Origin of the sequence: Paenibacillus sp. A3 (assembly GCF_001399685.1) — a bacterium.
Taxonomy (GTDB): domain Bacteria; phylum Bacillota; class Bacilli; order Paenibacillales; family NBRC-103111; genus Paenibacillus_G.
This window is the reverse complement of record NZ_JTHN01000096.1, coordinates 57,672-115,342: the sequence shown is the minus strand read 5'-3', so window position 1 is coordinate 115,342 and position 57,671 is coordinate 57,672. Positions and strand designations below refer to the sequence as shown.

The 57,671-nt window shown below is 57.5% G+C and carries 48 protein-coding genes (1 of these 48 only partly in view); 23 read left to right on the top strand and 25 right to left on the bottom strand.

Annotated features, from left to right (window positions below; genetic code table 11):
- The first annotated feature begins 55 nt into the window (after positions 1 to 55).
- From QJ48_RS15310 to QJ48_RS15285, 6 genes are all read left to right on the top strand, one after another.
- Positions 56 to 487 carry a GNAT family N-acetyltransferase gene (locus QJ48_RS15310; protein WP_054974429.1) on the top strand — a complete coding sequence of 144 codons (432 nt, stop codon included), beginning with the start codon at positions 56 to 58 and terminating at the stop codon, positions 485 to 487.
- 5 nt (positions 488 to 492) lie between these two features.
- Positions 493 to 1,008, top strand: a complete 516-nt coding sequence (locus tag QJ48_RS15305; RefSeq protein WP_054974428.1) for a GNAT family N-acetyltransferase — start codon at positions 493 to 495, stop codon at positions 1,006 to 1,008.
- 108 nt (positions 1,009 to 1,116) lie between these two features.
- Complete coding sequence (locus tag QJ48_RS15300) at positions 1,117 to 1,485, top strand: hypothetical protein (RefSeq protein WP_157261640.1); 369 nt, start codon at positions 1,117 to 1,119, stop codon at positions 1,483 to 1,485.
- A 10-nt stretch (positions 1,486 to 1,495) separates the two neighbouring features.
- Positions 1,496 to 2,137 (top strand): histidine phosphatase family protein, encoded by a 642-nt coding sequence (locus QJ48_RS15295; RefSeq protein WP_054974426.1) that lies wholly within the window; start codon positions 1,496 to 1,498, stop codon positions 2,135 to 2,137.
- 27 nt (positions 2,138 to 2,164) lie between these two features.
- The gene (locus QJ48_RS15290; RefSeq protein ID WP_054974425.1) at positions 2,165 to 2,932 is read left to right on the top strand and encodes a GNAT family N-acetyltransferase; all 768 of its coding nucleotides are present in this window, start codon (positions 2,165 to 2,167) and stop codon (positions 2,930 to 2,932) included.
- Between the two features lie 87 nt (positions 2,933 to 3,019).
- Complete coding sequence (locus QJ48_RS15285) at positions 3,020 to 3,913, top strand: ATP-grasp domain-containing protein (RefSeq protein ID WP_054974424.1); 894 nt, start codon at positions 3,020 to 3,022, stop codon at positions 3,911 to 3,913.
- A gap of 4 nt (positions 3,914 to 3,917) precedes the next feature.
- On the opposite strand, the gene QJ48_RS15280 is transcribed toward QJ48_RS15285, so the two are convergent.
- Entirely contained in the window at positions 3,918 to 5,201 is a 1,284-nt protein-coding gene (locus tag QJ48_RS15280; RefSeq protein ID WP_054974423.1) for an NCS2 family permease, read from the bottom strand.
- On the opposite strand from QJ48_RS15280, the gene QJ48_RS15275 reads away from it, so the two are divergent.
- The 4 genes from QJ48_RS15275 to QJ48_RS15260 all read left to right on the top strand — a co-directional run bounded on the left by QJ48_RS15275 (position 5,191) and on the right by QJ48_RS15260 (position 7,923).
- A complete protein-coding gene (locus QJ48_RS15275) occupies positions 5,191 to 5,556 on the top strand; it encodes a hypothetical protein (RefSeq protein ID WP_157261639.1) in 366 nt (121 codons plus the stop codon). The genes QJ48_RS15280 and QJ48_RS15275 overlap by 11 nt on opposite strands.
- Positions 5,557 to 6,145: 589 nt before the next feature.
- Positions 6,146 to 7,117, top strand: a complete 972-nt coding sequence (locus tag QJ48_RS15270) for a hypothetical protein (RefSeq protein WP_054974421.1) — start codon at positions 6,146 to 6,148, stop codon at positions 7,115 to 7,117.
- A gap of 8 nt (positions 7,118 to 7,125) precedes the next feature.
- On the top strand, positions 7,126 to 7,599 hold the full coding sequence (locus tag QJ48_RS15265; protein WP_054974420.1) for a VanZ family protein: 474 nt from the start codon (positions 7,126 to 7,128) through the stop codon (positions 7,597 to 7,599).
- A gap of 33 nt (positions 7,600 to 7,632) precedes the next feature.
- Positions 7,633 to 7,923 carry an Rpn family recombination-promoting nuclease/putative transposase gene (locus QJ48_RS15260; protein WP_054974419.1) on the top strand — a complete coding sequence of 97 codons (291 nt, stop codon included), beginning with the start codon at positions 7,633 to 7,635 and terminating at the stop codon, positions 7,921 to 7,923.
- 88 nt (positions 7,924 to 8,011) lie between these two features.
- Here the strand turns inward: QJ48_RS15260 and QJ48_RS15255 are convergent, their stop codons facing one another.
- From QJ48_RS15255 to ilvB, 3 genes are all read right to left on the bottom strand, one after another.
- Positions 8,012 to 8,578, bottom strand: a complete 567-nt coding sequence (locus QJ48_RS15255; protein WP_054974418.1) for a hypothetical protein — start codon at positions 8,576 to 8,578, stop codon at positions 8,012 to 8,014.
- 182 nt (positions 8,579 to 8,760) lie between these two features.
- Entirely contained in the window at positions 8,761 to 9,264 is a 504-nt protein-coding gene (gene ilvN, locus QJ48_RS15250; protein WP_054974417.1) for an acetolactate synthase small subunit, read from the bottom strand.
- A gap of 3 nt (positions 9,265 to 9,267) precedes the next feature.
- On the bottom strand, positions 9,268 to 11,076 hold the full coding sequence (ilvB, locus tag QJ48_RS15245; RefSeq protein WP_202813837.1) for a biosynthetic-type acetolactate synthase large subunit: 1,809 nt from the start codon (positions 11,074 to 11,076) through the stop codon (positions 9,268 to 9,270).
- 124 nt (positions 11,077 to 11,200) lie between these two features.
- Here ilvB and QJ48_RS15240 point away from each other — a divergent pair, with 124 nt between their 5' ends.
- On the top strand, positions 11,201 to 13,246 hold the full coding sequence (locus QJ48_RS15240; RefSeq protein ID WP_054974416.1) for a LuxR C-terminal-related transcriptional regulator: 2,046 nt from the start codon (positions 11,201 to 11,203) through the stop codon (positions 13,244 to 13,246).
- Positions 13,247 to 13,308: 62 nt separating this feature from the next.
- Here QJ48_RS15240 and QJ48_RS15235 read toward each other — a convergent pair whose 3' ends face one another.
- The 5 genes from QJ48_RS15235 to QJ48_RS15215 all read right to left on the bottom strand — a co-directional run bounded on the left by QJ48_RS15235 (position 13,309) and on the right by QJ48_RS15215 (position 20,408).
- A complete protein-coding gene (locus QJ48_RS15235) occupies positions 13,309 to 14,874 on the bottom strand; it encodes a response regulator (RefSeq protein ID WP_054974415.1) in 1,566 nt (521 codons plus the stop codon).
- Complete coding sequence (locus QJ48_RS15230) at positions 14,852 to 16,747, bottom strand: sensor histidine kinase (RefSeq protein ID WP_237762923.1); 1,896 nt, start codon at positions 16,745 to 16,747, stop codon at positions 14,852 to 14,854. The genes QJ48_RS15235 and QJ48_RS15230 overlap by 23 nt, the downstream gene beginning before the upstream one ends.
- 105 nt (positions 16,748 to 16,852) lie before the next feature.
- Positions 16,853 to 18,535 (bottom strand): extracellular solute-binding protein, encoded by a 1,683-nt coding sequence (locus QJ48_RS15225; RefSeq protein WP_054974441.1) that lies wholly within the window; start codon positions 18,533 to 18,535, stop codon positions 16,853 to 16,855.
- A 45-nt stretch (positions 18,536 to 18,580) separates the two neighbouring features.
- Positions 18,581 to 19,468 (bottom strand): carbohydrate ABC transporter permease, encoded by an 888-nt coding sequence (locus QJ48_RS15220; protein WP_054974414.1) that lies wholly within the window; start codon positions 19,466 to 19,468, stop codon positions 18,581 to 18,583.
- A 19-nt stretch (positions 19,469 to 19,487) separates the two neighbouring features.
- Positions 19,488 to 20,408: a sugar ABC transporter permease gene (locus QJ48_RS15215; protein WP_237762924.1), complete on the bottom strand. Its 921-nt coding sequence runs from the start codon at positions 20,406 to 20,408 to the stop codon at positions 19,488 to 19,490.
- Positions 20,409 to 20,698: 290 nt separating this feature from the next.
- Between QJ48_RS15215 and QJ48_RS15210 the strand changes: the two genes are divergently transcribed.
- The 4 genes from QJ48_RS15210 (at position 20,699) to QJ48_RS15195 (ending at position 25,648) form a co-directional block, all read left to right on the top strand.
- Positions 20,699 to 22,750: an alkaline phosphatase gene (locus tag QJ48_RS15210; RefSeq protein ID WP_054974413.1), complete on the top strand. Its 2,052-nt coding sequence runs from the start codon at positions 20,699 to 20,701 to the stop codon at positions 22,748 to 22,750.
- Between the two features lie 61 nt (positions 22,751 to 22,811).
- Positions 22,812 to 23,744, top strand: a complete 933-nt coding sequence (locus tag QJ48_RS38330; RefSeq protein ID WP_202813836.1) for a hypothetical protein — start codon at positions 22,812 to 22,814, stop codon at positions 23,742 to 23,744.
- The gene (locus QJ48_RS15200; RefSeq protein ID WP_054974412.1) at positions 23,744 to 24,430 is read left to right on the top strand and encodes an ABC transporter ATP-binding protein; all 687 of its coding nucleotides are present in this window, start codon (positions 23,744 to 23,746) and stop codon (positions 24,428 to 24,430) included. Before QJ48_RS38330 ends, QJ48_RS15200 begins: the two co-directional genes overlap by 1 nt.
- A 3-nt stretch (positions 24,431 to 24,433) precedes the next feature.
- Positions 24,434 to 25,648, top strand: coding sequence for an ABC transporter permease (locus QJ48_RS15195; protein ID WP_054974411.1), 1,215 nt, complete (start codon positions 24,434 to 24,436; stop codon positions 25,646 to 25,648).
- A 70-nt stretch (positions 25,649 to 25,718) separates the two neighbouring features.
- Here the strand turns inward: QJ48_RS15195 and QJ48_RS15190 are convergent, their stop codons facing one another.
- Positions 25,719 to 26,231 carry a TlpA disulfide reductase family protein gene (locus QJ48_RS15190; protein ID WP_054974410.1) on the bottom strand — a complete coding sequence of 171 codons (513 nt, stop codon included), beginning with the start codon at positions 26,229 to 26,231 and terminating at the stop codon, positions 25,719 to 25,721.
- Between the two features lie 140 nt (positions 26,232 to 26,371).
- On the opposite strand from QJ48_RS15190, the gene QJ48_RS15185 reads away from it, so the two are divergent.
- Both QJ48_RS15185 and QJ48_RS15180 read left to right on the top strand, forming a co-directional pair.
- The gene (locus QJ48_RS15185) at positions 26,372 to 26,854 is read left to right on the top strand and encodes a hypothetical protein (protein ID WP_054974409.1); all 483 of its coding nucleotides are present in this window, start codon (positions 26,372 to 26,374) and stop codon (positions 26,852 to 26,854) included.
- Between the two features lie 87 nt (positions 26,855 to 26,941).
- Positions 26,942 to 27,415 carry a hypothetical protein gene (locus tag QJ48_RS15180; RefSeq protein ID WP_054974408.1) on the top strand — a complete coding sequence of 158 codons (474 nt, stop codon included), beginning with the start codon at positions 26,942 to 26,944 and terminating at the stop codon, positions 27,413 to 27,415.
- Between the two features lie 82 nt (positions 27,416 to 27,497).
- On the opposite strand, the gene QJ48_RS15175 is transcribed toward QJ48_RS15180, so the two are convergent.
- From QJ48_RS15175 to QJ48_RS15150, 6 genes are all read right to left on the bottom strand, one after another.
- On the bottom strand, positions 27,498 to 27,971 hold the full coding sequence (locus QJ48_RS15175) for a GyrI-like domain-containing protein (RefSeq protein ID WP_054974407.1): 474 nt from the start codon (positions 27,969 to 27,971) through the stop codon (positions 27,498 to 27,500).
- Between the two features lie 99 nt (positions 27,972 to 28,070).
- On the bottom strand, positions 28,071 to 28,997 hold the full coding sequence (locus QJ48_RS15170; protein WP_237762922.1) for a YafY family protein: 927 nt from the start codon (positions 28,995 to 28,997) through the stop codon (positions 28,071 to 28,073).
- A gap of 127 nt (positions 28,998 to 29,124) precedes the next feature.
- Positions 29,125 to 30,384, bottom strand: a complete 1,260-nt coding sequence (locus tag QJ48_RS15165) for an alpha-L-fucosidase (protein WP_082420515.1) — start codon at positions 30,382 to 30,384, stop codon at positions 29,125 to 29,127.
- Positions 30,385 to 30,491: 107 nt separating this feature from the next.
- Positions 30,492 to 32,024 carry an extracellular solute-binding protein gene (locus QJ48_RS15160; protein WP_054974405.1) on the bottom strand — a complete coding sequence of 511 codons (1,533 nt, stop codon included), beginning with the start codon at positions 32,022 to 32,024 and terminating at the stop codon, positions 30,492 to 30,494.
- Positions 32,025 to 32,114: 90 nt separating this feature from the next.
- Positions 32,115 to 32,996, bottom strand: coding sequence for a carbohydrate ABC transporter permease (locus QJ48_RS15155; protein ID WP_054974404.1), 882 nt, complete (start codon positions 32,994 to 32,996; stop codon positions 32,115 to 32,117).
- A 1-nt stretch (position 32,997) separates the two neighbouring features.
- Entirely contained in the window at positions 32,998 to 33,993 is a 996-nt protein-coding gene (locus QJ48_RS15150) for a sugar ABC transporter permease (protein WP_054974403.1), read from the bottom strand.
- 331 nt (positions 33,994 to 34,324) lie between these two features.
- Here QJ48_RS15150 and QJ48_RS15145 point away from each other — a divergent pair, with 331 nt between their 5' ends.
- Positions 34,325 to 35,728: a TraB/GumN family protein gene (locus QJ48_RS15145; RefSeq protein WP_054974402.1), complete on the top strand. Its 1,404-nt coding sequence runs from the start codon at positions 34,325 to 34,327 to the stop codon at positions 35,726 to 35,728.
- A gap of 66 nt (positions 35,729 to 35,794) precedes the next feature.
- Here QJ48_RS15145 and QJ48_RS15140 read toward each other — a convergent pair whose 3' ends face one another.
- Complete coding sequence (locus QJ48_RS15140; RefSeq protein WP_054974401.1) at positions 35,795 to 36,163, bottom strand: VOC family protein; 369 nt, start codon at positions 36,161 to 36,163, stop codon at positions 35,795 to 35,797.
- A gap of 163 nt (positions 36,164 to 36,326) precedes the next feature.
- Between QJ48_RS15140 and QJ48_RS15135 the strand changes: the two genes are divergently transcribed.
- Positions 36,327 to 37,043: a TetR/AcrR family transcriptional regulator gene (locus QJ48_RS15135; protein ID WP_054974400.1), complete on the top strand. Its 717-nt coding sequence runs from the start codon at positions 36,327 to 36,329 to the stop codon at positions 37,041 to 37,043.
- Positions 37,044 to 37,076: 33 nt separating this feature from the next.
- Here the strand turns inward: QJ48_RS15135 and QJ48_RS15130 are convergent, their stop codons facing one another.
- From QJ48_RS15130 to QJ48_RS15120, 3 genes are all read right to left on the bottom strand, one after another.
- A complete protein-coding gene (locus QJ48_RS15130) occupies positions 37,077 to 39,395 on the bottom strand; it encodes an AraC family transcriptional regulator (RefSeq protein ID WP_054974399.1) in 2,319 nt (772 codons plus the stop codon).
- Between the two features lie 135 nt (positions 39,396 to 39,530).
- Positions 39,531 to 44,648, bottom strand: coding sequence for a polysaccharide lyase family 8 super-sandwich domain-containing protein (locus QJ48_RS15125; protein ID WP_054974398.1), 5,118 nt, complete (start codon positions 44,646 to 44,648; stop codon positions 39,531 to 39,533).
- 254 nt (positions 44,649 to 44,902) lie between these two features.
- On the bottom strand, positions 44,903 to 45,358 hold the full coding sequence (locus QJ48_RS15120) for an N-acetyltransferase (protein ID WP_054974397.1): 456 nt from the start codon (positions 45,356 to 45,358) through the stop codon (positions 44,903 to 44,905).
- Positions 45,359 to 45,793: 435 nt separating this feature from the next.
- Here QJ48_RS15120 and pqqB point away from each other — a divergent pair, with 435 nt between their 5' ends.
- Genes pqqB through pqqE form a run of 4 tightly spaced genes read left to right on the top strand, consistent with a single transcriptional unit; the run spans position 45,794 to position 48,820 of the window.
- On the top strand, positions 45,794 to 46,714 hold the full coding sequence (pqqB, locus tag QJ48_RS15115) for a pyrroloquinoline quinone biosynthesis protein PqqB (RefSeq protein WP_054974396.1): 921 nt from the start codon (positions 45,794 to 45,796) through the stop codon (positions 46,712 to 46,714).
- A gap of 2 nt (positions 46,715 to 46,716) precedes the next feature.
- A complete protein-coding gene (pqqC, locus tag QJ48_RS15110; RefSeq protein ID WP_054974395.1) occupies positions 46,717 to 47,424 on the top strand; it encodes a pyrroloquinoline-quinone synthase PqqC in 708 nt (235 codons plus the stop codon).
- Complete coding sequence (gene pqqD / locus QJ48_RS15105; protein ID WP_054974394.1) at positions 47,421 to 47,696, top strand: pyrroloquinoline quinone biosynthesis peptide chaperone PqqD; 276 nt, start codon at positions 47,421 to 47,423, stop codon at positions 47,694 to 47,696. The genes pqqC and pqqD overlap by 4 nt, the downstream gene beginning before the upstream one ends.
- Positions 47,687 to 48,820, top strand: a complete 1,134-nt coding sequence (gene pqqE / locus QJ48_RS15100; protein ID WP_054974393.1) for a pyrroloquinoline quinone biosynthesis protein PqqE — start codon at positions 47,687 to 47,689, stop codon at positions 48,818 to 48,820. The genes pqqD and pqqE overlap by 10 nt, the downstream gene beginning before the upstream one ends.
- Before the next feature lie 68 nt (positions 48,821 to 48,888).
- Here pqqE and QJ48_RS15095 read toward each other — a convergent pair whose 3' ends face one another.
- From QJ48_RS15095 to QJ48_RS15075, 5 genes are all read right to left on the bottom strand, one after another.
- Complete coding sequence (locus tag QJ48_RS15095; RefSeq protein ID WP_054974392.1) at positions 48,889 to 49,410, bottom strand: RNA polymerase sigma factor; 522 nt, start codon at positions 49,408 to 49,410, stop codon at positions 48,889 to 48,891.
- 140 nt (positions 49,411 to 49,550) lie between these two features.
- On the bottom strand, positions 49,551 to 52,286 hold the full coding sequence (locus tag QJ48_RS15090; protein ID WP_054974391.1) for an alpha-mannosidase: 2,736 nt from the start codon (positions 52,284 to 52,286) through the stop codon (positions 49,551 to 49,553).
- A gap of 24 nt (positions 52,287 to 52,310) precedes the next feature.
- Complete coding sequence (locus QJ48_RS15085) at positions 52,311 to 55,424, bottom strand: alpha-amylase family protein (protein WP_054974390.1); 3,114 nt, start codon at positions 55,422 to 55,424, stop codon at positions 52,311 to 52,313.
- Positions 55,421 to 56,740, bottom strand: coding sequence for a glycoside hydrolase family 125 protein (locus QJ48_RS15080; RefSeq protein ID WP_054974389.1), 1,320 nt, complete (start codon positions 56,738 to 56,740; stop codon positions 55,421 to 55,423). The genes QJ48_RS15085 and QJ48_RS15080 overlap by 4 nt, the downstream gene beginning before the upstream one ends.
- Before the next feature lie 254 nt (positions 56,741 to 56,994).
- Positions 56,995 to 57,671: the 3' portion of a carbohydrate ABC transporter permease gene (locus QJ48_RS15075; RefSeq protein ID WP_054974388.1), read on the bottom strand. Its footprint extends 244 nt past the window's final position; only the last 677 of its 921 coding nucleotides appear in the window; the start codon falls outside the window, past its right edge; it ends in the stop codon at positions 56,995 to 56,997.

Here is a 57,671-nt window from a genome sequence, read left to right as displayed (position 1 = left end):
AATGGGATTTATCATCATGATTATAAATAGTAAAACACCCAAAGGAGCGATCCCCTTGCTAATCGATATCAAATCCAGATTGGACCAGCCCGAAGTCGCGGAGCTTCTCGAATACTCCATTTTTCCCGACCCGGTTCGGCTGGAGCAAACCATAAACGACTACAAGCGCGGCGAAGAGCTTGAAATGTACGGCTACGAAAAAGACGGAAAGCTGATCGGCCTCGTCGGCTTCCGGATCGATTCCGGGCGCGTCATGGAGCTGCGGCACATTGCGGTCCAGCCGGACTATCGGGGACAAGGCTATGGCCGGGGCCAAATTTTGGAGCTGATCCACCTCAAAAACCCCGCGGAAATCGTCGCGGAAACGGATGAGGATGCGGTCGATTTTTACCGGAACATCGGATTCGAGATTGTCAGCCTGGGCGAACAATATCCGGGTGCGGAGCGGTTTCGCTGCACCTATGCGGTTGAGCCGGAGGAGGAATAGGAAGCATGAGCCGTTCCGTTGAAATCGTCGAAATCCGGGCGTACGAGCCGGAATCGTTGGAGCAGTTGGCCGAGCTGCTGATTGATGCCGTGGAGAGCGGCGCTTCGGTCGGCTTTTTGCCCCCGTTAAGCAAGGAAGAAGCCATGAATTATTGGAAAAGCGCGCTGGAGCCGGGCGTCGTCCTGTGGGCGGCCAAACTCGATCGGGCGATTGTCGGCACCGTACAGCTCCAGCTCGCGCAAAAAAAGAATGCCGCCCACCGGGCGGAAATCGCCAAGCTGATGGTCCATACCCGCAGCCGCAGACACGGCATCGCCCGCGCTCTGATGCTGGCGGCCGAGGAACGGGCCCGCACCGAAAAGCGAACGCTGCTTGTGCTCGATACGCGCGCAGGCGATCCGTCCAACCTGCTGTACCGGTCGCTCGAGTATGTGGAGGCTGGACGCATTCCCCGCTATGCCCGCTCCGCAGATGGCAGCCTGGACGATACCGTGTTTTACTACAAGGAGGTCGAGCTATAGCGCCATGAAGCATCTCCTGCTTCTTCTCAGCCCGCGCGAGCCAGCCAGGCCGCGCCGGATCATTTTCCGTATAAGGTTCCCTTATTAACCCATGCGTTTGAAAAGTTGATGGCTCTGGAGCCAAGCCTGGACTCCAAGATGCAGTTTATTTCTCTGGATTGGCAGATGACGGACTGGAAGCTGTCCGAGGACGAGCGGAACGAACTTATCGATCATTTTCATACGAAATACGGCGCGGAGATCCTGTTCGACTCCTATCCTCAATTAAAGGAGAAAAACAAGCTGGACCCGAAAACGAACAGCCTCTACGGTATCCTGCTCAATATCGAGAAACTGGAAATTCATTCACCGGAAAGCGTGACGGTCACCGGCGGAAAATACCGCTCTCCGTTAGGCGCCGCGGGAATGACAGCCACTTGGCAGAAAACGAAGAATGGCTGGGAAATCGTCAAAACTACAGATCATTGGATCAGTTAGGAGGCTTCGGATGAACAAAACAATCGTATATTTAGTCCGGCACGGACAGACGGAATGGAACGTACAGCACCGGTTTCAAGGTCATCAGGATTCTCCGCTGACGGAGCTTGGCTTGAAGCAGGCCCGTTGGCTTGGCGAAACGCTGTTGGAGCAGCCGCTCGATTGGATCTACAGCAGCTCCAGTCCCCGGGCCGTCAAGACTGCCGAGCTGATCCGCGGCAGCCGGCCCATTGCCATGACGGAATGCGACGAAATGAAGGAAATCAACCTGGGCGAATGGGAAGGACAGGTCGCTGCCGAAATTGCCGAGCGCTGCCCGGAGGCTTACGAGCACTTCTGGCGTCAGCCGGACCGCTTCCGCGCCGCTCAAGCGGAGACGTTCGCGGAGGTGGAGCGGCGCGCCCTCGGCAAGCTCCGCCACATTCTGCGCGACCATGCCGGACAAGCCGTGCTGATCGTCACCCATACGGTCGTGGTCAAATTGCTGATGGCCGCTTTCGAACAAAGACCGATCGAGCAATTATGGGAGCTTCCGTACATACATCCGGCCTGCCTATGTAAGATCGAGTTTACTGAGGACGGCAAGCCGGACATCAAGCTGCACGGCGACATCAGCCATTATCAGGAATCGCTTCAGCCTGCGGAAGGATAAATGACGCATGATCCGGGAGGTCTGGAAATGAGCATCGTACAAGTTACCTCAGATAATATCGCTCGGGAGCACATCTGCTGCGCCATGTCGGACAAGAAAGCCCAGCACGGCGTCAGCCTGAAGAAAGAGTGGCTGGCGTGCCGTTTTCAAGAAGGGCTTGTTTTTAAAAAGCTGGATGCCAAAGGAAAAGTGTTCATCGAATACTTGCCTGCCGAGAACGCTTGGGTGCCGATCGATGCGCCGGACTATACGTTCATCAACTGCTTCTGGGTGTCCGGAAGCTATAAGGGACAAGGATATGGAGCGCAGCTTTTACAGGAATGTATCCGGGATTCGGAAAGCAAAGCAGGCATTGTTGCGGTATCAAGCCATAAGAAGCGGCCTTACCTCTCGGAGAAGTCTTACTACGTGAAACACGGGTTCGAGGTATGCGATACCGCCCCTCCCTATTTCGAACTGCTCGTCAAGCGGTTCGATCCGGACGCCCCGCTTCCCCGGTTCAAGGAAAGCGCCAAGCAGCAGACCGTTGCGGACAGTGAAGGTCTGGTCGTGCTGTACACGGATCAATGCCCTTTTACCGATCATTATACCGGCGAAGAGCTCGATGCCATTGAACAGGCATACGGAATCCCGGTGAAGCGCGTGAAGCTCACGACCAAGGAGCAGGCGCAAAACGCCCCGTCCGCCTTCACGACATACAGCGCATTTTATAACGGACGGTTTGTCACGCACGAGATTTTGACGAAAGCCAAATTCGATAAGCTGTGGAACACGCTCGGGGAGACGCGGGGCTAGAAGGCGGGTACGGTTTTATCCGGGGCCGTCGCCCGCGGAAAACGGCCGATCCAAAACCGGATTTGGAAGCCGAGGGAGTGAGTTAACGTGAACATTATATTTTGCAGCGATCCTCTGGATCCGAAAACGGCGGATGCCGACTACGAGCTTGAGTACCGCACGGCCGCAGGACTAGGGCTCCCCGTCGAGCTGATCTCGCTCGAAGACTTGCTGGACGGACAGGCGGCCCGCGCCGTCCGACGGGTCCGGAAAGCGGACACGGCTGAGCCTGCGATTTACCGCGGATGGATGATGAAGCCTGCGCATTACGAGCAGCTGTACATGGCTCTGCGGCAAAAAAACATCCATCTGGTCAATACGCCGGAACAGTACGTGCTCTGCCATCATTTTCCCCATAGCTACAGCTTCATTCAAGAGCATACCCCCGAGAGCCGCTGGCTGGACATCGCTGCGGTCCACTCGGACATCAACCGCGTCCATGAAATGCTGGCTTCGTTCGGCAGCCGGCCGCTTCTTCTGAAGGATTACGTCAAATCGCGGAAGCATGAATGGGAGGAAGCCTGCTTTATTCCCGATGCGTCCGACCGGCGGCAGGTGGAGAAGGTGCTGCGGACCTTCATCGAGCGGCAGGGCGACGGGCTGAACGGCGGAATCGTGTTTCGAGAATATGTCGAGCTCGAAAAGCTGGGAGCGCATGAAAAAAGCGGCATGCCCCTATCGAAGGAATACCATCTTTTCTTCTACCGGCACCGGCTGATCGCGGCGCAAAATTATTGGGAGGAAGCCGCCTACGACGGGGAACGGCCGGATCTAAGCGTGTTTATTGCGATCGCGCAGCGGATTCGCAGCAGCTTCTTTACCATGGACATCGCAAAAACGACCGCGGGCGAATGGTTGATCATCGAGGTCGGCGACGGCCAAGTATCCGGTCTTCAGGATATGACGGATGCGGAGGCTTTTTACCGGTCGTTTCTGGACTGAGAGGTCAGATCAACGGCAGGGCGAAGTTCAAGACGAATAAAGCGGCGATCACGGTGAACACCGGGGAAATTTCCCGCCGTTTGCCCGCCGCGAGCTTCAGGATCGGGAAAGCAACGAAGCCGAGCCCCATGCCGTCCACGATGCTGGAGGTGAGCGGAATTCCGGCTACGATCAGAAAGGCAGGCAGCCATTCCGACAAATCGTCGAACGGAATATCTTTCACGCCTCGGAGCATCAATCCGCCGATCAGAATCAGCACCGGCGCAATGGCCGAATCGGGAATCAGCCGCATGACCGGACCGAGCGGCACCGCGCAGGCGAAGAGCGCTCCGGCCGTTACGGCCGTTAAGCCGGTCCGTCCGCCGGCAGAGATGCCTGCAGCGCTCTCTACCGCCGTGACCGTCGGACTCGTGCCCAGAACGCCGGAAGCGGCTACGGATACGGCTCCCGCCTGAAGGCTGCGGGCTGCCTTCTCCGGCTGCCCGATGAGCCGAAGCTGGGCGTCGATGAGCCCGATGTTCTCGAACAGCACGACAAGCGCAAACGAGAACACCGCGGTCCAGAATACGACGGACGGCAGCCCGGAGAACGACATCGCCCCGAACACAGAGCCGTAAGCCGCGAGCGATAATCCCGTCCCCACACCGTCCCAATCGAGCTGTCCGGTTATGGCCGCCAAGCCGGTACCGGCGGCGATCCCGATCAGCAGGTTTCCCGGGACGCCGCGGACGTACAAAGCCAAGGTCACGGCCAGCGTGGCAAGTGTCAGCAGCGTGTGCGCACTGCCGAAATCGCCGAGCGAAACGATCGACGAACTGCTTGGGACGACGATGCCCCCTTTTTGCAGTCCGATGAAAGCCAAAAATAAGCCGACGCCCGCACCGATCGCATGCTTGAGCGAGTCGGGGATCGTGGCGGCAAGCTGCTTCATCAGAGGCGTAAAGGCAAGCCCCGAGACGATCAAGCCGGATATGAAGACGGCCGCAAGCGCCTCCGGCCACGGCAGCCGCATTCCTTGGACGGCGGTGTACGAGAACAGCGCGTTAATGCCCATTCCCGGCACGATGACCAGCGGACTATTCGCCCAGAGACCGACGAGCAGCGACCCGAAACATGCCGCAAGCGCTGTCGCGATCACCCCCGCCTCGTACGGAATGCCTGCATCCGCCAGAATCGATGCGTTGACGGCCACAATATAAACAACTGTAACAAACGAAACGACGCCCGCGGTCATTTCCGTGCGAACGGTCGTACCGTGCTGTTGCAGAAGAAACCGTTTGGTTAGCATGCGGCACCCTCCCGAGCGACAACCCGCGCCCTCTATCATTAGTTCCACACCTAAAATGCCAAAGGATGATCACGGCAATGAAAACGTAAGGGCAACGACCAGCGAACCGTGGATTCCTGCCAAAGATACGGACGCTTTTCATGCGGCTTTTCATGCGGCTTTTCATGCGGCTTTTGACGCCTTGCCCCGCCAAGGACGACAGAAGCATAAGTTCAGCCTCCGCGTCTCTCTTTATGTGATCTGCTTTATTGTTAACCTGTTCGTAGTTATCTTATTACTAATTTCTGTGGGACAGTTGGCGAATTTGGCGATGCTCAGCTTGGCCCTTCTCTTTTTCGGGCGGATGATTTTGTAAAGATCTTTTTTGGGGGAGGCTGCGGGGATGATGGAGACCGACTACGATTTTAGAAGAAGAAAGATCAAGGCGCCGAATGAATAATTAAGCATCTTGATCATCCTTCTCCTATTGGCTGCCGGAGGATACTACCTGTACCTGATGATAACCGAGAACCCGGATGCCGCTAAGAATAAGGATGTTAAGACTACGCTGGTCCAATTTTATAATGAGTTTGTGAAGAGCCGCAATGTCGGCCCTGCGGCTAATTTATCGTAACGATGGGCAGCTCGTTGTCAATTACCGTTTTTATTACTGGGATATACAATCGTACCGGCGAGTCGTGCCAGGGGGCCATGTTTTATTATATTGAAGAGTGCAGGCAGATTGTACTGAAACAATGCCGCAGCTGCGGAAATGTTTACGATGCCGAAACAAACGAAAGGCTGCCGGTTCGTCATGCTTATGAGCTGGGAATCGCCCTTAGAAGCAATCTCTCGCACATAGTCGGACCCGATGGATGGATTTAAGCAACAAACTGGAACTTCTTGTTAAAACGAACCGTCTGTATTAGAAAGCCACTACTTTTATTTTTCGGGAGGTCACGTCATTGAATTATACTTCGTTTTATGTCGATCTGGCTCAGCAATTTGCGCAGCAGCAGCCGATCGCGCAGCAGGTTGGCGCATTGGCAGGCGGCTCTGTGGGACGCGGCGAAGCGGACCGGTTCAGTGACTTGGACTTAAATGTCTATACGTCGAACCAAGAACAGCCGCATTACAGCGCCAATGTGCTATTTCAGGAACACGTCATTCAGCTTCATGTTCACCCGCTGCCGCAGATGGAACAAATTATTGATTCCCCTTGGGATTTCCGCTTTCTGGAGGAGGCCCGGATCGTTTCAGACCCTTCGGGACTGCTGCAAGCTTTGATCGCCGATGCTTTGGCATATTTTCAATCGCCGCAAGGCCGGGAAAAGATGCTGTCGCAGGCCAAAGCCGCGATAACCGAACATCGGGCGTGGCTTCAGGAAAGTCTCGACACCCAAGAACGGATGACGGCCAGCTTCGCTGCCGATGCCGTTTGGGCGGATGCGGCACAAGCCTATGCTTACTTTGTCCATGGCGCGATGTCGACCGGAGGATTGCTGCCGATCATGAGACAGCTGGACCTGTACCCGGCCTATCGGGAGATTCGGTTCGGTGCAGACAGCATCGATCCCGATAAACTGCTCGCGTCGCTTCAGGCGTACCGCGCTTACTTGCGCGAGCGGAGCAGCGATGCGGATGCCTTTGCGCTGCAATCCGTTCAAGACGAGCTCGCGGCCCGCAAGGCGGCGCGTTATCGTGAAACGGGCGACCCGGATAATCTCGCTTGGCAGCTTTATGCCGAGGCCTTCTGGTGTTATCTGGCCCTCGCGGACGGCCAAACGTTCGAACAGCATGTCCGGCAGCTGCCGGAAGCGATTCAGACGCACCTTGTCACGCTCGGCTTCCGAACGTATTCGGAGGAGCAAATGCATACCTTGCTGAAACAAGCGGAGCAATTGATCGGTCTTTGCGAAGAAGGCCGGGTGCGCTAACGAACCTTATGAGGAGAAAAAAGAAAGGTGCTCGCAATCTATGGGCCGCCGCCGTATTCATCTTGTATACGTCCTGCATGCTGTACATGATGTTTGTCGGGTTCGGGCGATCCGTTCATGCGGACGAGCTCCGTTACAACCTGCATCCTTTTCGCACAATCGGCAATTATTTCATTTATTTTGACTCCTATGCATTTTCCATTGTGCTCATCAATCTCGGCGGCAACATCGGAATGTTCGTTCCTTACGGAATTTTGCTGCCGCTCTTGTTCCGCAGCTGCCGCACGTTTCTTGGCTTTTCGCTCGGCTTCATCGTTCCGCTGATCGTTGTCGAGCTTCTGCAGACGGTACTGCGTGTCGGTTCCGGCGATATCGACGACGTCATTCTTAACTACGCAGGCGCTTCTCTCGGGTATATGTTGTATAGGATTGTCTTTGGCAGGAGACGCCACAAAGGATCGTCCGGTATTTCCATGGTGTGAGAGGTATGTTAAAAAAATATGGAGGTCATCGCCATGAATGAACCGACACTGCAAAAAGCGATGGATACGCTGGAGTTTCTGAGCCAGAATGAAGAAGCCCGCCGATTGTATGAAATGCGGCAAAAAGCGCTGCACGACGAAGCGTCCATGATCGATGGAGCCAAAGAAGAAGGCAAGCGCGAAGGCAAGCTCGAAGGAAAACGGGAAAAAGAAATTGAAGTCGCCAAAAATTTGCTGGAAATGGGCATGGATGTGACCAAAATCGCCAAAGCGACGGGATTGCCCGAAAGCGAAGTCAAAAAACTAAAAGAGCAGCTTCACTAGTCGCCTTGCGAAAATTTCATCTGTCGTTCAGGAAAACACGTTCAAAAGGACGTGTTTTTTCCTGAAACCCCCGCTGTTGCAGCCCCGTTTAATCTTCATCCTCCGCATCCTCTTCCCTCTCGACTTCGAACGTTTCCATCCAATATTTCGCCCGAAACGCCACCATTTCGTTCGGCGAATCGACGAAAGGTGAGATGAACTCTTCTGCGCCCTCGTCGTTCCATACAATCGTTTCAAAATATTTCTCGATCACCGCATGGCACCAAGACGGATTCATCGGTTCTATACGTTGTTTCAGCCCCGGTATGGCTAACTCCGTAATCTCTTCAGGCATATATTCGATGGCGTCCAATGCCCAATAATGGGGAGCGTTGGCATCCTCTTCATCCAAGATTCGCAGCAAATAATCGATATAAGCGGGAGACGGATGGTTCAGCACCGACCCGATCCAATAGTGAGCATGCACCCATGCTTTCGTGACCAGATTTTCTGAAATGTAGGCAATGATTTCTTTCTGAACTTCCGCTGGATCCAATTCGCCCACTCGATCTATCAGCTCGTAAAGCAGCTTATGCGCCTCATTGTAATCTGCGGCATGCCCCATTTTATCTGTATAAATCTTGATAAGTGTTGCTAACCGACCCGCTTCCTCCATAAACTTCTCTCCATCTCTTGATCGTGTTGTACAAAAGAGTGCTCCCAAGCGTTCATGCTTGCCCAATCTGCGGATACTGGAACGGCCGCTCGACGGATAGCGGTGAGACAGCTTTCACGAACAGCCCTTTGCCAAGATCCATTATCCCTCAAACCAAGCTGGAAAGAAAAGGGGAAGTTTCGTTAAAAGGAAGCGATACCCGCTTGGCCTTCGCCACGGTTCATGGCCGTCTCCCCCGTGCGGGTCAGCTCCAGAATGCCGTACGGCTTCAGGACGTGCAGGAACGCGTTGTTTTTGTCCGTATCTCCGACGACCTGAACAACGACCGAGTTCGTACCGATGTCAATGACCGAGCATCGGAACGTCTCGACGATGCCGAAAATTTCCGGCCGGGTGGCGGGCTCCACACGCAGCTTCACCAGCATCAGCTCCCTTGAAACCATCGGATAGCGGCTGACATGGACGATGCCGATCACATCGATGAGCTTATCCAATTGGCGGCCGATTTGTTCCAGCGTCGTGTCGTTTCCCTTCAGCGTAACGACGACCCGGGACAGCCCTTCTTTTTCGGCGGTGCCGACGGAGATGCTGTCGATGTTGTAGCCTCGGCGCCCGAACAGCCCGCAAATACGCTGCAGCACCCCGGGGTGGTTGTTGACGAGGATGGAAATCGTGTGCTTTTGCATGTCCTACTCCGCCTCCAATATCATATCGCTCAGCGTCTGCCCTTGCGGAATCATCGGAAACACCAGCTCGTCCTTGGATACTTGAAAATCGATCAGCACAGGCCCCGGTGTATCCAGCGCTTCCTGCCACGCCCGTTCCGCCTCCCGTTTGTCGGATGCCCGCAGCCCTTTGACCCCGTACGCTTCGGCTAATTTGACGAAATCCGGGCTTCCGGACAGATCGATATGACTGTACCGGCCGTCGTAGATCAGCTCCTGCCACTGCTTGATCATGCCGAGCGTTCGATTGTTAATGACGACGATCTTGACCGGAATTTGATGGATAGCGCAAATCGCCAGCTCCTGTGCGCACATCTGCATGCCCCCGTCTCCGTTGACCGAAACGACCAACCGGCCGGGATACCCCACCTGCGCCCCGATGGCCGAAGGAAAGCCGAAGCCCATCGTACCCAAGCCGCCGGAGGTAAGCAGGGAGCGGGGATGTTTGAATTTGTAAAATTGCGCCGTCCACATCTGATGCTGCCCGACATCCGTCGTTACGATCGCTTCGCCGTCCGTCGTTCGCGAGATCATCTCCAGCACATACTGCGGCTTCAGCTCCGTCTCGGAATCGCGATAGGTCAACGGGTAGTCCGCTTTCCACCGCTTCACTTGCTCCAGCCAAGCTCCTTCCTTCGGCCGGATGCCCGAGGCCAAGGCGTTCGCAGCCTGCAGAACCTGCCGGGCGTCACCTGTGATGGGCAGCGCGGTCGGCACCAATTTGCCGATCTCCGCGGCGTCGATATCGATGTGCGCGATCGTGGCCTGAGGCGCGAAGCCGTCGAGACGCATGGTAACGCGGTCGTCGAACCGTGCGCCGACCGAGAGCAGGAAGTCGCAGTGCAGCAGCGCCTGATTCGCCGCATACGTCCCGTGCATGCCCGGCATGCCAAGCCACAGCTCCTGCCCACTTGGAAAAGCGCCCAGCCCGAGCAACGTCGTCGTTACCGGAACGTTCAGCCGGCCGGCGAACGCCGTCAGCTCCTCCGCCGCATCCGCCTGCACCGCCCCGCCTCCGGCGAGAATCAGCGGCCGCTCCGCCGCTTCGATCGCCCGCAGCAGCTCTTGCACCTCGCTTGCTTTGGCCTTCCGCACCGGACGGTATCCCCGCACGGACACCGTCTCCGGGTACCGGAAAGCCGTGATTGCCGCCGAAACATCCTTCGGAATGTCCACCAGTACGGGACCTTTGCGGCCCGTCCCGGCGATGTGGAACGCTTCCCGAAGGATGGGAGCCAGCTCCTCCACCTTGCGGACGAAATAGCTGTGCTTCGTAATCGGCTGGGTGATGCCGACGATGTCGGCTTCCTGGAAGGCGTCCGTGCCGATCAGCGAAGTTGCCACATTGCCGGTGATCACGACCAGCGGGATCGAATCCATATGCGCGGTCGCGATGCCCGTAACCAGATTGGTCGCTCCCGGCCCCGACGTCGCCAGGCAAACGCCGATTTTGCCGGTGGCACGGGCGTAGCCGTCGGCGGCATGAATAGCTCCCTGCTCGTGCCGGGTGAGGATATGGCGGAAATGCGGATTCCCGTGCATCGCGTCATAAATGTACAGCACTGCGCCCCCTGGGTAGCCGAATACGCACTCTACCCCTTCAAGCAGCAAAGTGCGGAGCAAAATCTCCGAGCCGCTGACCCGGTCCGGGGCAAGCAGCTTGGCGCGTAGCGCCTCCCGTTCGGCGAGATCCCCCCGTCCGCTGTAACATTCCGGGCCTTGCCCGGCTCCAAAGCCGCTCAAGCGGCACGCTTCCGTATCGAATGTGTTCATCGTCCTGCCTCCGTTTTATGAGATTACGGTTACTTTATCACGGGGTCGTAGAAGCAGGTACTACCCATTGGTTGACACTAATAGTATACTTTGTGATAAAAAACCGGCGGCAGGTGATGACTCGTTGGAGACGAAACGAACGGAACAAGCTTCTTCTTTTCAAACGATAGGGGAACGGCTGGAGCGCTGGCACGCGGACGATTTTGTCGGCAGGGCGTTCGAGCTTGGGGTGTTCGAGCAATACGTGACGCAGCTGGCAAGCCGTCAGGAACGGATCATTAACGTCTACGGCACCGGAGGGATGGGCAAAACGCAGCTGCTGGAGCGATTCCGGCGAAGCGCGGCGGACCATGGGGCTTGTTATTTGGGGATCGATATGCGGGATTATTTGAACAATCCGGCCGCCGTCTGCGGACACCTTCTGCATGAGCTGGGAGCACCGGTTAACCCGGAGGAGCCCGCACTGCTTGAGCAGTGCTTGGAGCACATCCGGCACAAGGCGGAGGAAACGCGCATCATCCTTGGCATCGATCACTACGAGGAGGCGGGCAGCCTCGACCGGTGGTTTCGCGAGACGTTCATTCCGAGGCTTCATTCGAATATTCTTCTCGTGATTGCAGGGCGGTTTCCATTAGCAGGGTCATGGCAGCTTTCTAGCGCCTGGCAGAAGCTGATCGTGCCGCTTCCGTTGTCCGAGCTCAGCTATGAAGAAACGCAAGCCTGGCTATTGCAAAATGGCATCACCGACGAGAAGCTTCAGGAAGCGGTTTGGATGCGGACGTTCGGGCACCCGCTCTCGCTATCGCTCTTCGGTCCGATTGCCCGCGCCGACAGCTCCCCCCTTCCAAAAGCGGGAGATCCGCTGGAAGACCTTCTCCGCCAGTGGCTGCGTGAAGCGCCAGACGACGAGCTTCGCAGGCTGATCCTGACCGCATCCGTCCCGCGGACGTTTAACCAGGAGCTGCTGTCGCTGCTGGAGGTGCGGGACGTGCCCTTTTCGCTGTTCGACCGGCTGATCCGTCTGTCGTTCGTACGGCGCTGCTCCGGCGGCTGGCAAATGCACGATTTGGTCCGCGAAACGATCCGGCTCACCTTCCGGGAGCGGATGCCGCAAACCTTCGAACAGTATGGCCAAAAACTGGTCGAAACGTATTATTCGCGGATTGTCCGCGCGATTCCCTTCAAGCAGGATGTGTCGTGGGAGATCGCCGAGATGATTCCTCACACGGACAATCCGGTGCTGCGGGCGCATTTTCGCCATGCCCCGGGATCGGGCAACTATCTAGAAACGATCGATGCGCACAACCTGAACGATGCCGAAAATTATATTGACCGGCGCAAACGGGAAGCCCGCAGCTGGAAAATCGCCTGCTCGGACCCGGAAACGGACACGTTGTTCCGCTTCACGATGACGGCGGAGCAGACGCTGTACCGGCTGACGGCGCTCGACCTGCCCCGCATGCTGCGGCTTGGCTGCGAGCTGCGCCTGCTCCGCAGTCCCGAGGGCCGCGTCGTCGGCTTGATGGCCTCTGTGCCGATTCACGAGCGGACGCTCGATTTTCTCGCGCAATCGCCGATTTCCGGCGCGTATTTCGCCAGCTTGCCGCCGGGCGAACGGGCACGGTACCGTACGCCGCCGGAGCAAGCGTCCGGCGCCTTTCTGCTTACAATCGATGTGGAAAATCTGGAAAAAGAAGAGCTGCGTTCGGACGTTATCCGCCTGCTTTTCGAATCCATGATGGCCGGCAAGGTGCTGCTCACCTCCCCGCCCCCGCTCGATTACTACGAGCTCGCTTACCGCAGCCTCGGCTTCGAGACAGTCCCCGGCGCGGAGCACCGCGGCTACGACGGCAGGACCCCCACACCCACGTACCGGGTGGATACGCGCAAGGAAAAGCTGGCCGCGTTTCTTGACCGACTGATCCGCAGTCCCAAGGAAGCCGCTCCGTCTCCGACAGGGCCGGCAGTTGGGGAAACCTTCGACTTCACGCCCCGGGAGCGCGAAGTCGCCGACCTGCTCGTACGCGGCGATACGAATGCGCAAATCGCAGCCGCCCTGTACATCAGCGAGGTCGCCGTGAAGAAGCACGTCAACGCGATGCTGCAAAAGACCGGGCTGAAGAACCGGACGCAATTGGCGGCGAAAATATGGGACAGCCGCAACGGGTAACCATTTTGCGCTGCCGGTCCTGCCTGCTACGGAAAGCCGGACGATTCGTCCAGCGAAACCCGCTACCGCTTCAGCGCTTCATGCAGCTCCCGGTATTCCTGCGGGGTGACCCCCTCCATTTCCTTGAATACGCGGCTGAAATGCTTCGTATTCTCGAACCCGGTCATCCCGCCGATCTCGTACACTTTGTGCCCTGTCGTGACAAGCAGCTCTTTGGCTTTATCAATGCGCAGCTTTTTCAAATAGCTCACGAAGCTTTCGCCTGTATATTCTTTAAAAGCTTGGCTGAAGTAGGAATAGTTCAACGACACGTGATTGGAAACGACGGCCATGTTCAAATCTTTATGGAAATTATCCTGCATATACTGCACAGCCTGCTTCATTTCCTTATGATCGATATGGAACGTCTTCATGCTGCGCACATAGTCATCCAGCCGATGCAGCAGCCCTTCCACGCTGTGGTAATAATCGTGAAAATAATAAAAATTCCAAAGATCTCCGACCTTCTTGAACAATCGGAGAATTTCGACCGATTCGCCCCCGTAAATATGAAACACTTTGTCAAAAATCAGCTCGTTGAACGCGCGGCTAACGCCTTCCAAGTACGCTATATCGTATCGCGCCACCGTCCGGATATCGAGCACTTCCATGAGCAGCGACGTCATTTCCTTCTCCCGGCCGGCTCCCAGCATATTGCCCAGCTTTCTGATCTTGTCCGCAGGGATCGCAAAGTCCCTGCTCTTCCCGGCGATGCACTCGTAGGAGACGACCCCCGGCGCGGATTGAAGAAACGTATACTTCAGCGCCTGCTCCGCTTCTTGGTAGGCCGCCCGCACGCGCGTCACGCCTTGGGTATAGCCGCTCAGCCCCATGCTGTAGGCGAAATAACCCGTCTCCGCGATGCGCCCGGCCAAAAACTGAAAAAGCTCGCGGCGCTGGGCGATCAGCACAAGCTGGTTCTCCTTATCCCATACGTGCGCACGCCGCTGTCCGGCCGACTCCGGAGCGTTTTCCAGCTCGGCTTGAATGCGCCCCAGCAATTCGGGCGGCCCCATCCCTTGGAGGGAACCGCGATATTGCAGCACCGCCAGCTGAAAGCCCTCCTCAAGCCACTCCAGACCGCATCCCTTCAACCGCTCCGGCAGCCCCGGCTCCTCCGGATGCGGATGGCGCAGCAAATAGCTTAGCTGACTTTCCTTGTAAGCTTCCTGCTGCCGTATCGAGCTTGTCAATTGTTCGTCGATGCGCTCCCTCTGCTTCAGCTCCTTCTCCAGCTTCAGCATCGTCCGGGCCAACTCGTCACGGACGATCGGCTTGAGCAAATATTCCGACACATCGCAGCGGATCGCTTCTTGAGCGTATGGAAAGTCATCGTGCCCGCTCAAAATAACGACGGCCGGCTTTCGCTCCAGCTCCTGAATCCGCTGAATCAGCGCAATTCCGTCCATCACCGGCATCCGGATGTCGGTAATCACGACGTCTATGGACGCCCGGTTCAAGAGTTCCAGCGCCTCTGCCCCATCTTCGGCAAAATCGAACGTATAGGCATCCGGGAACAGGCGGTCGATCATCGCTCTAAGACCGAGCCTGATATTTTTCTCGTCATCAACGATAAGCACTTTTCTCATCCGCAGACAACCCTCCCGATAAAATCAAATAGGGCAGCTTTATCGTCACCCGGGTGTAAGTTCTCTCCTCGCTGTCCACGGTCAGTCCGTACTCGCTGCCGTAATGCATGGCGATCCTTTGCATCACATTGCGCAGGCCGATCCCTCTGCCTTCCTGCTCCCCGGATGGCCCGCGTCCATAGTGAGCCTGGAATCGAACGTCGTCCATAACGAGCTTCTCGCGCAGCTCGGCAAGCTTCTCCCCTGTCATGCCAGCCCCGTTGTCCGTCACCTCAATGTACGTCGATTCGTCCCCTCTCCAAGCGCAAATCCGAATCGCCATCCCCTCCCGTCGCGTGCGTTCCGTCCGCATGCCGTGCTTCACCGCATTTTCCACAAGGGGCTGCAGCGACATCTTCAGCATCTCCTGCTCCCGGTATCCTTCGGGAATATCCAGCTGCAGGTCGAGCTTATCGTCATAGCGCATATTCATAATGGCGATGTAGTTGCGGATGTGCTGCAGTTCGTCCCGAAGCTGCACGTACTCGCTCGACCACTTCAGGCTGTAGCGCATCAGCGCCCCGAGAGAGGTCAAAGCGTCCGAGATGGTGTACTGCGCCTCCACTTCGGCCAGCATCTTCAGATTTTCCAGCGTATTGTAAAGGAAGTGGGCATCGATCTGGTTTTTAAGGGCATGCAGCTCCGCCTCCTTCGTCGCCGCTTGTTTATTCACCGCTTCCACGATCAGCTCGTTCATTTTCTTCATCATCTGCCGAAAATGATGCGCAAGCTCACCTACCTCGCCGCCCGCATCGATATCGATCTGCACGTTCAGATCTCCCCGGCGCACCTTTTTCATCGAATCGCGCAAAATGTGCAGCTTTTTCAAGATCAGCGACTGCAAAAAATAAGTGATCACGGACAACAGCGCGATGAGCACGACCGCTGCGGCGATGAAGAGATTGCGTGTATGCCGAATTTGCGTCACCTGATTTTCCAGAGATATGACATTGAGCAGATAGGCGTCCATCTGATCGATCGGCGTCGTCAGGCACAAATACGGCGTGTCCCCGACCGTGAACGTAAAGCTGGCCCCTTCCTCATGAGGACGCTCCGCCCAATCGCGCCGAAGCCGCTCCAAGTCGATGTCCTTGAAAAAAGCGCTGCCCTTATCGGTGAATATTCGTCCCGAACGGTCGATGACCAGCATGCGGGACTGATCGTCTTGAAGAGGGCTGAACACCTTTTGAAAGAACTTATCGATTTTCATGTCCACCTCAAGAATGCCGACATGCCTGTCGCTCGGGTAATCAATTTCTTTCAACAGCGAGACATAGGTCGACGCAGCCCGGTTGTCCGCCGTGGCCCGGTTCATGATGTCTTTTTCATCCTCTAGAATCTCCCACCGCAATTCGCCCCGCTGCTCCAGCACGCTCTTGTACCACGGCCTGTTGGAGATTCGGCTTTCATGGAAAATCATCGGCCAGATTTCCATCGTATTCGGATTGTCCGTAAACAGGCGGACATTCGTAATGTTCGGGTTATTAAACATGAGCCTTTGCAAATTGGAGAACGACTTCGTATTGAAATCGACGAGCTCGGGAACCTCCAGATCGTCCGGACTATGTATATAATTCATCAGCTCTTTGTCCGCCGTGTAGAACTGTGCCGTGCGCAGCATAATTTCCATATTGTTCAAAATATACGCTTTCTCGCTGGACAGCGCATATTGATTTTTCTTGAGCGTATCTTGAATCGTATTATGATAAAAGCCGTTGAATATATACCATGAAAACAAAATGATAGGAATCAAAATAATGAAAATATACGCCCCGATCAGCTTGAACTGTATCGAAATGCGGTCCGTCAGTCGAGCAAGCTTCATGTTCCGCATGTTTTTCATCTCCGTTATCAACGTGTCGTTCCCCTATTGTAATACGGAAAGTAGAAAAAAGCCCGGAGCCCCCGGAAGCCGGGCTCGCGGGCCGAACCGCTCGAATTACTTCGCAAATTGCGCAATCTTTTGGCTGTTGGCCTCGAATTCTTTTTGCTGGTACGCTCTTACCTTCTCCCATCCGGCAGCCAGCCGATCCTTCTGGAACTTGTCGAAGAGCTGATCGAATTCCGCATCGGACTTGGCAAGCAGCAGCTTCGGCAGCGCCTTGCCCCAGAGCTGGGCAATCTTCGTGTTGGCGATCCCTTCGACGGAGTTGCCCGTCGGCACGATGTTATCGTATTGCGAGAAGCTCTTCGTCTTGCCACGGGTCCATGCTTCCGGCTGCTTGATCGGCTCGACACTGGGCGGCGCCCACTTGAGGTTCATGTTCGTATCCATCAGCATCCAGAACGTAAAGGAGGAGCCGTACTTCTTGTCGAAAGCGGAACGGTCTTTGTTCATCAGGTCGAGCACTTCGGGCTTGAACTGGTCTTTTCCGTCAATGGTATCGTAGCTAACGCCCTTCTCGCCCAAGAACAGATCCTTATTCCCTTCTTCGCTGATCAGGTAACTAAGGAACTTGATCGCTCTCGCCTTGTCTTTCACATCCTTGGAGATCAGCGTCACCGTCCAGCCGGCAATTCCCGGACCGGCCAACGTCGGCGGGTCCTGCTTCGCGTTAGCAGGTCCGTCGATGGCAATGTAGGCCGTGTTCGGATCTTTTTGATACAGCGAAATGTTCTGATTGGCCATATCCGAGCGTTGAAACAGCATGGCGAAGTAACGGCCTTGGGCGATCTTCTCCTCCATCTGCGGACGCTTGTCGATGAAAATGTCTTTGGCCAGCAAGCCGAGTTCGTTCGCTTGACGGAACGTCTTCAGCCATTTCATGAATTCGGGGTCGGTGTACCGGTCGTAGAGCTTGCCGTCTTTTTCGTAAGGAATGGCCAGAAAGTTAGCCAGCATCGAGGAATTCTGGTTCGCATCGAACAGCGAGTAGTTGCCGGTATCTCCAAACTCGCTCAGCCCCAGCGGAATGAGCGGCTGGCCGTTCACGCTCGGGAATTTCTCTTTAGCCGCCTGCAGCGCCTTCAGAAAGCCTTCCGGCGTTCTCATATCCGGCTGGCCGAGAGCTTCGTACATATCTTTGCGGACCATAAAGGTCTGGTTGGAAACGAAATTCTCCCCGTATTTCTTGTAATCCTGCGGGGAGGAGGACGCGTTCGGATACCCGTAGAAATGTCCGTCCTTCTGCGTGTACCAAGTGGTCTTGGCCGGGTCCGTCACTTTGAAGAAGTACGGGTCGTATTGCTTCGCCAATTCGTCCAGAGGCAGAACCATATTACCTTCGATCATTTTCTTGACCGCGTCTTCATACCACCCCAGCGTAATGAAATCGGGCAGCTTGCCGGAAGCGATCATCGTATTGAGCTTTTCGTTTTCGTTGCCGGCCGGAACAATAAAGTTGATGTTCACGCCCGTTTTCTTCGTGACGTATTGGGAGGTCGGATCGACGCCCCACTTGTTCGGAAACCAGGAGAAGTTCAAATACCAGTCGAACGTAATCGGCTTCGTGTCGGACTTCCAGCCCGGCTCGTCGGGATTTCCGGCCGGAGCCGCCGTGTCCGTGGAAGCGGTTTTCGCCTCTTTAGCCGGTTCGTTGCCGCGATCTGCGGAACAGGCGCTCACGGATACGGCCGTGACCAAGGCAAGCAGCATAGCGAGCGTTTTGCGCGGTTTATTCATACCCATCTGTGTTTTCCCCTTTTCTGTATTCAAAGTTATATGGAATCAGCCCTTGATCGAGCCGATCATGAAGCCTTTCACAAAATATTTCTGCAAAAACGGATACACGATCACAATCGGCAAGGACGTAATGACCATCGTCGCCAGCTTGATCGACTGGGAGGACACGGACTTCGCGATCGTGCCGGAGGTGGCGGCCATCATCTGATTGGAGCTGGACTGGGCCACGACTCTGTACAGATACGTCTGGATCGGTTGAAGCTCGCTTTTATTGATGTAGATCATTCCCGTAAAATAATCGTTCCACTGGTACACCCCGTGGAAAAGCGCAATCGTCGCAACGACGGGCATCGAAACCGGGAGAATGATTGAGCGGAAAATTTTGAAATCGTTAGCGCCGTCCAGCTTCGCCGCCTCCTCCAGCCCATCGGGAATCTCCCGGAAGAACGCCTGGAAAACGATCAGATCAAAGAAACTGAACATCGCCGGAATAATGTACACCCAGAAGCTGTCGAGCAGCCCCAGATCGCGAATGAGCAAGTACGAGGGAATGAGCCCGCCGCTAAAAAACAATGTGACTGTACCCAGCATCATATAGGCCCGGCGTCCGATCAGTTCTTTGCGCGAGAGCGCATAAGCCACCATAGCGGTAAACAGCACGTGAACAACCGTCCCGACGACCGTCTTGGCGACGGTCACGCCCATCGCCAGCATGATGCCGTCGTTGGCGAATACGGCCAGATAGCTGTCGAAGCTGAACAGGCGGGGCCACCAATAAATGCCGCCACGCATCGCGTCGTTGCCGTCGTTCAGGGAATTCACGAGCACATACCAGATCGGGTACAGCGTGACGAAGCAGATCGCGAGCATGAAGACATCGTTCAGCCGGTCGAATATAACCTCCCGCAGCGTTCTGCGGTTCATGGAAACCATCCTGCGATCCTCTCCTTTCCTAGAATAAGGACGTGTTGTTCAATCGCTTCGTGATGTAGTTCGCCGAGAGCAGGAGAGCGAGCGAAATGAACGATTTGAGCAAGCCTACGGCCGTTGCATAGGAGAAGCGGCTTTGCTTCAGCCCGACTTGATACACGTACACGTCGACGACGTTGCTTGCGCTCTCGTTCAACTGGTTTTTGAGCACGAGAATCTGGTCGAAGTTCGAATTCAAAATGCCGCTGACGGCAAGAACGAACAGGATGGTAATCGTGCCTTTGATCGCCGGGAGTGTCACGTAAATCATTTTCTGGAACCGGCCTGCGCCGTCGATCGTCGCCGCTTCGTACATTTCCGGAGAAACGCCGGAGATGGCGGCTAAATAAATGATAGCGGACCAGCCCAGCTCCTTCCATATGTCCGAGGTGACGATAATGGTCCAGAAATACCCGGGCTCGGCCAAATAGCTGATCGGTTCCTCGATCAGGTTCATCGTCAGGAGCAGCCGGTTGACGATCCCGACGTCGGCCAGCCAGGTCGCCAGGATACCTCCCAGAATGACCCAGGACAGAAAATGGGGCAAATACGAGATCGTTTGCACCGCCTTCTTGTAGCGTACGGAGCGCAGCTCGTTCAGGAAGAGCGCGAAGACGATCGGCAGCGGGAATCCGAAGAGCAGCTTGAGCACGCTCATCCCGATCGTATTTTTGACCACATCGGCCAAGCTGTCGTCTTCCAGAAACGCTTTGAAATGCTCCAGTCCCACCCAGGGCGCTGCGGAAATCGGCGCCGTGATATTGAAATCCTTGAAGGCAATGACAATGCCGTACATGGGGACATAGTGGAAAACGACGATCCATAGGACGCCAAGCAGCGCCATGACTTGCAGATGACGCTGTCCGTAGAGCCTGCGAAGCAGCTTGGACGCTGAACGGCTCAGGGCTGCCGGCTCCTGCTGCCGAATCGGCGTATCTGTGTTAGAGCTCAAATCTACTGCACCTCCGGCTCGCACGTTCGTAATGTAAGCATTTTCATCTCTTTCATTGTAGAGGGCCGCCGCTTCCGGCGTAAGGAGGAAAATTTCAGCTGGGGTTGCTTTTTTTCGGGTTTTGTTCATCTTGGGACAAGCAAGTCAAATTCTTCATAATTTCTTAACGTAATCATTCATTCCCCTTTACACAACTTGCCTATAATCGAGTTGTCCAATTCTAGTGGAGGTGCTTATTTATAATGAAAAAGGCTTTTAAAGTCTTAACCAGCCTCGCGGTCACCGGCAGCCTGCTCGCAACCGGCACGGGATTCGTTACCGAGCCTGTACCTTCGGCTTATGCGGCGGAAACCGCGCAAGCTCCATCCGTCTACATTGCACCTATCGACCGAGCGAAATTTTTAGCCGGAAGCCTCTTCGACTTCCGTGTGGAATTAAATCACCTGACGGCGATGCCGTCGTCCGTCAGCATTACGGTGAACGGCAAGGAGGCCGAGCAATTTTTCGGCAAGCCTTTTGTCAAAACCAACACGGACAAAAGCCAGGAGTTCACGATCCGGGATGTCAAAATCAATGAGCCCGGCACCTATGAAGTTGCCGTCAAAGCCGACAACGGCTTGGCGAAAACCGTGAAATACGAAGTCGTGCTGGCCGACCAAGGCGGCAAAAAAGCGAAAAACGTCATCCTGTTCGTCGGCGACGGCATGGCTTTCCCGGATGTGACGATGTCCCGCATCATGTCCAAGGGGATCACCGAGGGCAAATACAACGGCTTGCTCGAAATGGATAAATTCGATCAGCGCGCGGTCGTGACGACCTCCGGCATGGATGCACTGGTGACGGACTCCGCCAACAGCGCCAGCGCGTACAATACCGGCCACAAGTCCGCGGTCAACGGCCTGGGCATTTACCCGGACAATACGGAAAGCTCGCTCGACGATCCGAAGGTCGAGACGTTGGCGGAAATGCTGAAGCGCACCCGCGGCATGTCGGTCGGCGTCGTCTCGACGTCCGAGATCGAAGATGCGACGCCTGCCGCTGTCGTCTCCCATACGCGCCGCCGTTCGGACAAGGCAGATATCGCCGAAATGCTGTACAAGCTGCAGCCGGAAGTGATTTTGGGCGGCGGATCGGCTTATTTCCTCCCGAAATCGACGCCGGGCTCCAAACGGAAGGACGAGAAAAACCTGTTCGATATGTTCCAGCAAAAAGGCTACACGATCGCGGAGAACGCCACCCAGCTGAAAGCGGCAAATGCGCCGGACAAGCTGCTCGGCCTGTTCCATACGTCGGACATGAGCGTATACTACGACCGCTCGACGAACAACAAAGCGGAGCTGAAGTCGTTCACGGATCAGCCGAACCTGTGGGACATGACGCAAAAAGCGCTCGATACGCTCAGCAAAAACGACAAGGGCTTCTTCCTGATGGTTGAAGGTGCAAGCATCGATAAGCAGCTTCACCCGCTGGATTGGGAGCGGGCGGCTTACGATACGATCGAGATGGATAAAGCGATCGGCGTAGCCAAGCGCTTCGCCGAGCAGAACGGCGAGACGATGATCGTCGTCACGGCGGATCACTCGCACTCCGTCAGCGTCGCGGGCACGTATTGGGAAGGCGACGGCAAGTCCGGTCGCGAAGCATTCCGCACGTATGAGGATTCCAAATTCCCGACGTATGTCGACGGCAACGGCGACGGCTTCCCGGACCATCCGGACGTAGACCGCAAGCTGGCTGTCGTATTCGGGTCCTACCCGGATTACTACGAAGATTACAAATTCGATCCGGTGCCGACTTCCCCGTCGGTGAAAAACAAAGAAGGACGCTATGTCGCCAACCCGGCGAAGCTGGCCAATCCCGACGATCCGAACCGCGACCGTTTCCTGCGGCAAGGCACCGTTAACCCGACGACGGAAAGCGTAGGCGTGCATACGGCCGATGATGTGCCGCTGATGGCCTACGGCCCAGGGTCGCAATATTTCAAAGGCACGATGGATAACACCGATGTGTTCTTCGGCATGGCTAACGCGCTTGGCCTGAACGTATCCGATGCGAAATCGGACGGCAAAAACTGGGTTCCGCTGGCCAACTTCGTCAACATGATGGGCGGTACGGTGAAGTTCAACGCGTCGACAAGAGAAATTACGATCCAAGTTAACGACAGCACGGTTGTTTTGAATCTGAACAGCGGCAAAGCGACCAAAAACGGCAAGGATGTTACATTGGAGCATAAATTCGAGAACGGCACGACGTTCGTGTCCGGCAGCTCGATCCTGGAAGTGCTCGCGAAGTAAGCAAGGCGTGTGAGAGATCAAACGATATACGGAAATTACGGAGTGAATGGAGGCGTTACCCATGCGGCTTGAACCAAGAGGCATGACCGCCTTAACCGTCGGCCTGATCGCCGTTACGCTCCTCGTTCCCGGCTGCAATCAACCGGTTCCCCTGTCTTCCGGGGGGCCGGTTGATTCTTCCGTTTCGGCGGAAACGTCCGCCCCGGCGGCGGAGACTTCGGCTGCCGGAGTGCAGCCGAAGCAGGCAGGCGCAGGAGCGGAGGCCGCCGGCGCGGGAGAGGCCGGCAAAGCCGCTCAGCCAGCGGCGACGGCGGATGCAGGGCAAGCGGGCGGCGGGCAGAACGCGGCTGCCGGAGCCCCGCAGGCAAGCACGAGCGCAGGCGCAGTGGGCAGTGCAGCGGCAGTGGCTACCGTGCCCGCAGGCACGGCCCCAGCGGGCGATGCAGCCAAGGGAAGCGCAGCGGCTCCCGGCGGCCTCCTTCCGGCAGCCGCGGCCGCCAAGGGCGCATCCGCGGCTGCCGGAAGGAAGCCGCCGCAAGAGAAGCCGCCTGCCGCCGAACAGGCGGCGGCCAAGCAAGCTAAGCCCGAGACGACGAAAAATATCGTGAAGGAAGCGGGCAAAACGCCTGTTTTGACGTTCGAGGACCTGTATTCCGAGATGACGGTGCGCGGCGTGAAGCTATCGGATCAAGTGAATCAGTTTGCTGGAAAAAAAGTGGAAATGACCGGTTTCATGGCCCCGCCGTTGACCGCCAAAGTCAACTTTTTCGTGCTGACCAAAGTCGCGCTCACCGTCTGCCCGTTCTGCTCGACCGATGCGGACTGGCCGGCGGATATCGTCGTCGTCTTTATGCCCAAGGGCAAGGACGTGACGCCGACGGAGCATCAGGTCAAAGTGACGGGCACGCTCAGCGTCGGCTCGCAGACGGACGAAGAGACTGGCTTCGTCAGCCTGATCCGCATCAACGCGGACAACGTGGAGGTGCTGAAGTAATGCTGCATGTCGAGAACTTGACCAAGTCGTATCCCCTTCCGGGCAAGCGGCAGGTGCACGTGCTGAACATCGCCTATTTTGCCATGAACGCAGGCGAACGGGTGGCCTTGGTCGGACCGAGCGGCTCGGGCAAAAGCACCCTGCTTCAGCTCATCGCCGGCATCCTGCGACCTACAAGCGGCACCATCCGCCTGCTGGACCGGCAGCTCGAACGGCTGAGCGAAGCGGAGCTGGACCGTTTCCGCGCGCAGCATATCGGCTACGTGTTCCAGAGCTTCAACCTGCTGCCGGGCTTTACCGCGCTGGAGAACGTGTTGGCGGCCATGCAGTTCGGTAAAACCATCCCGGCCAAGGCGCAAAAGCAGCGCGCCGGCGAGCTGCTGGCGCAGGTCGGCCTTGAGCACCGACTTCACCACAAGCCGGGCCAGCTCAGCGGCGGCGAGCAGCAGCGCGTCTCCATCGCGCGGGCGCTGGCGAACCGCCCGGCCCTTGTGCTGGCGGACGAGCCCACGGCCAGTCTGGACCACGCCAATGCGGAGCAGGTGTTTTCGCTGCTGGCCGAAGCCTGTGAACAGAACGGGACGGCCCTGCTGCTCTGCACCCACGACCCGGAGCTGGCCGGCAGATTGGACCGCGTCGTGAGCCTTCGGGAGCTTTCCATTTACGATACCAGAGAGGTCGGGTAATTCATGTCTTTGCTGCACATGGCTTGGCGCAACCTCATGAACCGGCGGGTCCAAACGCTCATCACCGTCATCGTCGTAAGCATCGGCGTCGCGATGACACTCAGCATCATGATGCTCTCCGCAGGCATCAAGCAGGGCATCGTCAAAGCGAGCGAGCCGTTCGGCATGATCGTCGGCTCCAAGGGCAGCGCCAACCAGCTTGTGTTCAACACGATCTTTTTGATGGACAATCCTTTGGCGAATATTTCGCTGGAGTATTACCGTTCGCTCGAAAACGATCCCCGGGTCACGCAGGCCGTTCCGTTTGCGCTCGGCGACAATTATAAAGGGTTCCGGCTCGTCGGCACGACCCCTTCCTTCTTCATGCTGAAAGGGAAGCCCAGCGACCTGCCTTATTTCCGGCTCGCGGCCGGGCGGCTGTTCGACAAGCCGTTCGAAGCGGTGCTTGGCGCCAAGGTCGCCAAGGAAACCGGGCTAAAGGTCGGGGACCGGCTCATTTCCGGTCACGGCGTGGCCAAATCTTTGCAGCACGACGAAGGCCACAAGGACCATCCTTACACGGTCGTCGGCATCCTGCACAGCGTATCGGCCCCTTCGGATCAAGGGATTTACGTTAGCATGGACAGCTACTGGATCAGCCATGAGCATGCGGGAGAGCAAAAGCACGAGGAAGACGAGCATGGTGTAACCGCCGCCTTGGTGAAGCCGCGAAGCTACGTGGATCTGATGAAGATGTATCAGGAGATCAACCAGGGCAAAGAGGCGCAGGCGGTGTTCCCTGGACAAGTCATCGCCAAAATCTTCGATATGATGGGCAGCGGCGAACAATTTTTGACATATATCAGCTACGTCGTTCTGGGCATGGCCGGGCTGACCGTCGTTCTGGCCCTGTACGGGTCCACCGTGGAACGGAGACGGACCGTCGCCATCCTGCGCGCTATCGGCGCAAGCCGCAGCGCTGTCGTCACGATCGTGCTGCTCGAATCCGTGCTGGTGGTCGTCTTCGGCTGCGTGCTCGGCACGGCGCTCGGCGGCGGACTCACCTGGCTGTTGTCGGACTACATCGGCTCGCAAATATCCGTGACCGTCGCGATCGCGTACAGTTGGGACGCAGCTGCCGTTATCGGAGGCGTTGCGCTGCTGGGCATGATCGCGGGCATTCTCCCCGCCGTCAGCGCCTACCGGACGGAAACAGCCCGTTATTTGCACACGGCATAATCAAGCTCATTAAAACGACCATCGCCCTCGCTTCAGCTCGGAAAAGGCTGAAAGAGGGCGATTCGTCGTTTTAACGCTGCAGTAGCGCCGTTATTTTTTTCTCAAAAGTGGCATCGTCGGCAGCACCGGTAATTTTATCCGCGATCATTCCGCTGCGGTCCACCAGATACGTTGTCGGAATCGGCACGATACGGTACGCCTGAGCCGTCTCCGCCCGTTCATCGAGCAGCACCGGAAACGACAGACCATGCTCCGAAACGAACTCCCGGACGGATTCGACACGATCCTTGGCCGTAATGTTGACCGCCACAAACTCCACCCGGTCCTTATACCGCTCATACAGCCGTGCCAACGCCGGAGCCTCCGCTTTGCACGGCTCGCACCACGAGGCCCAGAAATTAATGATCAACGGCTTGCCGCGAAATTGCTCCGACGTATACGTTTGTCCGTCCAATGCCGAGAGCGTGAAAGCGGGCGCCTGGGCTCCAATCTTTGCCGCCGTCCCGGCACGAGCCGGGAGCTTGGAATACAGCGCCAAGGACACCAGCGCGACCACAAGCAGCAGCACCCCTTTTGTTTTCATCGTTTCACCGTCCGTTCTTGTCCAGCCTGTCCCCTTTATTGTACCGTACGAGTGTTTTCCGAATGTCAACAAAAATGTTTGTAAAATAACGTTCTACAATGGTAAAATCAGGTTGATACTTCAGCTTATAGGAGGAAAATATGGCCAGGTTTCGTTTACTACTTGCTATTCCCATATTTTTTATTGCTATCGTCGGCGTTCTGATCCTTTTTACCGATCCGATCGCTCCCATGAGATGGTACCTGAGCCCTCAATACAAAAAAGAAGCGAACGCGTTCCTCAGCGCCGTTTCCGGTGGAGATTACGAAAAGGCTTCGAATTCTTGGAGCCGCATGCGCCGACAAGACACCGAAACAAACGCCCAGGCCAAAACGCAATGGTCTTCGGAAATGCAAAAGCTGAAGGAACAAGGCTTTTACCCCGTCGAATACGGCAATTTGAAGGTCCCCTACGATCGGGAACATATAGATGGCCGCGCCCATATCACATTTATGGAAGACGGAAAGCGCCAATCGTATGACGTCACTCTGAACTTCGACGTAAACGGCGTGAATCAGGCTTGCATTTTCCCTTCCCAGACGAAGCATACGGAGGCTTGGAACAAGATCAACTGCCATTATTGAGCCGTGTTGAGACGGGTGAAACCAAATTATCTTTCGTTAGATCTAGAAATCCGCATGCTGTCCAGTAGAGAAGGAGCAGAAAAGCAAATGAAAAAACTTTTACTGTTGGCATTGTGCCTCTCTTTGACCGGATCGACAGCGGCTTACGCCTACCCACCCCAGAACGATCCGCCTGGCATAAGGAACAAGTCGAATGACGTTATGGATTATTTTTCTGTCGAAGCCTCGAAAGAGGGCAGCTTCTTCTTTACATCCGGGGACGGAAAAGAGGAGCTGAAACCCGGTGTAGACGGTTCGATTTATCGGGTCGTGATCAGTTCCAACGCGGATGCCGCATTTACAGCCGTGTTTCCGGATGGTACCGAACAAGCATTTGAAATGGACAAATCCCATAACGGATACTTGGTGATTCCGGTTGAGTCCGGCGTCAAGTCGCTGAAAATTAAAGTTGGAACGGACGGAACGCGAACGGTCAAGGCCAACTTGCACCAGTATCGCGTACATACGGAAAAAAATAATTTCATTTACAATTATAAAAAATGGAAGAAAAGAACGAAGTAAGCCCGGACATAGACATAAGTTTAAAGGGGACCGTCATACGGCCCCCTCCTCATTTCCAAGCAATCAAGCTGTTTCTGTCGGATCAGACCTCGCGTATCGCCACATAAATTTCGACCTCGGCATCGCCGGGGTCAAAGCCGCGCGCATCGTATACTTCGAAGTCGCCCGTATAGGCGCGCTCGTACGAAGACGTCTCGAACCACGCCCAGATGCGCTGCCACGCCTCGGTCACGACGCGGGCGACCGGGCCCCGCTCGCTTTTGAACACGACGTACCGTGCCTGCGGAACCGCCTCTACGGCCAATCCTTCCGGCGCCGCCTCCTTCGCCCACGCATGCCCGATCAGCACCGTGTAAGCTCCGTTCACGTCGCTCTCGTAATCCGTGTACAGCACGTAGGTGAAATGCGGCTCGCTCACCCCAGAGATGTTCGCAGCAAAAAAATCGTTCCACAGCCGCGGAATCGCTCCGTCCGGGCCGGTTTCGCGCTGATTCGTCGTTCGGGCGCTCACGCCGACAAGGTTCATTGCGGGTTTGGAAGCAAAGCTCGTCTCCATAGGTTCGTCCTCTTTTCATCGTATAGTTGCCATCAAGTCATCGTGATGTTCTGTAACTTTCTTTTCTTAGTATACGATGCCAAATTGGACAGCACCCTGTCATAGTTCTGCGTATTGCGCGACAATCTTTTGCGCCCGGTCCCTAAGCTCCCTCGCCATAAACGCCGGCTCGTCGATTCTCACCTTGTCCCCGAAGCTGAGCATCCAACCGTAAAACCACTCGTTGGCCGGATAACTGCCGCGGATGCGGGTCGAACCGTCCGGCAGCCGCTCCGCCTGCTCTGTCGGAAACGTATCCTCCACCCGGTCGCGGACTTCCGGACCAAAGGTCAACACCACATCACAAGCGCCGGGCTCCGACCATTCCGGCTGCCAGGAATACGAGTCCAGGGCCGGCGCCGGCCGCGGCTCGAAACGCTCCTCCGTCACGCGCAGCTCCCGGACCCGGGACAGCCGGAACACGCGAAATTCGCCCCGCAGCGTGCAGTAGGCATGCAAGTACCACAGGTAGCCTTTCAGGATAAGACCGATCGGCTCCACGGTCCGTTCGGTTCCCGCTCCATCCAGATTCGTATAGCGAAACGTAACCGTGCGCTGTTCTCTGATCGCGGTTCTTAGCGCCTGAACCCTCGCCCTTGCCGACGCGCTTTGCCCCCACGGATTGAAGTCGAGCGTCAGCGGCGCTCCGCCCTGCTCCAGCAGCTCCCGCTCCGTCGGCTGCAGCATCGTTTTTACTTTTTCCAGAAGATTGGAAACCGACTGATCGTCGAACGCCGTGCGTATGCCTTGAACCGCCGCCAGCATAGACAACAGCTCGTCCAGAGCCAGAAATTGACGGCTGATCGTAAACTGCTCCATAATCTCAAAACCGCCGGTCGTCCCCTGATGCGCGACGATCGGAATGCCCGCCAGGCTAAGCGCCTCGATATCGCGGTAAATCGTCTTGGTGGATACCTCAAACCGGTCGGCCAGTGCTTTGGCGCTGAGCCTTTTTCGATTCAGCAGCAGCACGGTGATGGCCAACAAACGATCCGTTCTCAGATGCTCCGCCCTCCTGCCGCGTCATTACGGGAAGCTGTCATCGTTCGTCAACAGCCCCTCCGCCGCCTTTTACGATCATTATAACAGAAAGGACGGCTGGGGCCGATGGCATCTACTTATTCCCTTCCTCCCCGGTAACGCAATACACGGACATCGAGCGGATTTTCGGCACGGCGATGCTGTCCAGCACGTTCAGACGAATCCGATCCGTACGGACCGGAGCAAACCGGTCGATCTTCTTGTGGCCGACCGCACTGCCTCGGACGAGCTCAACCCACTGTCCGTCCAGCATCGCTTCCAACGAATATTCCCGGATGCGCTCGCCATACCGGATGTCTTCCATGAGCACCGCATGATCCAGCTCCATAGGTTCGTCCAGCACCAACTCCGCCGCGCCTTCGGCGTCCTTCACCTCGGCGAGCGGGCTGCCAAAACGGCGGCGGATCTCCTCCCCGAACGCCAGTACTCGCTCCACATCCGCCTCCGGCAGCAGCCCCCGCCGATTCGGAGCTACGTTCAGCAGCAGCGTCGCTCCGTGCCCGACCGAGCGGTAATACACGTCCATGAGCTCCTCCAGGCTCAGCAGGCGAGCTTCGTCGTCCGGATGCCAGAACCAGTGATTCTTGCGGATCGGCACGTCGCACTCGGCAGGCAGCCAATCCGGCGTCTCCGGCAGCCAGTTCACGGCGGCCTCGGTGAACATGCTGACCCGGGCCGTCTCGGCCGTGTTCCAGCACGGATACGGCGCGACGCCGTCCTCGTTCCCGACCCATCGGATCGTCGGGGCCCCCATGTTGAAAATCATCGCGTCCGGCTGATGCCGTTTGACGAGCGCGATGATGCGCGGCCAATCGTACTCCCGGCCCTCGGACCCGGCCCCGTCGAACCATACCTCGGCGAGCGGTCCGTACTGCGTCAGCAGCTCGGTCAGCTGCTCGGCGTAGAAGTCATCGTAAGCCGCGCGATCCCGATAGCAGGCCGCATTCCGGTCCCACGGCGATACATAAATGCCGAATCCGAGCCCCTCGCTTCGGCAGGCCTCCGCACAAGCGCGCACGACATCGCCGTTCCCGTCAAGCCACGGGCTCGACTTCACCGAATAGTCCGTCGTCCGGGTCGGCCATAAGCAGAAGCCGTCATGGTGCTTCGCGGTCAATATAAAATAGCGGAACCCGGCCTGCTTCGCGGTCCTTACCCACTGGTTGGCATCCAGTGCTGTCGGATGGAACCGCTCGGGCGAGTCCGAGCCGTCGCCCCATTCCTGATCGCAAAACGTATTGATGCCAAAATGGCAAAACATCCCCATCTCCATATCCTGCCAGCGGAGCTGCTGCTCCGTCGGTACGGCTAATAAAGGCTCATGCTTCATCATGCCGGCACATCTCCTTCCGCTTCTTCGAATTTCCGGGCACCCTCGCAGCCAAGCCCGCTCTGCCACTCCCTTGGAGGAGTACAGGCGGGCTTGGTTCGTCAGCCGGATTACTTCTGACCCTTGGCTTTATAGCTCTCGTTCATTTCCTTGATGTGGCTTTGATAGCCCGGGTCGTCCTTCATCGTCTTGACGAATTTGTCCCAATCGTCGATCGTCGCTTTTCCGATAATAACGTTGATCATCATATCGTTGATCTTTTTGTTCCAGTCGGCTCCTTTTTCCTTGAACGGCGCCGATTTCGGCAGCCCGAACTCCGGATTCGGCTCGGATTGTCCCGCGATCGTATCGACCAGCTTTTTATTGTATTCCAGTACGTCAGACGGCATGCCCGGCACGCTGGCGCGCAAATACTTGTTGTAATAGCCGGTTACCCATTGGCCCGTAGAGTCGCCCGAATAGCCTTTCTTCTTGCCATCTTCCGTTTGTGTGACCGCGCCGTCCGCGCCGATGGTGAAGTCCGTATCCTTGATGCCGTATGTTCCCAGATTGTAGCCTTCCTCGGTAGCCGTATAATCGTACACTTCCAGAATGCGCTTCAGCTTCTCCTCGCTCACTTTCTTGCTGACGAGGAATTGGCCGTAATAGCCGATAGCCTGCTCGTAATGCGCTTTGCCGTCGGCAGCTTTCGGAATCTCATAGGCCACCAGGTTGGCGTTCGGATTCGCTTTTTTCAAGTCTTGATTGAATTTATAGGCGTCGGAGACGTTCGTGATCGCCGCACCGGCTTTTCCTTGAACGAGCATGTCGCGCACCTGCTGGCTCTTCATGACCGGCAGATCCGGCATGATGCCTCCGGATTGGAACGTTTTGTTCCAGAACTGCATCGCCTCTTTCGCCTGCGGCGTCATCCAGTTCGGGGTGATGCTGCCGTCCGCGCCTTTCTGCCAGCCCGTTCCCGCGCCGAACATACTGATCAGATACCCGGCCGGGCCCGGCGAACCGAAGAGCGCCAATCCGTACGTATCGGCCTTGCCGTTGCCGTCCGGGTCGTTCTTCGCGAAGGCCGTAAGCACGTTATACAGCTCATCCATTGTCTTCGGCGGCTGCATGCCGAGCTTTTCAAGCCAGTCTTTGCGCAGCACGAGCGCCTCGGAGCCGTCCAGCGGACGCACCCGCGGCAGCGAATACAGCTTGCCTTTAATGGAGGCGTTATCAAAAACGTTTTGCGGATATTTGGATAAGTTCGGGTAATTTTTGATATACGGCGTCAGTTCCCAGAACGCGCCCTTGTCGATCGCATTCAGGAAGCTCGGCGTCGTGTTGAAGTCCTCCACGAACATCACGTCGGTAATGTCGCTCGACGCCAGCAGCACGTTCAGCTTTTCCGTAATGTTGTTGGCCGGGATGTAATTGATTTTCAGATTGACGTTGAATTTCTCGCCGATCTTCTTGAGCCCTTCCAGCTCCCCGGTCGGCGCCGCGCTGAACGCGATCGTCGTGACGGTGATATCCATCGGCTTGCCGGATTTGCCGTCCCCTTGAGCTGCCGGAGCGTCGGACGGCTTCCCGCCGCAGGCGGCGAGCGAAGCGACCAGGGCGACCGATACGGCGCCTGCTGCGATTGTTTTCATCGTTTTCATTCAAGATGACCTCCCTTAAGTATGTTTCCGGATGCGAGGCGAATGTTTCTTTTATCGGTGAACGGCCGGACACGGTCAGACTACAATGCATCAGCCTTTGACCGAGCCCACCATCATACCCTTGACGAAATACTTCTGCAAAAATGGATAAATCACAACGATCGGCAGCGAGGAGATGACGACGGCAGCCATTTTGATAACATCCGGCGGCACGGTCTGCTCGCTTTGGATCATGGCCGCGACGCTCGGGTCGGCTACCTGCGTGGACGCCTGAATCAGCAGCAGTTGGAGCAGCACCTGCATCGGCCGCAGCGAGTCGTCGTTAATGTACAGCACCGCGCTGAAATACGTATTCCAGTACGCCACTGCAAAAAACAGTCCGAAAGCGGCCAGCGCCGGCAGCGAGAGCGGCAGCATGACCCGGAAGAAGACGCCGATGTCCGAGCAGCCGTCGATGTTGGCGGCCTCCTCCAATTCGGCGGGCACGTCCTGATAGAAGTTCTTCATCAAGAACACGTACCAGGCCCCGGTCAGCACCGGCAAAATGAGCGCCCAGATCGTATCGGTAAGGCCCAGGCTGTCCACAAGCATATAGTTCGGAATCATCCCCGGCTGAAACAGCATCGTGAGCAAAATCGCCACGAGGAAAAACTGCTTGCCCTTGAGCCGCTTGCGTGACAGCACATACGAGAGCGAGCTGGTCACCACAAGACTGAGCAGGGTACCGACGACGGCCAACACCGCACTGATTCCCATCGACCGGATGAACGTCCCTGTCGACAAGATGTACCGGTACGAGTCAAGACTCCATTTTTCCGGAAAAATAACGACCGACTTCGTCACGTACTCGTTCGCGTCGGTGAACGAGACGATCACCACATACAGAAAAGGCAGCAGCGTCAGCAGCGAGATGACGGTCAACAGCACGTAATTCGCCGCTTGAAAGAAACGGTAAGAGGCCGATGCTTTCATGTTAGTAGAGCCCCTCCTCTCCGAAACGCTTCGCGAGACGGTTGGCCGTAACGACGAGGATGAGACCGACGACGGATTTAAAGACGCCGACGACGGTTGCATAGCCGAACCGGCCGTTCAGGATGCCTACGCGGTAGACGTAGGTGTCGAACACGTCGGCTACGCTGGATACCGGCGCACTCGCCATCAGGTAAATTTGCTCGAAGCCGACCTCCAGTACTTGTCCGAGCCGCAGGATGAACAGCACGATGATCGTGCTGCGGATGCCCGGCAGCGTAATGTTCAGCATTTGCTTCCAGCGGTTCGCCCCGTCGATCTGGGCCGCCTCGTACAGTTCCTGGTTAATGGCCGTAAGCGCCGCGAGGAAAATAATCGTCCCCCAGCCCGCTTCCTTCCAGATGCTCTGCGCGGTCAGCATGAGCCAGAAGCCGTCCGGGTTCGTCAAGAAAGCAATCGACTTGCCCCCGGATTCCGTGATCAATTGGTTGACCACGCCGGTGCCTTGGCTGAGCAGCAGGAAGCAGATGCCCACGATCACGACCCAGGATAAAAAGTGAGGCAAGTAAATAACCGTTTGCACGAATTTCTTAAAGAACAGCGCGCGCACTTCGTTCAGCAGCAGCGCCAGCACGATCGGCATCGGGAAGAAAAATAAGATGTTCATGAAGCTGATCCCCATCGTGTTGCGGAACAAAATCCAGAAGTCGGGGTTCGAGAAAAATTCCTGAAAATATTTGAACCCTACCCATTCGCTGCCCCAGAAGCCGCTCCAAGGCGAGTAATCCTTGAAAGCCAGAGCCAATCCCCAAATCGGGAAATATTTAAAAACGAGAAAAAACAGCAATCCCGGCGCCGCGAGCAAGTATAAGCCTTTGTCTCTTCGCAAAGCGACCGCCCATTCCTTGATGAAGCCGTTTGTCTTCGGCCCGGCTCCGTTCTTCCGCAAGCCGGCCGGAACGTTCGTACCGCGAACTGCTTCCGTTTCGGATGAACCCATGCTTCCACCTCCTGCGTTGTCAGATCAATCCGTCTTCGATCGAATATGTCTGCATCGTACAGCGAAGCGGAGATGGCAGCAAGGCTCAATTCTTGGGGCGGTTTCCGGGCAAAAAAGGAGCATCGCCCCTCGCGACAGATGCCGAAAAGACGCGCCGGTGCACGATTTACAAGCGTCATGCCCACTTCTTATCTTCGCCGGCAATATAAAAAATGAGCATGACCGCAGCCCGTGTTTTCCTCCCTATGGTTGAGTTTTCCAGCCGAAAGGTCTATAATCAGTACTGCTTTCATCTATGATTCTACTACATACATCTGGGAGGCAACATTGCATGAAATCTGGAACATGGAACAAGTGGAAACGCGGTCTGGCCGGAGGCTTGTTCGCCGTCACCACAATGCTCGGAACCGTCGTACCCGCACTGGCGAACGAAGCGCCACAGGCTGCGCCTCAGATCAGTCCATGGTCGATGGGCGTACTGAACGAAGGGGAAAAATACGGCATTTTCCCGCTGTCTTGGTACTATGACGGAACCTTTCAAAAACCGATCACTCATGATAGATTTCAATCGTTAGTGCAAGCGGCCGGAGCGAAGCTGGATGCGCTGGGATTAAGCAAAAAGGGCGAGTTCACGCTGCCATCGGGAACCGCAACGATTACTAGAGACACCGTTCTCCAATCTTTGTTCGGTTTGTTAAAGCAATACGAGCTGCCGGCAGCCTTCGAGATGGATAAGGACGCTGAGCCGATTGCGTATTTGCAGAAGAAAGGCATCGTCCAAGGAACGGGCAGCGGTTTGGAGTTGGATCAACCGTGCACCGTCGAACAGGCGGTCGTGTTGGCCAGCCGGGTCATCGAATATGCCTACGAAACTGCCGACGGCGGGGCAAAAGGGCTTTTCTGGAAAGTGACCAGGGGGAACAATACGATGTATTTGTTCGGATCGATTCATCTGGGGATTCCGGAGATGTATCCGCTGCGGAAGCAAGTCAAGGATGCGTTCCAATCGTCCGACGCTCTGCTGGTCGAAGTGAATCTCATGGGGGACGACACGGCTGGATTGGAGTATTTCACCAGTCTGACGAGCTATAACGACGGCACGACGCTGAAGGATCACGTATCCAAAGAAACCTATGAAAAGCTGGAGCGCGTAATCGACAAATTGGGACTGCCCAAACAAGCCTTCGATCAGCTTAAGCCTTGGGTGATCAACTCCAACCTGTCCCTTACGGCGCTTATGAAATCTCCTGAGGAGTTGGCGCAGGCTACCGCTTTGGGTGTCGATATGCACTTCCTATCGAGCGCCAAGCTGGCCGGAAAACCGGTTCAGGAGCTGGAAGGGTTCAAGCTGCAAGGCGATGTTCTGAGCAGCGCGTCTCCGCAAGAGCAGGAGAAAGAACTGAATGCGATGCTGGACCACCTGTTGACGCCTGACGCCAGTGCTCCGGACATGGCTGCGCAGTTCAAGCAATGGCAGCAGTTGTGGGCCAAGGGGGACTTGGACGGCTTTAGCCAATCCTTCTCCGCTTCTTCCCAGCAGTTTAACCAAAGCGGGCTGGCTCAAAGGCTGCTCGGGGAACGGGACAAGAACATGACGAAAAAACTGGTGGAATTGTTGGAGAAAGACGGTAAATCCACTTATTTTGTCGTCATCGGTGCGGCGCACTATGCGGTGAAAGATATGGTTCTCGACCAATTGAAGCAAAAAGGCTACGACGTGCAATTTATTCAATAACACTAGGCGATAAAGAGCCGCCCCGTATCGAAACCGATTCGATATGGGGCGGTTTCTTGCTATTCGTCATTCGGATTCGCGAAAGAAAGACGTGACTTCAAAGAGCAGGCCGCCAAGGGCCGTAAAGTACAAGGTGTAACCGCCTCTCATTTTTCTGGGACCGTGATCCGTATGAATATTGGCGGCAGCGAGCTTGGCGTAGAACTCATCTACCTCGGCCATCGTTTCAACATAAAAACCGAGATGGAAATCCTTCGGGTAAGTGACGGTCTCCTCCTGAAAACGGCTCAAAACCAGAGTAAAGCCCTCTCCATCGCTCATCACGGCGAGAGCGTCGCCTTTCTGGCCGAGCAGTTGAAAGTCGAATAAGCTCCGGAAGAAATCCGTTGCTTCGGACAGATCGTTAACGCAAAGATTTAAGTGGTTCAGTTTCATAAAGTTGCCTCCTCGTATAACTTTGACTCTACCGCAGGGCAGAATATGCACCTTATCGCAGGTGTTCACCAGGATCACCTTTTAATCTAATTATATTAGATTAATCTAATAGTGTTAGAATAATCGAATATGGTATACTTGTCAACGGAAAGGGTGAATTCTCATGGCTAGGAAAAGGATCTCTCCCCCGGACTCCATCCTGGGTTGGCCGGAGGCGGAAGCCGCGCATATTCCGCTCGACCGGGTTCGTATCCTTCAAACCGCGCTGCAGGTGCTGGATGAGATCGGCCTGAAGGAACTCAGCATGCGCAAAATCGCAGACAAGCTGCAGGTCAAAACCGCCTCCTTATATTATCATTTCAGAGATAAAGAACAGTTGATGCAATTGCTTTCGGATAAAATCAGCGGGGAAATGGTTTGGCCGGAGGCGTCGCTGCCATGGAAAGAGCAGGTTTTGCAATGGGGAATTCAGTTCAGGAAAGTCCTTCTTCAGCACCGGGATGCGGTAGAGCTGTTCAATCTTACCATCGGGGTGGGCTATCAGCGTCTAACGCAAATTGAAAAGCTCTATCAGCTCTTCGTCTCGGCTGGCTTCGCGGACCCTCAAATCCCGTGGATCGCGTCCATGCTGAAAAACTATGTGCTGGGATTCGTGGCCGAAGAAACTCGGCTTCACGCTTTTGCCGGGGAAGAAGATCATGCTTCGTTTGAAGCGATGGGCGAGCAGTACAGCCGGTTTTTTCGTCAATTGCCGGAGGAGCACTTCCCCAATACGATCCGCCTGGCGCCCCATATCACAAATACGGATTGGGAGAAGGAGTTTTCTTTTGGCTTAAGCGTATTGATCGAGGGCTTTTCAACCAAACTGCCGCAGGAGTAAGGTACTGTTCGACAAAATAAAATGGGTCCGGCCTTACGCCGAACCCGTCTCACGGAATTGACCGGGCGTTTGCCCGGTTTGTTTTTTGAATACGCGGATGAAATTTTTCGGCTGGTAGCCAACGCTCTCCGCCACTTCGGCGACGGACAGGCCGGTCGTCTGCAGCAGCGTCTTGGCGCGGTCGATGCGGTAGGCCGTCAAATATTCGATGAACGACACGCCTATGATGCGCTTGAACAGCTTGCTGAAATAAGGCGGGCTGAGTCCGCAGCGCTCGGCGACTTGATCCAGCGACAGATCGATATGATGATTCGCCTCGATATAAGCGATGGCGGTCTCGAACGTCCGCTCGTATTCCTGATGATGCCTTTGCTGCACCTTCCGGGCAATCGGACGGATCAGCCGCTCCCGGAACCAGTCGTTCAGCTCTTGGATCGAATGCACGTTCTTGATCTGCACGTACAGGTCGGTTTCGTCGCCGGTCCCGTCGCCTTCTTTAAGCGACAGATTGAGCAGAAAGACAACCCGCAGCGCGGCGGTGAGGAGCTGGTAATAGGCCGTCCGAATCCGCTCCGTCTCCCGCAGCGTCTCCTGCGCATAGGCGGCGAACTGCTCAAGCTGCAGCTCCGCTTCCGCGGCATCGCCGTTGCGCAGCGCCTGCTCCAGCCCCGCTTCGATCTCGAACGGGTACGGGTAGGACTTCGCTTCGCCGATATCTCCGTCCCCGCTGCGGATGACTTGACCGGTCCCGGCCCAGAATCGGGAGCGGATCGCCATCGCCGCCTGCGCGAACAGCCTTGGCATGCCGCCCGGCTGCCCCGGCCCGTCCCCAAGCCCTGCCGTGACTGGCAGCTTCAAGTAGTCGGCCAGCACGGCGCGCAGTCCCGCAGCCAATTCCTGCACCTGCGCGAACCATGCCGCAGGGTCCTCCGTGTCTTCCCAGAGCCAGACGGCAATCTGATCGTTCAGCAGGTTCACAACCATGCCGCTTGCACCCTGCTGCGCGAGTACGTCCTGCGCGATATTTTTCATCGTAAAGACGATCAATTCCTTGTCGCTTTCCCGGAACCGGCTGCTGCCGTCCGGCGATTGATCGTAAGCGAGCACGAAGACAGCATGCGTGTGCCCGTATGGTACGGCATACCGTTCGAACAGAACCGGAAGCTGCTCCGACGTATAATGCGCGTAATGCCCCTGCAGCCACTGCAGCGCGAACGCCTCGCGAATGGCCGGAAGCTGCCGGTTGAGCTGCGTCTGCAGACGGGTTGTCGCCTGGTTCAGCTCCGCCCACCGGCTCTGCACGTAGCCGATCTCGTCGGCCAGCAGCTCCTCGTCCCGGTTCCCGCGCACCAGCGAGACCAGATGCTCGATCGGCCGGTAAAGCCGCTTCGTGCTCCAAGCCGTGGCCGCTGCGCCCAGCAGCAAAAACACCAGCACGATGGCGACGGTGATGACGGCGATGCCGCGGGATTTGGCGTTCAGCTCCTGCAAAGGCACCATGTCGAGGTACGTCCAGCCGTTGAACGAAGAATGGAGGGCGGTGACCAAATAATCGCGCCCTTCCCAAGTGAAGGAGAAGGCGCGTCCGGGATGCTCTCCCACCTGCTCATACAACCCCTGAGGAGCAGGCTGTCCGGCCGACGAGACGACTTCCCGGCCCTCCTCGTTCAAGATGAACGAAAGTTCGCCCGGGTAAGCGGAAAATCGCGTCATATTTTCCTGAAGGAACGACGGATTCAGCTGCAGAAGCAGCAGCCCGATCGGCTCCGAGGCTTGAAACGGCACCTGACATACGAGCGTTACGGTCGCCTGCCCGCCGGGGGCATTCCCCATAAACCGGAACGTATCGTGGCTCCAGTACATCGCTTCGCGGGAAGCAAGCAGACCTTGCAGCTGCCGGCGGTCCTCCTCTCCGGCTACCTTATGTCCGCCTTGATCCGGCGACACCAGATAATCGTCTTCGGCAATATACATGACAATGCGGCTAATCTCGGCGTTGCTATTTTGAAGAGAGGACAGGTTTTGGAACAAATTGGAGTAAAAACCGGCGTAGTTCGTCCATTTCTGCTCCGTCAGGTTACCGTTGAAAAACGAACCGAGCAGCATCTGAAGCGCATTGCTGCGGACCCGCTGCAGCGCCGTATCGATGGAGTACGAAGCGTGCTTCAAGACGCGGGCGTTGGCTTGGTCCACTTCCTCGCGGATCGCGGACGACGCAAACCAATAGCTGGAGAACCCGACAAAGATGACGGGGAAGATCGAGGCAAAAAGCGATACGGCAAGCATGCGCCGCAGCATCGACTTGCGAAACGAAGCAAACGGGTTCCGTATGCGGAAATAGGTGCGTTTCATGGTGTATGACTCCCCCTCGCTTTCTCCACTTTAGTCTAATGCGTCATCCGGCCGTTTGGCAAGACCACAGGCGCACCGGTCAAAAGGCACGGCGCGCCCGCGTAGATGGCTTTCTATAATTTATCTGGCAAACGCCTACTTCCCCTGCGGGTCGGCTGCCGTGATCATGTGCAGCAGCACTTGAGCGACTTCGGCGCGTACCGCGTGAACTTGCGGAGCAAGCCGGTCTTCCGCCTGCCCCTGCAGGAAGCCGAGCTTAACGGCCTGCCGGACCGCGTCCTCCGCCCATGCGGAAATTTGTCCGGCGTCCCGGTAGCCTGCAAGTTGCTGTACATCCGGCGCCGCCGCCTTGCCGCCCTGGAAAGCGTAAGCCCGCATCAGCATGACGGCCATTTGCTCCCGGGTGATCGGTTCGCCCGGGGCAAACGACGTGCCCGTCACCCCGTCGACCACTCCCGCTTCATGAACGGCCGCAATCGCGTCCGCATACCACGCCTTCGGGTCTACATCGCGGAAAGACGTCCCCGACGGGGTTGCTTTCAGTCCAAGGGAGCGAACGAGCATGGCGGCAAATTCCGCACGCGTCGTCGCTCCTTGGGGGTTGAATTCGCGTTCCGTCACACCGCTGACGATATGCTTGGAGGCCATGACCTTCAGCGTGCGGTGCGCCCAATGGTCCTCCGGCACATCCGCGAACGATTTGTCGTAATCCAGTACGGCGAACGTGCAGCATGCCGTAACGGCTGCCGATACCGTACCTGCCGCTTTATCGACCTTCGCCCCGACAAAATCCCATGTCTTCGACGTTTCGTTATAGGCGTAAATGCCCAGCCGGTCCGGATCGGCTGTCCGGGCGGCATCGTATGGCAGCTTCAGCACGATCGGCGCGGAGAACTTCTCCGGACGGAAGGCCGGCTTGTTTGGCGCAACCGCGCCGATTTGCATCTCATACACCGTCCCTGCCAAGCGCAGCTCCGACGACAGGTCGGGCTTGGCCGCATTCGGCGCGACCGCTTGCTCTGCCGCCGGACGCAGACGCAGCACAATCCGCGCGTCCGCCGTATCCGAAGGCAGGCTGCCGCTGATTTGTTCCAGCACGGCGGCTGGAATCGTGAGCGCTGCCTTGCCGATTTCCACTTCCAGCGGGTTGTTCCGCAGCAAGGAGGCCGCTTGTGCCGGGAGCGCCAGTTCCGACGCCGATTCGTCCATGCGCAGCGTCACTTTGCCATCCGCAACCTTCCGAAGCTCCTCTTCCTTCACGACGATCGTCCCGGGCTTCTTCGACGGATCGTTCGATCCCGCCGCAGCAGAGCCGGATGCTCCGGGCTGCGGAGTGGGACTCGGCGAAGCCTCGGGTGTTGACGAGCCCGAGTCCGAGCCGGAATCCGAATCCGAGCTCGAATCAGGCTTCGGCGACGGTCCAGGGCTTGGGCCTGGTCCAGGCTCAGGCGTTGGGCCCGGTCCAGGGCCAGGCTTCGGCCCCGGGTTCGGGCCGGGACCCGGCTTCTCGGGCTCCAAGCCCGCCGTGGTCACCGTCACGCTAGGTCCTCCGGCGCTCCAGTTGCCCGCGCCATCCACCGCCTCGACGCGGAACGTATACGACGTGTTCGGGGCCAAGCCCCGGATCACGGTCGAATACACGCTGCCGGCCACGGTAGCCGATTGACTGGCGCCCCAGCCGACGCGGTATCCGGCTATGCCGTTGTCATCGGCCGCAGGCGTCCAAGCGAGCGTGACTTCGCCGCGGTTCGCTTCCGCAGCGGTCAGCGTGCTGCCCAACGGCCACGTAGGAGCGGCCGTATCCGGCCGCTCCGTACGCAAAGTCGTTACTGTTACGCTCGGACCGTCAGTGCTGACGCGTCCGCCCGCATCCGCCACCTGTACGGCGAACGTATAAGTCGTGCCTGGCGCCAATTGGCGCACGTCATACCCGTAAGTGCTGCCGCTGACGCTGGCGATCGGGGCTCCGTTCTGATAGATGCGGTACGTCGCATCGGTTACCGTGCTCGTCACCGCCCCGGACCAGGCGAGGGATACGCCGGTTTCCGAGACGCCAGTGGCCTGCAGCACACCGCCCTCCCAGTGCGGGACGAGCGGATCGCGCAGCTTGATCGTGTGTGTCGCCCCTGCCGAACCGGCCACGTTGATCTGTACGACCAGCGTAGGCGAGGTCTGAACGACCTGCACCGTGCCGTCCTGACTTACCGGCACCAGCGAGCTGCGGTTCAACTCGACAGTCACCGACGATTGCTTCTGCGTTGGATCGGAAACGGAGAGCGTGATTTCTCCATTCCGCTCCTTCACCATCGCGGAAACCGGATTTCGCGCCGTCAACGAATCGACCGTCCCGGCCTGCCAGAAATTCGCCGCCGTGATCCCGAGCGACGGCTTTCGCACCGCCTGCACCTGAGCATTGTTCGCGAGAATCGACACCGGCGGCTGCGCGCTGTAGCTCTGGGTTGCCGCCGCATTCCGGTTCGGCAGCAGAACGTAAGCGTAATCCGCGTTCACCGGCTTGACGCCATGCGCGAAGGCCAGACTTAGGTAGTTGCGGGTGATCGGCGTCGAGCTGAACCCCGTATTGATGTCCTTCCACGCTCCGGTGCGCGCTTCCCGCTTCACAGCCACATTCGCGCCGTTCGGGAAATAATACCCGATATCCGTCCCCGGGACGTTCCCGGTCAGATGCGCCCATTGAACCGTCCGATTGAGATCTGTGGTCTCCTTCGGCACGATGGCGCCGTCGATCGTCAGGATGTTGTCGTTCCCATCCGTGAGCTTCCGGTTGTCGGCGATGGTCTCAACGGGATTGCTGCCCGTAGAGGTAATGCCGGCGCCGAGCGCGACGATTTCATCGTCGAGCAGGAACCAAGATTTTTTGCCCTGCAGATCGCTGCCGGTGAGCTTCTTGAGCGTAAAGTCCATCCCGACCGCGCTGTACAGACCGTCCATGGTGGAACCTCCCACCCACGTTTGGGTGTTGGGGTAGCTCGCCCAATCGGTTGCCGTCAGCGTTTTACCGGAGCCGTCCGTCGTCGTGCCCGGCAGCCGGAATGAGTCCACCGTCGGCCAAAAATCGTTGCGGTACTGCGTCTGATCCTCATTGTACAAATACGTCATGCCTACGCCCGTAAACCAGCCCTTCAGGTTCTCGCCGTTGCCCTTCTCGAACGAGGAGATCCGGTCGGAGAAGAGGCTGACGCCGAATAGGTAACCGGGACGGAAATGAAACACTTTGTCCATGCCCGCCATGATCTGGCTCTTCACCAGCTCGCCGCGCGGCTGTACACTGGGATCGTTCAACAATCCTTTCAGCAGCTTGATTTCATAAATCGACGAGGACGCCTGATAATAATTCGTCGTGATTCGATCCTTCGTAATCCATTCCTTGACCATGCTGCGGTAAGCAGCCGCTTTATCCGCCGGTGCGCCGTCGGACATGCGCAGGATGGTCATCATGAGCCCCCGTGCGGAGCCCGCGGTCTGCCGGGAAATACCCCGCCCGTTCGTCATATCGAGCGCAAGCCCGTTATAGATGATCGGCTCGAAGCTTTGACTCACCCAATCGTACACGGTGTTCGTCCGCGGGTCCGTAATCGGCCAGGGCGAGCCGTTCAGCATGTAGCCCATATCCGCAGCGCCCTTCAGCCACACCCCGCCGTACCCTGCGGTATAAGCGATGTTCGTGTGCTGCACCAGCGAGCCGTCGCGGTACACCCCGTCGCCGCTCGTCGTATAGACGAACTCGCTGCCGATCGCATCGCGGCCCTGTACTATTTTCGCGCCGTTCTTGCCGATCACGCCGCGAAGCGTAACGACCAGCGCTTTGTCCAGCAGGTTCGCGCCGTTCTGTTTCTTGCCTTTCACTCCGAGAACAGAGGAATAGACCGGGTCCGGGCAAAACTTGTCGATCGCCCTGATGTACTGCTCCACCTGCGCCGGGCTCAGATCGTCATACAGCAGCACAAGAATATCGTTAATGGTTTGAGCCGCCCCGATCTCCCAATCCCACCAGTTGTCATACGGCGTTTTATTCTCGTTGTACCGGTTCGCGTACATCCAGTCCATTGCCTCGACAAGATCCTTCTTCAGCGCCGGATTGTTGTACAAGGCCGAGTAAGGCGTCTTATAAGCGACCGCCATCGTTCTTAAGCGGGAGAAATTCGATGTCATCTGCGCGGAGACCGTCGTGCTGGCCAGATCGCTCCAGAGATACGTGCGTCCCGCCGCCGTGTTCAGCTTGTTCCAAAATCCGGTTTGCTCCGCATTGCTGACAGAGGAAGCCAGATTGTTCAGAAAATAAGCGTAGTCGGCATCCGCAGGATCATAACCTGTACCGCCCGTCAGCTTGTCCAGCCATTTCAGCCGGATCGTATCGTAAGCCTGCATCATTTGGGCGCTTTCTACGCTGACGATCGATTGCGCCGACAAACGGCCGTCATCGGTCCGGGCGGTAATGGTAGCGGTACCGACCTGGTTGCCCGTAACCAAGCCCGCAGCCGATACGGAAGCGACCGAAGCGTCGGACGACGACCAGAGCACCGTTACGCCGGATGCCGCGCTGCTCGGCGTAATGACCGGAGTCAGCTGCGCGGTTTTCCCCACTTCGACGGATACTGCGGTTGGTTCCAAAGCAATACCGGTCGCCCCGGTCCACTCCGTGAGCGTCACATCGTCCACCCAAGCGGTGCCGGAAGCAAAATCAAAAATCGGCTCCACCACGACTTTGTTCACGTTCGACGGAATCGTCAGATATAGATCGTAGGGCTGCCAATCGCTGGTTCCTTTTAGTTTCGGCGTTAACGGGCCGTCGCTGATTTTCGTGTTCGTAGAGCCGTTATAATAAAGATACTGCGTCCGGACATACATGCCGCCGCTTCCGGCGTTCACGTTGTCCGTCTTCATCCACAAAGACAGCTTATAGCTTTTATTCGGTGTGACAAGCGGCGATTGCGTGACGGAAGCCCGGTCCGACGTCGCGCTTCCGGACAGCTTCAGGGCCTTCGTACCGCCGTGCGCTTGTGTTGAGTCCACAGCGAAGGCGCCACCGCCGACCTTGAATCCGCCTGTCCAGTTGGACGGCGCTTTCCCTCCCGTCCACTTTCCGGAGCTGTCCGTGACAACGGTTTCAAAATCGCCGTTCAACACCAAGCTCCCTGTAGCGGCCATCCCGATCCCTCCTCCTGTCGGGACAAACCAGCCGGGCATCACTAATGCCAGGATCGTCAAAATTTTCACCATGTTCATTTTCATTCCGGTCCCTCCCAGCGGCTTTCGGCCAAACGTCCCCCCAGTTCAAGCAGAACGCGCGGGACTCCGGCCGCTATTGCATCTCTATACTTACAGAAACGCCGTCCGCTCGGCAAGGCTCAATTCTTGTAAATCCGCCCGGGCAAAAAATGTTCCCGGCTTTTCCGCCGTAGCAGCCATTTTCAAACGAAAAAACCCGTCTTATGAAGCCCATAAGGACGGGTTAGTAGCATCGTAAATTCCGGCCGCAAGCCGGATTAATTAACTTCTTTTTCCAATATGGTAATGAACACCTGGGGCGCGACTTCGACGTCTTTGGTCTCCGCAAATCCGAATTGCTTGTATAACGAAATGGCCGACACATTTTTCGCCCCCGTGCTCACCGCAAATTTGCGGATGCCCGGTTCGGATTCAAGCGCGTACTGAACCAAGCTTCTCCCGATGCCTCTGCGGAAATAATCCGGATGCACGACCAACCGGGTAATGTGAAGCACGTCCTCCTCCTTTTCGACCGCAACGACCCCCGCCAATGTCCCGTCCGCAGCATAGCCGTAAAACGTCTCCTCCGCTTGCATCAACGTCTGAACCGTGTCCCGGAGCTGGGGAATGCCGTCGAAGCCGATCAGTTCCGCTTCGACCCGGTAGGCCGGAAGCTGCACCCGAAGCACTTGCTCGGCCACGGCAGGCTGCGTCATGTCCAACTGCTGTATCATCTCAACAAATTCTCCTTCTCGTCTTGGTTTGATATCCCTTTATTGTAGCGAAGAAACGCGGAGCCGGCCAAGCTAAAAAACAAGTTTAGTCAAACAATCCAAGAGGATACTTTTGAACAAAACCCGAGTCGTTTTTCCATAAAAATACATATCACTGCTGACGTTCGAATAGGATACATTGTGGACATGGCCCCCGGTCCGATGCGCCCGTTTTCCTGCCGTCCGCGGCAGCTTGCAGCCGGATTGTACTTTACCGGGAATTCGAGTGAGGAAGGAGGGAACGACGATGTGGGTAAAGCCAAAAGCTAAAATCATCGACCTTTGTGCCGAAGTAACCGGTTATGCCTGCCAGAAATAAACGGCTCCTTGAGCCGCAGCACACAACAATCGGGTTGCCGGAGAAATCCGGCATCCCTTCTATAAGGGGGACGACGGATGCTTCTCAAAATTATCGGGACGGCAGCCGGGGGAGGCTTCCCGCAGTGGAACTGCGCTTGCCCCAACTGCCGCTTGGCACGCGCCCGCGACGGACAGGCGCTTACCCGGATGCAAAGCAGCGTGGCCGTCAGCAGCGACGGAGCCGCATGGTATTTGATCAACGCTACGCCGGATATCCGCCAGCAGATTGAATCGCAGCCCCCCCTTCGGCCCGGACCGGGGCTCCGCAGCACGCCGATTGCGGGGGTCCTGCTGACCGATGCCGAGCTCGATCATACGATCGGGCTGCTTAGTTTAAGGGAGGGCGGTCAGCTGGACATTTTTGTGACCGGTCCGGTTATGCAAGCGCTGGCCGGGCCGTTTCCCGTCCGCCATATGCTGGAGCCTTATGCGGGCGCGCGCTGGCGGGAAATGACGCCCGGCGTTCCATTTGCCCTGTTCGCCGGAAGGCTGGAGGTTACCCCCTTCTGCCTCGGGTCCAAGGCGCCCCGCTACGCTTACGGATGCTTGGGCGGGGACGGAGGCGGGGAAGCGCCGGCCTGGGTCGTCGGCTACCGGTTTGAGGACCGGCTGACCGGCGGCAAAGCCGTCTACGCCCCGGGCGTCGAGGCTTGGTCGGACGAGCTGGAGCGGATGCTGACGGATGCGGACTGCATTTTGCTGGACGGCACCTTCTGGCAGGCCGACGAGCTGAAGGGGCTGGGCGTCTCGGAGCTGGCCGCTTGGGACATGGGGCATGTCCCGATCGACGGAACGGACGGGAGCCTGCACCGGCTTGCCCGCTTGACCGCGGCGCGTAAAATTTACGTGCACATCAACAACACCAATCCGATACTGAATCCCGCGTCGGCCGAATGCCATACGCTGCTTGCGCTCGGCATCGAAATCGGATACGACGGCATGGAGCTGGAGGTATGACGATGAACGAGCCATGGTCGAACGACGAATTCTTGATGCGGCTGCGCCGGATCGGCGAGCAGCGGTATCACGACAAGCATCCTTATCACATCCGCATGCACGAGGGAAAGCTCAGCCCGGAGCAGCTTCGGGCCTGGGTCGCCAACCGGTTTTACTATCAAAAAAACATCCCGGTTAAAGACGCGCTCATCCTGGCCAAGCTGCCTACCCGGGAAGACCGGCGCCGTTGGCTGCAGCGCATCGTCGACCACGACGGCCGCGAGGGAGACGAAGGCGGCATCGAAGCGTGGATTCGCCTCGGAGAAGCCGTCGATATTTCCCGTGAGGACCTGCTCAGCGAGCGGCTCGTGCTGCCTGCAGTCCGTTTTGCGGTTGACGCGTACGTGAACTTCTGCCGGCTGCAGCCGTGGCCCGAGGCCATCGCTTCCTCCCTGACGGAGCTGTTCGCGCCGACGCTCGTCTCCCGGCGCATCGTCGTCTTCGAGGATTTGTATCCGTGGATACGCCCGCAGGGGCTTGATTATTTCCGCTCCCGGCTCCATCAGGCGCCGCGCGACGCCGATCACGGGCTGGAGCTCGTGCTGCGCGAATGCCGCACCCGCCGCGAGCAGGAACGGGCGGTTGCCGCGCTCTCGTTCAAATGCGACGTGCTGTGGTCGCTCCTCGATGCGCTGCAGCTCGCTTACCCGGATGAGGAGAACCGTGCATGAGCTGGGGGCTGCAGGAACGGCCAGCAATTCGTCCCCCCGCCCGCATGAAATACGACGCGCTGCGCAAGCAGGAACTGCTGCTGCTCCCGGAGCGTATCGTTCAATTGAATGAGACCGCCGGAGCGATTCTGCGGCTGTGCGACGGGCAGCGAACCGTCGGAGAACTGACGCACGAGCTGGAGGCAAAATACGGACAGACCGGTCTGCAGGACGACATTACCGAGTTTTTAACGCAGGCCGCGGAGGAAGGCTGGGTGGAACGATGGATCTGAGTTTACCGTACGCGCTGACCGCCGAATTGACCCACCGCTGTCCCCTCCGCTGCCCGTATTGCTCCAATCCGCAGGAGCTGGAGCAGCGGGACAACGAGCTGCCTACCGACGTATGGCTGCGCGTCCTGGAGGAAGCCGCCGGGTTAGGCGTCGTCCAGCTGCACCTGACGGGTGGGGAGCCGCTGCTGCGGGCCGATACCGAGCTGCTCATCGAACGGGCGCGTTCGCTCGGCCTATTCGTGAATCTGATCACAAGCGGCGTCGGGCTGACCGAAGCACGGCTCCGCCGGTTGGCGGAAGCCGGGGTCGACAGCCTGCAGCTCAGCCTTCAAGCGGCGACCCCAAGCCTGTCTGACCATATTGCCGGTTTCAAGACGTTCGACAGGAAGCAGCAAGCCGCCGCCCTCATCCGGGCCGCAGGCCTTCCTTTGAATATGAACGTCGTTCTGCACCGGCACAATATCGGGGAGCTGGAGGCGATCGTCGAGCTTTGCCTCTCCTGGGGGGCGTCGCGGCTGGAGCTGGCCAACACCCAGTATTACGGCTGGGCGCTCGTCAACCGGGAGACGCTCATGCCGACGAAGGAGCAGCTGGAGACAGCCGAAGCCGCCTTTGACAAATTAAAAAAGCGGATCGGCAAGCAGATAGAGCTGATCTGGGTCGTCCCCGATTATTACGCCGAGCTTCCGAAGCCTTGTATGGGAGGCTGGGGCCGGATCTCGCTCACCGTGTCCCCGAGCGGCAAAGTACTGCCTTGCCCCGCCGCTTCGAGCATAACTACGCTCACGTTCGATTCGGTGCGGGACCGGAGCCTTGCTTCAATCTGGTACGAATCCGCCGCACTGAACGCTTTTCGCGGCACGGATTGGATGCCGGAGCCGTGCCGCAGCTGCGACCGCCGCTTCGAAGACTTCGGCGGCTGCCGCTGCCAAGCCTACCTGCTCACCGGCGATGCCCGCCAGACGGACCCGGTATGCCGTCATTCGCCTCACCGCAGCTTGATCTCGGACGCCGTCGCCGCGGTAAACGAAGCCTGTCCGGCAGCTTCCGATTCCGTCGAAGCGCCGCCTTCCTACGTTTACCGGGGCTCGGCGGCCCTATGGACGGCGCCATCAAGCCTATAAGATAGCTCAAGCAGAAAAAAAATAAATCCAAGACCTGTACGGAAGCTTCACTGTCCCAAGGTCTTGGATTAATGCATAATGATCCCGAAGCTCAACGGGGAGCGGGGCTCCTCCATCCATTCGCTTAACCGTTCCCTGCTGCGCCACACGCCTTTTTTCACACGCTCCGGGGAGATCTCCAAAATTTCCCCGATCTCTTCATAGGATAGCTGACATTCGTACTTCAGCGATACGATCAGCTTCACTTCATCCGGCAGTGCATCGACGGCTTCGAGGATGGTACGGGGTCCGAGCGTGCCCGGCTTTAGCCTGCGTTTGCCCGAAACTTTCGCCATTTTGCACCGGTGAATAAGCATCCGGTAGGCAGCCGTCCTCATAGAACCGTTCGTTGGCGCAAATCCTTCCTCCGCATGTCTGCGAAACAACTCGACGAACGTACGCCCCACCTCCTGCGCCGCAAGCTCGCGGTCTTGGAGCAGCCGGTGCGCAAGCCGGTAAACCGGATCTTGCAGCGATTCGATGAAGCTGCGAAATTGTTGAAGCTGTTTTTGGCCGTCTGCAGAAGCCGGCTGGTGTTGCTGTGGATTCATGCTTTTTGCCTCCGTTCTCATCATCTCTTCCATTATATGAACGTGATGTGTACTTCAAGTGTCTTTTTTGGAAAAGCAGACACAAAAAAAGCAGCCTAAACCCCGAATTCCGAGGTTTAGACTGCTTTTCAGCATATATATTATTTGCGCTTAACGCCCAGCGTGACAATCTCGTAAGGACCCACCGGCATGGACAGGTTCGGACCCTCCGAAACGATCGATCCCGCTTCCTCCAAGACGTTGCTTTTGTAGACCGATTCCGCGCCGCGGGCCGAATGCAGCCCCAGCTCCGTTCCGGCCGCTTCCATGTTGAACCATCTCAGCATGAGATCGCCGGAAGCCTCGCTCACTTTCATGGACGAGAACGCAAGCGCGCCGCCCTCCCAGCGGTACGGGGCATAGCCCGAAGCGATCGGGCCGCCGTGCACGCCGGTTTGGCAAACCGTCCATGGAATCTGGAATAGGTACGCCTCGGCAAAAGCGCCCGAAGCCGCGCCGTCGCCGCTATGCGGGATGATCTCCAGCTGCACCGTGTGCTCGCCGAGACATTGCGCCTCCGGCGTCGGGAACAAGCCCCAATCGCCAAGCTCGCTGACGGATCTAAGCAGCGTGACGGCAATCGTATTGCGTCCGTCCCGCAGCACTTCGTACTCCTGAAGCCCGAGGTTGGCGATCGTGAGGCCCGCCCCTGCTCCGCTTACGTCGACAAACGCTTGCTGATGCTGCGCATTGCTCGGATTTTCCCACTCCGCCGCCGGTTCGTTGTCCCGCGTCGCAATCTCGAAGATCGAATCGGCGCGGTGTACCGCCGTCTCCACGTCGGTCGGGAAGAGTGCGCGCAGCCGGTGATCCTTCGCCTGGTTGTTGAAGGACGCCTGCAGCTCGACACCCCGGCCGCTGCGGCTCAGACTGACCTGCATGCGGATCGTGAGCGGCACCATATCCTTGACGCGCTGCCCTTTGCGGTGCGGGAAATAAACCAGCTCCCGCTTCTCCTGCTCGAATACGGCATCGCCCGAAGCCGGAACCGACCATTCGTGCACGATTTCCACCGTCGCACGGTATGGCGTATCCTCGACGACGCGGATATCCGCCTTCAGCCCTTTCGTCGTCAGCGCCGTCTCGCCGTTCGGCTGCTTGTACATATATTCGTTGCCGATATCGCCGGTATTCTCGTACACGCCCAAATCGCGGAACGTGCGGCCCGTTTGCTTGTCCGTCACGGCGAGGGAACCGTCCTCCGCGATCTCGACGCGAAGCAAGGCGTTCTCCATCACCCGGTCGCCGTTCAGCAGCGAGGCGGTTTCGGCGGCCGGGGACGAAGCCATATCGGCCGATTTGAGCCACGCGTACGCGGCAACGCCAAGCGCAGGCACGTTCTGCGCCTCGAAGGTGAGGCTCACCCTGCGGCACATATACGGCTGGCGGAACTTGTCGTCCGGCAGGTCGTAGCCGAACTGCAGGCCCAGATCCTGCATCGTGAACGGTACGGTGCGGCCCTCCGCATCGACCAGCGTGCGGCCGGAGACGTCGAGCGCCTGCATGCGGCGGCTCATCTCGTCCAGCGGGAAGCCGTCGCGGAAGTACAAGCGCTCCGCGTCCAGCTCCACGGTGACGACTCCGGTTCTCTCCCAGCCCGTCGTATTGAAGACGACGAGCGGGCGCGCCTCCGCGCCCATGCGGGCGAAGACGGACGTGTCGACCGCTTCGGCGATGACACGCTTGCTGTCGTCGACGATGGTCTCGGCCACATGGCGGCTTTTGTCGAAGCGGGTCACCATCTCGCGGTGCACCTCGTCCACGCTGCAGCCGCAGATGCTGTCGTGCGGGTGGTTCTGCATCAGCGTTTTCCAAGCGTACGTGAACAAGTGGTGCGGATACTCTTTACCCAGCAAGTGCGCGAAGGACGCGAGCGGCTCGGCCACTTTCTCCAGCAGCGCTTGCCCCCGCTGGTTCATCTGCTTCAAGTAAACGCGGGCGGACGCGGTATTGACCAGCGTCGACCATCCGTCCGTGCGCTGGCTGCGCAGCTCGCCCCTCACCACGGACAGCTCCCGGTCCAAAGACCGGTTCACGGCCTGCAAATAATCCGCCACGTTCGAGTGGACGAAGTCGGTGTCCGGGAACAGCTTCCGCGCCGTGCGGATCGCCTCGGACAAGTCCTGCTGGATTGGCTGGTGGTCGCATCCGTTCATGAACAGCAGCTCCCCGGTGGAAGCGTATTTCTCGGCATCCGCCAGCTTCCGCTCCCAGTATTCCTTCGCTTCTTTCTCGTCCGTCGGAACCTCCATCCCGTTGCAGTACCAGTTCGCGAACAAAATGCCCAGCACCCGCGAGCCGTCCGGGCCTTCCCAGAGCAGCTCGGAGAACGACGATTCGTAGTCCGAATCGGACACGGTATTGTTGAAGCCCGTCGGCTTAACGCCGCGACCGAACATCGCGTTGTCGATGCCGGCCTGGCGCAAAATTTGCGGCGCCTGCCCCATGTTGCCGAACGTGTCGGGGAAATAGCCGACCTTGGCGATCGTCCCGTAACGCGCAGCATCCTGATGCCCGATCTGCAGGTTGCGCAGGTTCGCTTCGCTGCTCGTCAGGAACGCATCCTGCAAAATATACCAAGGCCCGATATGAATGCGGCCTTCCCGGATGTACGCTTCAAGCTGCTCCTTTTTTTCCGGCCGCACCTGAAGATAATCCTCTAAAATAATCGTCTGGCCGTCCAAATAAAAGCTCTTGAACTCCGGATCGCGCTCGAGCGTATGAAGCAGCGTGTCCATCAGCTGGATCAGCAGCATATGATGCTTTTCATAAGGCAAATACCATTCCCGGTCCCAGTGCGTATGGGAAATGATATGCGCGGTTCTTTTTTTGCTCATGGCTTGTGACGCCTCCTCCCCGGACTACTCTCCGGTCACTTGGATATGAACTTCCTTCGGCCGGTACACGGACTTCAAGCGGCCTTCCCGGTCGACCGCGAACAGCACCGAACGCTCTTTCTCCAGTACAAACGAATACCGGCGTCCCGTAGCCGGGTCCTTCACTTCCACATCGGTATCGATGGCGAATTCGGACACGAAGACGAACAGTGCGCCGTCTTGGAAAGCGAGCTTTCGTCCGTACACGCCCGGGAATCCGCCGCCGCGAAGCCATTCCAGCTCCGCTCGAAAGCCCGCTACCGTCAGCGCGTGCTGGTACAGCATCGCGAGCGGCTCGGCGCGCTCGTTCAATTCGACCGGCAGCGGGCACCAAAGGAGCCGCCCCGAACCGAGCGGAACGTCGATCAACTTGTCGGCTTTCGCCTCTGCCGCCTCGTCCGTCCGGACTTCCTTCGCCACCTCGGCGATCCGCCGCTGTCCGAAGGAAACGGGCAGCAGGCGGCCGTCGAGCTCCAGCATTTCTTCGCGCCGCACGTTGGCCGGACGGTAAGAGCCGACCGCATCCTTAAGACGCTCTTCCGGCTGCCAGTAGGCATCCAGCCCGAGAGGACCGGTGACGAGCAGCGTCGCCCCGGTAGCCCGTACAATGGCGATCAATTTCGCAAACGCTTCGCTATCTATATTATGTGCGCTCGGCAGGATGATCAGCTTCGCCGGCACTTCGGCGAGTGAATCCAGATGGTATTCCCCGACTCCGCGGAAAGGAACTTTCAGCTCGTAGGACAGCATCCGCGTCAGACGGGTCGTCGCATCGAACGCCAATTTCCGGTTGGAAAAGTCGTTGGAATACGGGAAGACGACGGCGACTTCCTCCAGCTTGCGGCCTTGGAACAAATCCCGGATCTCTTCCATAAAGCGGCCGAATTCGTAGGAAACGTCCGCCTCCGGCTTCTCCGTTCCGTCCGCCCGCAGCGCCCCGATGTGCGATTCGTTGGCATTGTCCATATAGAAATTGGTGTTCCAAATCCAATGAACCGCACCCGCGCCGCCCGTCGAGAAAGCATAAGCGTATTTGCGCTCCAGGATGCTGCGCAGCTCCGTCTCCGAGCGCTTCGCCCGTCCGTCCGGCGTCTCCACGTACATGATGCCGGTCTCCTGCACGAGATTCGGCTTATCCGGCGTCTTCGCGAAGATGCCGTCCCATACAAGATGATCGTTCAGCCACCACGAGTGGACGGTCGTGTAATCCGACGCCTCCGCGTAGAAGAACGGCGACGGCCGCTGCGCGCCCAAGGCTTCGTCCTGCCCGACGACGACCATATGGTCGGGGCAGACGTCCTTGATCGCGTCGTAGAGCTGCTTCGCCCACCGGTTGTGCATCTCCATCGAGAACAGCGCGTAGTCGAGCCAGCGGGTGCCTTTTTTCCCTTGGTGCATATCCTGCACGTTGAAGTTGATCTCTTCCGGCTCTGGCGGTACGGCCGCTTCAAAGTCCGGCAGCTGCTCCGGCGACATGTTCCAGCGCTCCTGCAGCCGGCCGATCGAGCCGTGCCGCTGCTTCAGCCATTCGCGGTAAGCCGCCAGCTCGAACGGATCGCGGCACGACCGCGGGCCGTCGGAGAAAATCTGCGGCGGGTCGAACATCGACGGCTCGTTGATCAGATCCCAGTCGACATGCTTTGTGTCCTGATGCCGCGAGACGATCGAGCGCACGAACCGTTTCTGCGCTTCCACGCTGCGCGGGTCAAGGTAAGGGTTGAGGCCTTCCCAAGGCTCCGGTGTAAACGAAAAGAACGTGAAGGTGACCTGCAAATCATGCTTCTTCGCCGTAAGCAGGAAGGCGTCGATCGAGCGCAGCACCTCTTCGGAAGCGTGCCCGTCGACCTGCATGATGTTGCGGTACGCCGTCCAGATACCGGTCCGAATCCAGTTGATCCCGGCCTTCCTCATCTGTGCCATATCGCGGTCCCATACGGCCGCATTCGGCAGGAACAAAAACTTGCGCGCCACGTCCGATGTCATGTAAGTCATCCCGACGACCGGTAACGGACGTCCGTCCTTGACAAAATAGTCCCGGCCGCAGCTGACCGGCGTGCCTGTGGCCAGCAGCTTGGCGTCCAGGCCCCAAAAGCCCTGTCGCAGGATGCGCGTTTCCCCGTCCGGCGCTTGCGCCTGACAGACGATATGGTAAAAGCCGCTCTGAATTTCAAGCGGGACGGAAATGCGGTGAATATTCAGCTCCTCCGTGACGTTCGCCTCAAAGCGGTGCTTCCAGGAGGCTTGCCCTGCCTCGTGCTCCAGGGAAACCGTGAATTTCCAAACCCCGTTGTCCGATCCGGTCCCGCGCCCGATCCGCTGCGTTTGCAGCGTAAGCATCGCCCGCTCGCCCGGCTCGTATGAAGCGTAGTTCGGCTTGATCCACAGCTCGGTCACGCCTTTGGCGCAAAACGCGGCCCATTCCTTCAGCGTTTCGGCTCCGCCCTCGTTCCAGAATGCCGCGGTCAGCGGCAGATGGACGAACAGCCAGCGGCCTCCGGCGAAGGGGCCCTTCGTTTGCTCCCAGAGCACGACCGGTGCGGCCACCTCCCGGCCTTCGGCCGAGATGCCTTTCAGCAGCGGATAAATATGCGTGTCCATCGGTCCGGCGGAGCCCATCTGATGCGGCAAATCGCTGCTCTTCGTCACATGCGGCACCAGATTCCACGTATCCGCTATCGTAAGCAGCGCTTCCTTGCCGGCCAGCAGCGGAATGTCAGTTGTGACGGCCAGCTTCTCTACCGGAGCCGCATCGACCCGGAGCGCCTCATGAATATGGAGCTGCTGATGGTAAGCGGTTTGCTCGGCTTCCGCATGCCAGCTTCCGTTCTCCGCCCGGACCGGACGCTTAAACGGCGCGCCTCCGGCGCTAATGAGCCCGCCGCCCTGCTGGATAAAGTCGAGAATCGCCGACCAAGCGGCTTTCGGAAAATATGGCGCATGCAGGTTGACGAAGCAGCCGCCCTCGGCGGAGCGCAGCGCCTCCGCCAGGCGGTCCGCCGGGACGACCTGCCCCACACCCTGCAGCAGTCCAGCATCGACCTGCATCCCTTCGCCGAGCGGAAAGCCCGGATCGTAGAAAATGACGATCGGCCGCGTCATACAATCCCTTCCTTCATCGCTTCGTACACAAGCAGCGAGAACAAGCTGTTGGACCACGCAAACCAGCTGCGCGTGAAGATAGTCGGATCGTCCGCATGAAAACCTTCATGCATGAAGCCGGTATCCGCGTCCGTCGCCTCCAGCATCGCGAGCATTTCCAGCTTCTCCTCTTTCGTCACCGCCGTCAGCCCCTGCATCGACAGCGCCATGTGCCAAATATAATCCGGCGGCGTATGCGGGCTGCCGATGCCTTTTGCTACTTTGCCCTCGTAATAGAACGGATTTTGCTTGCTTAGGGCAAACCGTCTCGTATTTTGATAAATCGGGTCGTCCGGCGTCGTATAGCCGATATACGGAATCGACATGAGTCCCGGCGTGCCGGCGTCGTCCATCAGGCAGTAGTTGCCGAAGCCGTCCGTTTCGTAAGCATAAATCGGGCCGAACTCCGGATGGCGGTAAATGCCGTACAGCTGAATGCCGTGATCGACATCCGCTTCCAGCTTCTTCAACTCGTCGACGAACGCCAGATCGCGGAACACCCATTCGGCCATCTCGCGCATCTGCCGCAGCGTCACGACCGCGAACATGTTCGACGGAATGTTGTAATGGAAATCGCAGGCGTCGTCGCTCGGACGGAAGCCCGACCAGATCATCCCCGTGTAGTTCACCGGCATGCCCAGCCCGTTGTTGCGCAGCGAATCCGTCGGCACGTCGTTATTGCGCGTGAAGCGGTACGGCGACAGCTCGAAGTGGCGCTGCTCCGTTTTCCACAGATCGACCGTTTTGCGCATCGCGGACTTGAAGTTCATATCGAAAATGTCCGTCCGCTCCGTTTCCTTCCAGTACTTATAAGCTAAGCGCATCGAGAAGCAGATCGAATCGAGCTCGAATTTGCGCTCCCACACCCACGGGGACATTTCGGTCTCGTCCGTTGTATTCCAGTGCCAGTCGTTCGCCGATTCGTTGAAGGCATTGGCATACGGATCGATATGGATATATTGAATGTGCCGTTTAATCAGTCCGGCGATCAATTGCTGCAGATCCGGGTCGTTCTTCGCCAGCGGCACGTAATGAATCACTTGCTCAACGGAATCGCGCAGCCACATCGCTGGAATATCGCCGGTAATAATGAACGTCGTTCCGTCTTCCATCCGTTTCGTCGTCGTCGCCAGCGTGTTCGGGAAGCAATTTTTAAACAATTGCAGCAGCTTGGGACGATGAGCCAGCTTGACCTCCGCTTCCGCCAGCACGTCCTGCACCGCCCGCGGCAGCTCCATCGCAGGAATTGGAATTTTAGGTAATCTGAATTGTTCCATCTCGTCCGTCAACCTCCATTTTTTCTACTACTCACCGAAGGAGGAAGGAAGTTTTTGGGTTTTTGGGTTTTCGGGTACGTGCAAGAGTAGCACGGTGGCGGGGTATCCACTGGAGGAGCGATAGCGTCCGCCTTGGTCCTCGGGAAATCTCCGCTATCCAGCGGCTTCCAATCCAAATTTCCCGAGGACCACAGCGGCCGGAAGTGGATACCCCGCCACCCACCGCCGCCCCATACCCGATTTAAAAAACTTCCTTACTCCTTCACCGCTCCAACCGTCAACCCTTGAATAAAATACCGTTGGAAGAACGGGTACGCGAACACAATCGGCCCCGTCGCCAGGACGACCATCGCCATCCGCGACGTATCCTGCGGCAGCGATTGCAGCACGGCTACGCCCATCGACGGATTGCTCGTATTTTGCAAAATAAACTGCATGCTCGTCTCGATCCGCATCAGCATGGATTGCAGCGGCACCAAGCTCGGCTTGTCAATATAGAGCAGCGCATTGAACCAGTCGTTCCAGTACCCGAGGGTGCTGAACAAGCCGATCGTCGCGAGCCCCGGAAGCGATAAGGGCAGAACCAGGCGGAAGAAAATCCCGAATTCGCCCGCACCGTCGATTTTTCCCGATTCGATAATGGCATCCGGTACGCTCGTGGAGAAGAACGTCCGCATAATCATGATGTAGAAGGCGTTCACGGCCAGCGGCAGAATGAGTCCCCAGATGGAGTCCTTCAGTCCAAGCAGCTGCGTGACGACGATATAGGTCGGGACGAGCCCGCCGTTGAACAGCATCGTAAAGAAAGCGAAAAACGAGAAGAAATTGCGGTATTTGAAGCTTTTGCGCGAGATCGCGTAGGCGAACAGCGCAATCATAATCATGCTGAGCAACGTACCGATCACGGTAACGGCAATGGTGACACCGTAGG

Excerpts from the sequence above, each read along its gene's own strand:
- QJ48_RS15235 (WP_054974415.1), bottom strand. The coding sequence starts at position 14,874 with ATGAGAAAAGTGCTTATCGTTGATGACGAGAAAAATATCAGGCTCGGT.
- QJ48_RS15290 (WP_054974425.1), top strand. The coding sequence starts at position 2,165 with ATGAGCATCGTACAAGTTACCTCAGATAATATCGCTCGGGAGCACATC.
- ilvB (WP_202813837.1), bottom strand. The coding sequence starts at position 11,076 with ATGAACACATTCGATACGGAAGCGTGCCGCTTGAGCGGCTTTGGAGCC.
- QJ48_RS15280 (WP_054974423.1), bottom strand. The coding sequence starts at position 5,201 with ATGCTAACCAAACGGTTTCTTCTGCAACAGCACGGTACGACCGTTCGC.
- QJ48_RS15220 (WP_054974414.1), bottom strand. The coding sequence starts at position 19,468 with ATGGTTTCCATGAACCGCAGAACGCTGCGGGAGGTTATATTCGACCGG.
- QJ48_RS15255 (WP_054974418.1), bottom strand. The coding sequence starts at position 8,578 with ATGGAGGAAGCGGGTCGGTTAGCAACACTTATCAAGATTTATACAGAT.
- pqqE (WP_054974393.1), top strand. The coding sequence starts at position 47,687 with ATGGATCTGAGTTTACCGTACGCGCTGACCGCCGAATTGACCCACCGC.
- QJ48_RS15230 (WP_237762923.1), bottom strand. The coding sequence starts at position 16,747 with ATGCGGAACATGAAGCTTGCTCGACTGACGGACCGCATTTCGATACAG.
- QJ48_RS15130 (WP_054974399.1), bottom strand. The coding sequence starts at position 39,395 with ATGAAACGCACCTATTTCCGCATACGGAACCCGTTTGCTTCGTTTCGC.
- QJ48_RS15190 (WP_054974410.1), bottom strand. The coding sequence starts at position 26,231 with ATGAAAACAAAAGGGGTGCTGCTGCTTGTGGTCGCGCTGGTGTCCTTG.
- pqqC (WP_054974395.1), top strand. The coding sequence starts at position 46,717 with ATGAACGAGCCATGGTCGAACGACGAATTCTTGATGCGGCTGCGCCGG.
- QJ48_RS15085 (WP_054974390.1), bottom strand. The coding sequence starts at position 55,424 with ATGACGCGGCCGATCGTCATTTTCTACGATCCGGGCTTTCCGCTCGGC.
- QJ48_RS15150 (WP_054974403.1), bottom strand. The coding sequence starts at position 33,993 with ATGGGTTCATCCGAAACGGAAGCAGTTCGCGGTACGAACGTTCCGGCC.
- ilvN (WP_054974417.1), bottom strand. The coding sequence starts at position 9,264 with ATGCAAAAGCACACGATTTCCATCCTCGTCAACAACCACCCCGGGGTG.
- QJ48_RS15305 (WP_054974428.1), top strand. The coding sequence starts at position 493 with ATGAGCCGTTCCGTTGAAATCGTCGAAATCCGGGCGTACGAGCCGGAA.
- QJ48_RS15210 (WP_054974413.1), top strand. The coding sequence starts at position 20,699 with ATGAAAAAGGCTTTTAAAGTCTTAACCAGCCTCGCGGTCACCGGCAGC.
- QJ48_RS15155 (WP_054974404.1), bottom strand. The coding sequence starts at position 32,996 with ATGAAAGCATCGGCCTCTTACCGTTTCTTTCAAGCGGCGAATTACGTG.
- QJ48_RS15185 (WP_054974409.1), top strand. The coding sequence starts at position 26,372 with ATGGCCAGGTTTCGTTTACTACTTGCTATTCCCATATTTTTTATTGCT.
- QJ48_RS15225 (WP_054974441.1), bottom strand. The coding sequence starts at position 18,535 with ATGAATAAACCGCGCAAAACGCTCGCTATGCTGCTTGCCTTGGTCACG.
- QJ48_RS15120 (WP_054974397.1), bottom strand. The coding sequence starts at position 45,358 with ATGATACAGCAGTTGGACATGACGCAGCCTGCCGTGGCCGAGCAAGTG.
- QJ48_RS15095 (WP_054974392.1), bottom strand. The coding sequence starts at position 49,410 with ATGAATCCACAGCAACACCAGCCGGCTTCTGCAGACGGCCAAAAACAG.
- QJ48_RS38330 (WP_202813836.1), top strand. The coding sequence starts at position 22,812 with ATGCGGCTTGAACCAAGAGGCATGACCGCCTTAACCGTCGGCCTGATC.
- QJ48_RS15145 (WP_054974402.1), top strand. The coding sequence starts at position 34,325 with ATGAAATCTGGAACATGGAACAAGTGGAAACGCGGTCTGGCCGGAGGC.
- QJ48_RS15295 (WP_054974426.1), top strand. The coding sequence starts at position 1,496 with ATGAACAAAACAATCGTATATTTAGTCCGGCACGGACAGACGGAATGG.
- QJ48_RS15200 (WP_054974412.1), top strand. The coding sequence starts at position 23,744 with ATGCTGCATGTCGAGAACTTGACCAAGTCGTATCCCCTTCCGGGCAAG.
- QJ48_RS15135 (WP_054974400.1), top strand. The coding sequence starts at position 36,327 with ATGGCTAGGAAAAGGATCTCTCCCCCGGACTCCATCCTGGGTTGGCCG.
- QJ48_RS15180 (WP_054974408.1), top strand. The coding sequence starts at position 26,942 with ATGAAAAAACTTTTACTGTTGGCATTGTGCCTCTCTTTGACCGGATCG.
- QJ48_RS15265 (WP_054974420.1), top strand. The coding sequence starts at position 7,126 with ATGAGGAGAAAAAAGAAAGGTGCTCGCAATCTATGGGCCGCCGCCGTA.
- QJ48_RS15140 (WP_054974401.1), bottom strand. The coding sequence starts at position 36,163 with ATGAAACTGAACCACTTAAATCTTTGCGTTAACGATCTGTCCGAAGCA.
- QJ48_RS15300 (WP_157261640.1), top strand. The coding sequence starts at position 1,117 with ATGGCTCTGGAGCCAAGCCTGGACTCCAAGATGCAGTTTATTTCTCTG.
- QJ48_RS15165 (WP_082420515.1), bottom strand. The coding sequence starts at position 30,384 with ATGATGAAGCATGAGCCTTTATTAGCCGTACCGACGGAGCAGCAGCTC.
- QJ48_RS15080 (WP_054974389.1), bottom strand. The coding sequence starts at position 56,740 with ATGGAACAATTCAGATTACCTAAAATTCCAATTCCTGCGATGGAGCTG.
- QJ48_RS15160 (WP_054974405.1), bottom strand. The coding sequence starts at position 32,024 with ATGAAAACGATGAAAACAATCGCAGCAGGCGCCGTATCGGTCGCCCTG.
- QJ48_RS15125 (WP_054974398.1), bottom strand. The coding sequence starts at position 44,648 with ATGAAAATGAACATGGTGAAAATTTTGACGATCCTGGCATTAGTGATG.
- QJ48_RS15195 (WP_054974411.1), top strand. The coding sequence starts at position 24,434 with ATGTCTTTGCTGCACATGGCTTGGCGCAACCTCATGAACCGGCGGGTC.
- pqqD (WP_054974394.1), top strand. The coding sequence starts at position 47,421 with ATGAGCTGGGGGCTGCAGGAACGGCCAGCAATTCGTCCCCCCGCCCGC.
- QJ48_RS15175 (WP_054974407.1), bottom strand. The coding sequence starts at position 27,971 with ATGGAGACGAGCTTTGCTTCCAAACCCGCAATGAACCTTGTCGGCGTG.
- QJ48_RS15090 (WP_054974391.1), bottom strand. The coding sequence starts at position 52,286 with ATGAGCAAAAAAAGAACCGCGCATATCATTTCCCATACGCACTGGGAC.
- QJ48_RS15260 (WP_054974419.1), top strand. The coding sequence starts at position 7,633 with ATGAATGAACCGACACTGCAAAAAGCGATGGATACGCTGGAGTTTCTG.
- pqqB (WP_054974396.1), top strand. The coding sequence starts at position 45,794 with ATGCTTCTCAAAATTATCGGGACGGCAGCCGGGGGAGGCTTCCCGCAG.